The organism is Amycolatopsis methanolica 239, from assembly GCF_000739085.1.
Lineage (GTDB): Bacteria > Actinomycetota > Actinomycetes > Mycobacteriales > Pseudonocardiaceae > Amycolatopsis_E > Amycolatopsis_E methanolica.
The window spans coordinates 782876-838588 of the sequence record NZ_CP009110.1 but is presented as its reverse complement, the minus strand read 5'-3'; the positions used below and the strand labels follow the sequence as shown (position 1 = coordinate 838588).

Sequence of the window (55713 nt, the reverse complement as noted above, 5' to 3'; positions counted from 1 at the left end):
TTGTTCGACGGCGAGGGGAAGCCGCTGTCGACCGGGCTGGCGCACCACGTGCTGGCGATCGACACGGCGGAGCTGCTGAAGGTGCCCGAGGTGATCGCCCTCGGCTACACGGCGCCGAAGGCGGAGGCCATCGACGCCGTGCTGCGGTCGGGACTGGTGTCGACGCTGATCACGGACACGCCTGCCGCGGAAGGCGCGCTACGCCTCCGTCAGGGCTGAGACGCGCGGGTCCCGCGCAACGCCGTGCGATCTCCGCGTCGCGGAACCGGCTCGATCGGCGAGCGTGGAACTCGCGAGCGGGTTACTTGACCCGCACCGGCAGCGTGTCCACGCCGTAGACGATCGACGTCCGGCGGTAGCTCAGCTGCTCCGGCTCGACGTCCAGCCGCAGGTCGGGGAAGCGCCGCACCAGTGCCGGGTACGCGGCACGCAGCTCCATGCGCGCCAGCTCCGCTCCGATGCACCGGTGCGCGCCCCAGCCGAAGGCCAGGTGCTGCGTCGCCGGGCGGGCGGGGTCGAAGGACTCCATGTCGTCGCCGAGGGCGGCGTCCCGGTTGGCCCCGCTCAGCGACACGAACACGATGTCGCCCTTGGCGATCTCCTGCCCGCCGACCGTGACGTCCTCCCGTGCGAACCGCGGGAACGCCACCTGCACCACCGTCAGGTACCGCAGCAGCTCCTCGACGAAATCGCGCGCCGCGTCGTCGGAGTCGCGCACCAGTTCGAACGTCCGCCGGTCGCGCAGCAGCACGATCGCGCCCAGGGCCAGCATGCTGGCCGTGGTCTCCAGGCCACCGGTCAGCACACCGTCGGCTAGTCCGGCCAGCTCCTGGTCGGAGATGTTGTCGCCGTGCTCCCTGACCAGCATGCCGAGCAGGCCGTCACCGGGCTCGGCGCGCTGCTTCTTCACGATTTCGAGCAAATAGGACAGTGACTCCGAGATCGCCCCGAACGAGGCGCCCGCCCCGGCGAACAGGTCGAACCGGACCGTGCTCAGCCGCTGGAAGTCGTCACGGTCCTCATAGGGGACCCCGAGCAGTTCGCAGATCGTCAGCGACGGGATCGGCAGCGCGAACGACTGCATCAGGTCGACGGTGCCGCCGTCCTTCTCCATCGCGTCGAGCTGCTCGGCGATGATCTCGTCGATGCGCGGCGTGAGACGGTTCAGCCGCCGCATCGTGAACTCCGGCGTCAGCATCTTGCGCAGGCGCGTGTGGTCCGGCGGGTCCGCGAACCCGAGCCCGCCCGGGTTCTGCTCGGCCGACAGGCCCGCCTTGCCGACCAGGTTGGTGTAGTCGTTGCTGAACTTGTCCGTGGCCGCGAGCACTTCCTTCGCCTCGCCGTAGCCGGTGACCAGCCACGCGGTGATGCCGAAGGGCAGCGGCAACCGGCTGACCGGCGCCTCCGCCCTGGTCGCGCCCAGCTCGGGCACGGGGTCCAGGCCGTCGCGGCGCAACGGCATGAGCGCGGAATCCGGCAGGACCGAGAGGTCGAAGCCCTTTTTCTGCGCTCTGGCGAGGTAACGGCGGCCCACCCAGGAAACCACACGTGCGCGAAGCCCCATGGCCGCAGATTACACGCGGAGTCCGACGATTCCGGCGTCGCAAGAGAAGTCACTCGCGCAGGTGGTGCAGGTCACCCACTAGGTCGGTGTCTGGTCTGGACCGGGGTGGTGCGGGTACATCGTGGCGTCACGACAACCAGGGGAGTGAGCCGTAATGCCTGACAGGGCCCGCCTCGGGACGGTCGCCGCCGCGGTGTGCGTCCTCCTGCCGTTCGGCACGGCGGTGGCGAACGCCGCGCCGGCCGAAACCGTGCTCGCGCAGGAGCAGCTCAGGAACATGCCGGCGGGGCTGTGGGGACTGCTGGGGTTGCTGGGTCTCTTCGGCCTGGTGGGGCTGGCGCGGCGCGGGCCGAAGCGCAACGCCAAGAATCCGCTGGCCGGCTACTCCGGCGAGGACGAGGTGTCCCAGGGCCGTCACCAGGCTCCCGCGCCGCGCGGTGGATCGCCGATGGACATCCGGCCAGGGCAGAACCCGCAGGTCGAGCGCACGCCCGCGGTCGCGATGGACGGTGCCCACCGGCAGGAGGCAGCCGCGCCGACGCCCGACCCGCGACGGCCGGTCAGCAAGACGCCGGCTGACGTACCGATGCCGTCGTACACGTCCGCGACCGGTTCGCCCTACTCCGCGGAGGGCCAGACCGCGCCGGCGCAGGCGGGGCACGGCTCGACAGGAGCGGGCTACGGGGCCGGCGAGATGTCGTCCGGGGCTCCGTCCGGCTATGCCTACGGCGATGGCAGGGAGGCGGCGTTCGCCGCCGGAGACGTGCCCGCCGCGGCGCAGGCCGGCCAGGCGTCCCGCGAGATGTCCTCCGGCTACCCCTCCGGCGACAGCAGGTCAGCCACGTTCGCCTCCGGAGCGCAACCTGGCTACGGCTCCAGCGACAGCGGGTCGGCGGCCGTCGGCTCCGGCGAGATGCCCGCCGCCACGCAGGCCGGCGACAGCAGGTCGAGGATGTTCGCCTCCCGGGACATGCCCGCCGCGGCACAGGCCGGCCAGGCGTCCGGCGAGATGCCCGCCGAAGACAGCGGGTCGGCGGCCGTCGCGTCCGGAGAGATGCCCGCCGCGGCACAAGCCAGCTACAGCTCCGGCGAGATGCCGTCCGGGTATGCGGCCCCCGATGCGCCGTCCAGCCACTCGGCCGCGGAGGTGCCGTCAGGGGCGCGGTCGGGCTACGGCTCCGCGGACATCCCGCCCGCCGGCCAATCACCCGCCTCCGGCGAGGTGCCGTCGGCGGCACAGGCGTGGGCCAGCACGGACGCGCCGTCCGGGGCGCACCCCGCCCCCGAGATCCCGTCCCCGGCGCAGCCCTACGCGCCCGGGCGGCAGCCCGCGTACGCCGCAGCGGAGACGCAGGTCACCTCGCCGATGGACGTCGCGCCCACGGCACCGACGCCGGCGCTGTACCGCCGCAACCCGGAGCCGTTCCCGCAGACCGACCAGGACCCGCCGCCGCAACAGCCCGCGGTTCCGCAGCAGCAGGGCACCTTCGCCGGCCTGCCGCGCTACCCGGAAACCGCGGCACCCGAGCCCCGCCCGCTCGACACCGGCCCCCGGCACCGGCGTTGACGAGTGGCTCCTGGCCGCGGCTTGTCGCGGCCAGGAGCCACCGGGCGTACGGCGGGAGCATGCCGAGGCGAGCCGCCCCTGACGGAAAGTCCGGGTAGCTCCGGACCAGGCCGGGCAACACCGTCCGCCGCGCGCCGGACACCCCAGCCCCGCGGCGGCTACATCCCAGCCGCGCGGCGAACAGCACCGTCAGCCGCGCCGGGCACCGCCGAGCCGCGCCGGGAAGCACCAGTCGTCCGGCGCGGCATCAGTCGCGCCGGGCACCGCCAGCCGTCGGGCCGCATCAGTCGCACCAGGCACCGTAAGCCGCGCCGCGCGGACCAGCCTCAGAGCTGGTCGACCGCCGTCACGCGGAGCACCGCCGCGCCGGCCTCGTCGGAGGCCGGGAGGTCCACCTCGGCGCTGATGCCCCAGTCGTGGTCGCCCTCGGGGTCGTCGAAGATCTGCCTCACCCGCCAGACCTCGGGCTCCTTCTCGATGATCAGCATCGCCGGGCCGCGGGCGTCCGCGCCGGTTTCGATCCGGTCGTGCTGCTCGTAGTAGGCCTCGAGCGCGGCTTCCCACTCGATGTCGTTCCAGCCGGACGCCGCGTCCAGCTCCCCCAGCTCCGCGTACGCCCGCCGGGCCGCCAACTCGACCCGCCGGAACATCTGGTTGCGCACCAGCACCCGGAACGCCCGCTCGTTGCCCGTGACCGGCGGCGGCTTCTCCGGCAGGCGCTCCGCAGGTAGCGGCTCCTCCCCCGGGTGCCGCAGCGCCTCCCACTCATCCAGCAGGCTCGAGTCGACCTGCCGCACCATCTCGCCGAGCCACGCGATCAGGTCCTCCAGCGGCTCGGTCTTCGCCTCGTCCGGCACCGTCCGCCGCAGCGCGTCGTACGTGTCCGCCAGGTACCGCAGCACCAGGCCCTCCGACCGCGCCAACGAATAGAAGTTGATGTACTCGACGAAGTTCATCGCCCGCTCGTACATGTCCCGCACGACCGACTTCGGCTTCAGCTCGTAGTCGGCGACCCACGGGTGCCCGCGCCGGTACGTCTCGTACGCCGCCTCCAGCAGCTCCTCCAGCGGCTTCGGGTACGTCACCTCGTCGAGCAGCGCCATCCGCTCCTCGTACTCGACGCCCTCCGCCTTCAACGCCGCGACCGCCTCGCCGCGCGCCTTGAACTGCTGCTGCGACAACACCGGCCGCGGGTTCTCCACAGTGGACTCGATCACCGAGACCACGTCCAGCGCGTACGTCGGCGACTCGGTGTCGAGCAGCTCGATCGCGGCCAGCGCGAACGGCGACAACGGCTGGTTCAGGGCGAAATCGAGCTGCAGGTCCATCGTCAGCCGCACGATCCGGCCCGTCGAGTCCGGTTCGGACAGCCGCTCGACGACGCCCGCGGCCACCAGCGCGCGGTAGATCGCGATGGCCCGGCGGATGTGCTTGCGCTGCGACGGCCGGTCCTCGTGGTTGTCCTCCAGCAGGTGCCGCATGTGCTCGAACGCGTTGCCCGGCCGCGAGATCACGTTCAGCAGCATCGCGTGGCTCACCTGGAAACTCGACGTCAGCGGCTCGGGCGGCGACGAGATCAGCCGCTCGAACGTGCTCTCCGTCCAGTTGACGAACCCCTCCGGCGCGTTCTTGCGGACGATCTTGCGCTTCTTCTTGGGGTCGTCGCCCGCCTTCTGCAGCGCCTTCGCGTTCTCGATCACGTGGTCCGGCGCCTGCACCACGACGTACCCGTCGGTGTCGTACCCGGCCCGGCCCGCGCGCCCGGCGATCTGGTGGAACTCGCGTGCCTTGAGGTGCCGCTGGCGCACCCCGTCGTACTTGGTCAGCGCCGAGAACACCACAGTGCGGATCGGCACGTTGATGCCGACGCCGAGCGTGTCGGTCCCGCAGATCACCTTCAGCAAACCGGCCTGCGCGAGCTGCTCGACCAGCCGCCGGTACTTGGGCAGCATGCCGGCGTGGTGCACGCCGATGCCGTGCCGCACCAGCCGCGACAGCGTCTTGCCGAACCCGGCGGAGAACCGGAAGTCCCCGATGGCCTCGGCGAGCGCGTCCTTCTCCGCGCGCGTGGTGACGTTGATGCTCATCAGGGCCTGCGCCCGCTCGATCGCGGCGGCCTGCGAGAAGTGCACGACGTACACCGGGGCCTGTCCGCCGGTGAGCAGCTCGGTCATCGTCTCGTGCAGCGGGGTGAGCGCGTACCGGTAGGTCAGCGGCACCGGCCGCTGCGCCGACGTGACCACCGCGGTGGTGCGCCCGGTGCGGCGGGTCAGGTCCTTCTCGAAGAAGGTGACGTCACCGAGGGTGGCCGACATCAGCACGAACTGCGCGTTTGGCAGCTCCAGCAGCGGCACCTGCCACGCCCAGCCGCGGTCGGGCTCGCTGTAGAAGTGGAACTCGTCGGCGACGACCTGGCCGACCGGGGCGTCGGCACCGAACCGCAACGCGATGTTCGCCAGGATTTCCGCCGTGCAGCAGATGATCGGGGCATCCGGGTTGACGGCGGAGTCGCCGGTCATCATCCCGACGTTGTCGGCGCCGAAGATCTCGATGAGCTGGAAGAACTTCTCCGAGACCAGCGCCTTGATGGGCGCGGTGTAGTAGCTGCGCTTGCCGTTGGCCATCGCGGTGAAGTGCGCACCCACCGCGACCAGGCTCTTTCCCGAGCCGGTCGGGGTGGACAGGATCAGGTTGGCGCCGGAGACGACCTCGATCAGCGCCTCTTCCTGCGCCGGGTACAGCTCGAGCCCGCGTTCGGCCGTCCAGGCCGAAAACGTCTCGAACAGCGTGTCGGGATCCGGATCCGCTGGTAGGAGGTCTGTGAGCGTCATCGTGGGTACCATCGTGCCACCCGCGGCCGGAGAGCAGATGGGGCCCATCGCGGCCGGTCCCGTCAAGCCGTAGGCTTCCCACACACAGGTGTAATCCGGAGGGCTGGCATGGCACAGGACATCGTCCCGATCGAACTCGGGCTGCCGCAGGGGGACCTGGTGACCCTGTGGGCCCCGCGCTGGCGGGAGGACGGTGAGGAGTGGGAGGCCTTCCTCGGCGACGAAGAGGATCTGTACGCCTTCCCCGACGCCGCGCACCTGGCCGCGTTCGTCCGGACCGCCGAGCAGCACGACCTGATCGACCACCCGGCGTGGAACGCGGTCCCGGCGCTGAACGTGCCGGAGCTGATCCCCGACGACGACCACTCCTACGACCTGGTCGGCGTGCCCGAGCTCGTCGCCGAGGACCCGGACTCGTGGACGATCAGCGAGCTGGCCGAGATCGTCGGCATCGTGCGTTCGCTGGCCGATGTGTGCGAGCTCGACGAGGTCCACGAGGTGCTGGACGCCACCGAGGGCTTCTCGCTGCTGGAGCAGGGCCGCCTGCCGTTCACCGGCCGCGAGGGCGAGCGCCTGTGGAACGACCTGTCCGAGGCCGTGTCCGAGAAGTGGGACACCGTGCTGGACGCCATCGACGGCCTGGTCAAGGTGCCGGACGTGGACGCCGGTGTGCTCGAGCAGACCGCCGAGGAGCTGGCCACCTTCCTGGAGGAGTCGGCCGAGGCCGAGGTCGAGTCCGAGCAGGCCGACGAGGACCTGGACACGGTCGAGAGCGGCGACTCCGACGACGAGGAAGAAGAGGACGTCCCGGTCGGGTTCTGGGGCGAGGTCGGCATCGACCCGATCAAGATCATCACCGCCGGCGACGAGTACTACTCGCTGCGGTGCTACCTGGACGACGAGCCGGTCTTCCTGGGCAGCGACGGCCGGATCGACGTGTTCAAGTCGGAGAAGGCGCTCGCGCGGGCGCTGGCCGACTCCGCGGCGTTCGCCGACTCCGACCTGGCCGAGGTGTCCACTTGGGACGAGGTGCTCGCCAAGGCCACCGCGGGTGAGCTGGAGGTCGAGGTCGACACCGAGAACACCTACGTGCTCGCCGGCCTGGACGAGGACCTTGCCGATGGCCCGGACGCGATCGACCCGACGCAGCTGGACCTGGCGGTCGAGCTGCTCACCGACGCCGCGGACTGGGCGGGCGACGACACGGTGGCCGCCGCACTGTCCACTTCGGAGAGCCTGGGCTGGCTGGTGTCGTTCGTGCTGAAGCCGGACCCGGGCCGCCTCGCGCCGAGCGCCCCGTTCGACACCGAGCAGAGCGAGTGGCGCAAGCTGGTGGAGGCCTTCGAGAGCCGGCTTCGGGTCCACTGACGCTTCACAGGTCGAGCAGGCGCGCCGCGTTCCCACCGAGGACCGCGGCGCGCGCTGTTTCCGACGGCGTCACGCGCTCGACCAGCGCGCGGGCCGGCATCGGGTCGCCGTAGGGCGCGTCCGAGCCGAACAACGTCCGGTCCGGCACCTCCGCGATCGCCGGCCGCACGGAGAACACCAGGCTCGCCGTCGACAGCTCGAGCCAGAGGTTCGGCATCTCGCGGACCAGCTCGATCGCGGCGATCCAGTGCTCGTCGCCGAGCTGGCTGATCACCAGCGGCGTCCGCGGGTACTTCCGGGCGAGCGCGCCGACGGCCGCCAGGTCGGCGGCGGTGGTCGGAGCCGCGCCGTGGACCACCACCGGCAGGTCGCCGGCCGCGCGCAGCACCGGTTCGAGCAGATCGGCGCGGCCGGGCGGCGGGGTCAGCTCGCCGATGCCGCGCCACTTCCGGCCTGCCTCCTCGACCGCGGCCGCCACCTCAGCCCCGGGCCGCAACAGGTCCACCGAGCCGAAGCCGACGAACCGGTCCGGGTGCGCGGCGACCGCGTCGTCCAGTTCGCGCAGGGCCGCGACCGGCCTTCGCCGCTGCCGGCCAGGCTCTGCGACAGCACGGCCATCTCCCCTTCAGCTCGTCCAGCGTCGCCGCGCGTGCGGGGTGCGGACGGGTCGCGAACAAGATCGCTTTGTCGGCACTGGCTTCGTCGAGGAGGGCCAGGTGCTTCTCGACGGGGTCGTGGACGTGGCTGTGGGCGTCGATGATCAAGGTCGTTCTCCGGGAATCGTGGTTGTCCCGGCAGTGTTGATCCCTGACATGGCGGGAAGGTCAAGTGATGCTGATCGGTGAACTCGCCAGGCGCGCCGGGGCGACAGAGCGGCTGCTGCGGTACTACGAGCGCGTCGGGCTGCTGACCGCTCAGCGCCGCGACAACGGGTACCGCGAGTACGACGCCGGCGCGGTCGAGCGCGTGCGGCAGATCCGCGAACTGCTCAGCGTCGGCCTGCCGACCAGGGAGATCTGCCGCATCATCGACTGCGCCCACCCCGACGGCACCCTGGACGCCTGCCCTGGCGATCACGACGACCGAGACTCGGCTCGGACCGGCGTGAGGCCGACCGCCAGCACCGGGAACACCGCGGCGACGCAGAACGCCAGCGCGTAGCGGGAGTCGCCGATCACCAGGCCCAGCAACGGCGGCGTGAGGGATGCCGCGATGTTCTGCGCCGTGTTCTGGGTCCCCATCGCGCGCCCGGCCCAGTCGATCCCGGCCAGCTCCGCGGACGCGGTGAACCCGAGCCCGTTGTCCGCCACCGTGATCACCGCGGCCAGGACCAGCGCGAACAGCACCACCCACATCCAGCTCACGTCGCCGACGGCGACCAGCAGCATGACCGCCGCGCTCGCCACGGCCAGCTGCCGCATCGGGCGCAGGCGGCTGCCCACCCGGTCCGACCAGTAGCCCGAGGCCAGCCTGCCGACCGCGCCCAGCACCTGCACAGCCGCCAGGAACCAGCCCGCCGCCAGCGCACTCCAGCCGTGCGCCGACACCAGGTACACCGGCGCGAACGCGGACACCGCGAACTGCGGCACCACCAGCAGCGCGCTCGCCCCGTGCAGCCGCCACAGCGTCGGCGTCCGGTACGGCGACGCCGGCTTCGGCGCACCCGGCTTCTTCTCCGGCCGCGGCGGGTCGATCACCAGCCAAGCCACCAGCGCGGCGACCACCAGCCCGGACACCGCCGGGAACAGCACCGCGGACTGGAAACCCCAGTGCTGCGCCAGCGGCGGCAGAGCCAGCGCGGCGACGCCGACGCCGAGCGGCTGCGCGGTCTGCCGGACGCCCATCGCGGTGCCCCGCTCGTCCGGGCCGAACCAGCCCATCACTGCGCGCCCGCTGGCCGCGTTGACCGAGGCGGTCAGCGCCCCGGCGAGCAGGAACAACGCGAACAGCACCCCCGTCGACGGCGCGGCCAGCGAGGTGACCAGCAGCAGCGCCGACGACGCGCCGAGACCGATCGCCATGACCAGGCGCTCGCCGTAGCGGTCGGCCGCCGCGCCCCAGGCGATCAGCGTGAACAGCAGGCCGATGCTGGGCGCGGAGACGATCGTGCCCGCCTCCGCGAGCGTCAGCCCGGCCGCGCGCATCTCCGGCACCAGGAACGGGATGCCGTAGAGGAACGAGCAGCTCGCGGTCTGGGCCGCGAGGCCGAGCGCGAGGATGCCCCACCGGCGCCTACTCCTCGTGTCCAGCCCAGCTGCCCGGCTCATCGCTACCATCCCACGATGTGAGAACTTGTTCTTACATCGTGAACCTTACTTGCCGACGCTAACGATCACAAGGGGCTTTCAGACCAACTCGGCGTAGCCCGGTTTGATCACGTTGTTGATCAGGTCGAGCCGTTGATCGAAATCGAGGAACGCCGACTTCATCGCGTTGATCGTGAACCACTGGAAGTCGGACCACCCGTAGCCGAACGCATCGGCGAGTGTGGCGAACTCGCTCGACATCGAGCAGCCGCTCATGAGCCGGTTGTCGGTGTTGACGGTCACCCGGAAGCGCAAGTCCGCGAGTAACCCGATCGGATGGTCGGCGATCGACGCCGCGGCGCCGGTCTGCACGTTGGAGGACGGGCAGATCTCCAGCGGGATGCGGCGGTCGCGGACGTAGCTCGCGAGCCGGCCGAGGTGGACCGTGCCGTCCGGATCGCGCTTGATGTCGTCCACGATCCGCACACCGTGCCCGAGTCGTTCGGCACCACAATGCTGAATCGCCTCCCAGATGGAAGCGAGTCCGAACGCCTCACCGGCATGAATGGTGAAATGCGCGTTATTGGTGCGCAGATATTCGAATGCGTCGAGGTTGCGGGTGGGCGGGAATCCGGCTTCCGGTCCCGCGATGTCGAACCCGGCCACTCCGGAGTCCCGGTAACGCACCGCGATCTCGGCGATCTCCGCCGCTCGGGCGTGCTGACGCATCGCACACAGCAAAGTACCCATTCGGATGACTTTTCCCTGCTGAGCGGCTCGACGCTCACCCTCCGCAAACCCTGCCTGGACGGCCTCGACGACCGCGTCCAGCGACAGGCCGCGCTCGACGAACAACTCCGGCGCGTAGCGCACCTCGGCGTAGACCACGCCGTCGGCGGCGAGGTCCTCCACGCACTCCGCGGCCACCCTGACCAGCGCTTCTTCGGTCTGCATCACGCCACAGGTGTGGGCGAAGGTCTCCAGGTAGGACTCCAGTGAGCCGGAGTCGGCGGCGTCGCGGAACCAGCGGCTCAGCTCGGCCACGTCCGTCGTGGGCAGATCGCGGTACCCGAGGGCGTCGGCCAGTTCGATCACGGTCCTCGGACGGAGTCCTCCGTCAAGGTGATCATGGAGCAGGACCTTGGGCACCCGCCGGATGTTTTCCATGGTCAGGGGCGCTCTCGTGGCGTTGTCGGACATGCTCCGAAGGTACCCCCGCGGCGGTCACCTACATGGACGCGCGCGGTGGCGACTCTCAGCCTCCAGTCAAGCTTCAGACCGCCGCCCGGCGGCTACGCATTCGGCCGGTCGGGGTGAGCACGACGTTCCCGCCTTTACGGGGGCGATACCCAGAGCAATTCCGCAATGGTTAAGCTTCGCCCACGTCCCTCTTTCCCCGCCGACGAAGGACACCGAAGTGACCACTGATAACCACATTGGAGCTCCGTCCTTCGACCGGATGCGCAACATGCTGGTGCGCGCGGCCGAAGTCCGCGAGAGCGAGCAGCAGCAGATCTTCGACGCGCTCGACGACATCTACGCGCGGCTCGCTCCGGTCGACTCGTTGGGCGCCGTGCGCAAGCGGCTGTCGGAGCTGCCCGACCGCACCGAGGTCGGCGTGCTCGCCGAGCGCCTGGACGAGGCCATGTCGCGCCTGGAGGCGCAGGACAACGCGCTGGCGGACCTGGCGCGCGCGGTGGAGAGCATCGTCGACAAGCTGGCGAAGCCGTTCGCCCAGCTCGACGGCCGTCTGGACGGTGTGGCCGCCCGCTTCGAGGGTGTCGCGGGCCGGATGGACGGGCTTGAGGACAAGCTGGAGAACATCCACCGCCGCCTCGACGACCTGAACGGGCACCTGGACAAGCAGGACGCGAAGCTCGACGCGCTGCCGCAGGCCGTGCACGGCCCGGTGAAGGAGCGCATCGAGATGGCCGAGTCCATCCTGCGCGACCGGGTCGACTCGGGCCTGGGCGAGTTGCGCGAGCGGGTGGACAACGGCGTCGGCGAGCTGCGTGAGCGGGTCGAGAACGGCCTGTCCGACCTGCGCGGCCGCGTGGACGAGGCGGACAACCAGCACCGCGAGCGCGTCGAGGCGGCCACGCACGCCCTGCGCGGCGCGATCGACGAGACCGGCGAGATGCTGGACCCGACCGAGCGGCTGGAAGCGCTGTCCGCCCGGCTGGAGCAGATCACCGGCCGCCTGGACGACCTCGGCAACCGGATCGACAAGGTCGACGAGGGTGTGGCCGCGCAGTTCGGCGACCTCGGCGGCGCGGTCAAGAGCGGTTTCTCGCGGGTCGAGGGCACGCTGTCCAGCCGCCCCGACACCGACTCGGTGGGCTCCCTGGTGCGCCGCAGCAACGAGGAGTCGGAGCGGCGCATCGGCGGCCAGCTCGACGAGGCGATGGCGACGTTCGCGGAGCTGATGCTGGGTGGCGGCCCGTCGGTGCCGCAGATCGCCCCGCCGCCGCCCGCGCAGCGCCAGCCGCGCCGGGCCCGCAACGGCCGGGCGCCGAAGAACGCCGACGTGAAGCCCAAGTCCGAGGGCGACGACACCGAAGCCTGAGTTTCTGGTGAATCGGCCCCGGGCGTGCGCCATGCCCGGGGCCGTTCTCGTGTCTAGGCTCGGTGCATGTTGCGGTTGGGAATCCCGGTGCTCGGTGTCGACGACGTCGCGAGGGCCGAGGCGTTCTGGACGGAGGCGCTCGGCCTCCACGTGACGAGCGAGTGGGGAAACGCGAACTGGCGCACCCTCAGCGGCGCCGCCCTTCCCCACCAGCAACACGAAGCCGGCAACGCAACAACACCGACTACGCACCAGACCTCCCCCGCCGGGGAGGTCACCCAACGCGCCCCAGCACCAACTCCCCCGGCACCGGCGCCGCATCACTGATCACCACGGCACCCGCAAGCGCCTCCAGAGCCGCCGGCACCGCATCGGGAGTGTCGGTGTGCAACTCCAGCAACGGCTCCCCCGCCACCACCCGATCACCGGGCTTGGCCAGGCACCGGACACCAGCCGCATGCTGCACCGGATCCTCTTTACGCGCCCGCCCGGCACCCAGCCGCCAGGCAGCCACGCCAACCGCATAGGCGTCCAAAACAGACAGATAACCCGAGGACGGCGCGGGGAACACCATGACGTGCCCAGGTCGCGGCAACGGCGCGGCAGGATCGCCGCCCTGAGCAGTGATCATCCGGCACCACGTCTCGTACGCCTCACCGGAAGCCAGCACCCGAGCCGGGTCGACCGAGATGCCCGCGAGCTCCAGCATTTCCCGCGCCAGAGCCACCGTCAGCTCGACCACGTCCGCCGGCCCGCCGCCCTGCAGCACCTCCACGGCCTCGGCGACCTCCACCGCGTTCCCGACGGCGGACCCGAGCGGCGTGCTCATGTCCGTCAGCACGGCCGTCGTCGCCACGCCCTGCGCCGAACCGATCTCGACCAGCGTCCTGGCGAGCTCCATCGCCTGCTCGCGTGACTTCATGAACGCCCCGGACCCCGTCTTCACGTCCAGGACCAAGCCGGCCGAGCCCTCCGCGATCTTCTTGCTCATGATCGAGCTGGCGATCAACGGCACCGACTCGACCGTGCCCGTCACGTCCCGCAGGGCATACAGCTTCCGGTCCGCCGGGGCCAACCCGGACGTCGCCGCGCAGACGACCGCGCCGACCGAGTTCAGCTGGGCGGTGATCTCGTCGACCGACAGTGCGGCCCGCCAACCGGGGATCGACTCCAGCTTGTCCAGCGTCCCGCCGGTGTGGCCGAGGCCGCGGCCGGACAGCTGGGGCACCGCCGCGCCGCACGTGGCGACCAGCGGGGCCAGCGGCAAGGTGATCTTGTCGCCAACCCCGCCGGTCGAGTGCTTGTCCACGGTCGGCCGGTCCACGCGCAGCGACAGCCGTGTTCCGGAGTCGATCATCGCGCCGGTCCAGGTCGCCGTCTCCCGCGCGTCCATCCCGCGCAGGAACACGGCCATCGCCAGCGCGGCCATCTGCTCCTCGGCCACCTCGCCACGCGTGTAGGCGTCCACGACCCAGCGGATCTGCTCGTCGCTCAGCGCGCCGCCGTCCCGCTTGGCCCGGATGACGTCGACCGCCGCAAACGCTTTCACGGCAGGTCCGCGGGCCCGAACGCGTCCGGCAGCACCGAGGTCATCGGCAGGACCCCGGACGGGGTGTCCACCAGGCACGAACCGCCGCCCAGCTCGAAGATGATCTGGCGGCACCGGCCGCACGGCATCAGCAGATCACCGCTGCCGGACCGGCACGCCACCGCCACCAGACGACCGCCGCCGCTCAACCGCAACTGCCCGGCCATCGTGCACTCCGCGCACAGCCCGAGCCCGTAGGAAGCGTTTTCCACGTTGCAGCCGACGACCACCCGGCCGTCGTCCACCAGCCCGGCGACGCCGACGTGCAGCCCCGAGTAGGGCGCGTACGCGCTCTTCGCCGCCTCGACGGCCTGAGCGCGCAGCGCCTCCCAGTCGATCTCGCCCACTAGTCCCCCTCGCCACGGCGATACCGGGCGCCGTCGGCCTTCGGCGGCCGCAGCCGTTGCGACGCCACCGCCAGCACGATCAACGTCACCACGTGCGCGGTGTACGGGGTCAGCTCGCTCGGCAGCGTGTCGTTGGACCAGTAGATCCAGTACAGGACACCGGCGCCGGCCACGCCGAGCGCCGCCGCGATCCACTGCCGCCGGATCAGCTGCACCACGACGATCACGAACAGCAGCAGCACCACGCCGTACAGCAGGGCCAGCACCGCCCGGCCACCGCCGGAGAGCTGCAGACCGTCCGCGTACCCGAACAGCGCTGCGCCACCGAGCAGGCCACCCGGGCGCCAGTTGCCGAAGATCATCGCGGCCAGGCCGATGTACCCGCGGCCGTTCGTCTGGTTCTCCAGGTAACCGCCGCCGCCCTGCAGCAGCACCAGCGAGGCGCCGCCCATACCGGCCAGACCGCCGGAGACCAGCACACCCAGGTACCGGTGCGCGTACACGTTGATGCCCAGCGACTCGGCAGCCACCGGGTTCTCCCCGCACGACCGCAGCCGCAGGCCCAGCCGCGTCCGCCACAGCACCAGGTAGCTCACCGGCACCAGCAGGATCGCGATCATCGTCAGCGGCGCCACCCCGGTGACCAGCCCGTTGAGCAGGCCGGCCGCGTCCGAGATGAACACCCGCTGCTGGTCCTCCAGGTCGGTGAGCCAGTTCGACAGGAACGTCGCCGAGTAGGTGTCGAACGTCGGCACCGTCGGCGACTGCCGCGGGTTGCCGGACAGCGGCTCGAAGATCAGCGTCGCCAGGTACTTCGCGACCCCGAGCCCGAGCAGGTTGATCGCCACACCGGACACGATGTGGTTGACGTTGAACGTCACCGTCGCGATCGCGTGCAGCAGACCGCCGAGCGCGCCGAACAAGATCGCCGCGCCGAGGCCGGCCCACGGGCCGCCGTAGTAGGCGCCCCACGCCGCACCCCAGGTGCCGAGGATCATCATGCCCTCGAGACCGATGTTGACCACACCGCCGCGCTCGGACCACAGACCGCCGAGCGCGCACAACAGGATCGGCAGCGCGAGCCGCAGCGCGGTCTGCGCGGTGTTCGTCGAAGTCAGCGTGTTGACCCCGGTGAGGTACGACGCGGTGGACAGCACCGCGACGATCCCGATCGCCCACATGGCGGCGCGGGCCCACGCGGGCAGGCGGCGCCTGCGCGGGCTCGGCGGCACCACCAGGGGCGCGGACGTCAAATCCGTCGCGGTCGTCACACCGCACCCCCTTCACTCACCGAGGCGGGACGGCCACCGGACAGCGCGCGGCCGACGCGGCGCTGCGCGGCGGCCAGGTCGGCCCGCTTCACGATCTCGTACGCCACGACGACCGACAGCACGATCGCGCCCTGCATGATCGTCGCGATCTCCTTCGGCACGTCGACCTGCTCCAGCGACACCGCCGACTTGTCCAGGAACGCCCACAGCAGCGCGCCGAGCGCGATGCCGCCGGGGTGGTTGCGGCCCAGCAGCGCGACCGCGATGCCGGTGAAGCCGTAGCCCTGGGTCGAGGTGATGGCGTAGGTGAAGTCGCGGCCGACCAGCTCGGGGATGGCGACCAGGCCGGCCACCGCGCCGGACAGCAGCATCGCGATCAACGTCATCTTCTTGGCGTTGACGCCGCCCGCGGCCGCCGCCGTGGTCGACTCGCCGCTGGCCCGCAGCTCGAAGCCGAACCGGGTGCGGTTGAGCATGAACCAGTAGGCGAACCCGATGGCCGCGGCGATGATCACGAACCCGAACAGCTCGCCGTCGCCGAGCGGGATGTTCGGCACCCGGCCGGACGGGGCGATCTCCTCGGTCTTGAGGTTGTTCCCGGTCAGCACGCCGAACTGGTCGGGGTTGATCAGGAACGCCACGATGCCGCCGACGATCGCGTTGAGCATGATCGTCGAGATGACCTCGCTGACGCCGCGGGTCACCTTGAGGATCGCGGGCACGGCCGCGTAGAGGGCCCCGGCCAGCAGCGCGACCAGGATGATGAACACGACGTGGATGACCGGCGGCAGGACCACCGCCCCACCGGCGATCGCGGCGATGACGGCGGCGAAGCGGTACTGGCCTTCGACACCGATGTTGAACAGGTTCATCTGGAAGCCGATGGCCACCGCGAGCCCGGACAGGTAGTAGACCGTCGCGAGGTTCACCGTGTCCACGGCGGTGGTGCCCTTGAAGAGCTGACCGATCATGGTGCCGTAGGCCTGCAGCGGATCGGCTCCGGAGATCAGCAGTGCGATCGAGCAGATCAGCACCGAGAAGACGATCGCCAGCAGGGGCGGCAGCACCTTGGTGCGCCAGGAGGTCACGCGGCTTCCTCCGCTCCGGTCATGGCAGAGCCCAGTTCCTGAGGTGTGACGGTGGCCGGGTCGGCCTCGCTCACCAGACGTCCGCGCAGCATGACGCGGATGGTGTCGGACAGGCCGATCAGCTCGTCGAGGTCGGCCGAGATCAGCAGCACCGCGAGGCCGTCGTGCCGGGCCTGGCGGATCTGCTCCCAGATCAGCGCCTGCGCGCCGACGTCGACGCCGCGGGTCGGGTGCGACGCGATCAGCAGCACCGGGTTGCCGGACAGTTCGCGGCCGACCACCAGCTTCTGCTGGTTGCCGCCGGACAGGGCCGCCGCGGGCACCTCGATGCCGGGCGTGCGGACGTCGTACTCGGCGACGATCCGCTCGGTGTCCTTGCGGGCGCCGGGGATGTCGAGCAGCTGTCCCTTGGAGACCGGCCGCCGGGTCTGGTAGCCCAGGATCCGGTTGGCCCACAACGGTTGCGTCAGCAGCAGCCCGTGCCGGGTGCGGTCCTCCGGCACGTAGCCGATGCCGGCCTCCCGGCGGGCGAGCGTGCCGAGACCGGTCAGGTCGCGCGCGGTTCCGTCGGCGTCGACCAGCTCGATCGACCCGCCGCTGGCCTTGCGCATGCCCATGATCGTCTCGACCAGCTCGGTCTGGCCGTTGCCCTCGACACCGGCGATGCCGAGCACCTCGCCCGCGTGCACGGTGAAGGTGATGTCGTCGAGCACCGCACGCTCGGAGCCCTCGACGGTCAGCCGCAGGCCGGACACGCGCAGCACGTCCCGGTCGGTGACGGTCGACTCGCGGGTCTCCGGGCTGGGCAGCTCCGACCCGACCATCATCTCCGCCAGCTCACGCGAGGAGATCTTCTTCGGGTCGGCGGTCCCGACGGTGGTACCGCGCCTGATCACGGTGACCGTGTCGGCGATCGCGCGGACCTCGTCGAGCTTGTGCGAGATGAAGATGAAGGTGAAGCCCTGCGCCTGCATGCCGCGCACCGTCTCGAACAGCGCGTCGACCTCCTGCGGCACGAGCACCGCGGTCGGCTCGTCGAGGATGACGATCCGCGCGCCGCGGTAGAGCACCTTCATGATCTCCACGCGCTGCCGGTCGGCGACGCCGAGCGTCTCGACCAGCGCGTCCAGCGGCGCGGACAGGCCGACCTGCTTCTCCAGCTCGGCCAGCTTCGCGCGCGCCGCGCGGCCGATGCCGTGCAGGTTCTCCGCGCCGAGCAGGACGTTCTCCCGCACGGTCAGGTTGTCGGCGAGCATGAAGTGCTGGTGCACCATGCCGATGCCGGCGCGAATCGCGTCCTGCGGGTTGCGCAGCCTGATCTGCTCGCCGTTGATGGCGATGGTGCCCTCGTCCGGCGGCTGCATGCCGTAGAGGATCTTCATCAGGGTGGACTTGCCGGCCCCGTTCTCGCCGCAGATGGCGTGGACCTCGCCCGACGCCACCGTCAGGTTGACGTCGGAGTTGGCGACCACGCCGGGAAAGCGCTTCGTGATGCCGCGCAGCTCGACGGCCGGTGGAGAGTTGGTCATGAGACCCCCGGAAACGGCGCACGGGGCCCGGGAAGGGATCACCCTCCCGAGCCCCGGACGCGGCTGGAAAAGATCTACTTCTGCGGCGTGGTCGGGACGGTGATGCTGCCCGAGATGATCGCCTGCTTGTAACCCTCGAGCTGCGGCTTGATGTCGTCGATCTTGCCACCGGAGGTGGAGTAGCCGACGCCGTCGACCGACAGGTCGAACCGCTTGGGCAGGGAGCTCAGCGTGTTGCTCGCCAGCGCCTGGATGTAGTCGTACACGGCCACGTCGACCCGCTTGAGCATGGAGGTCATGATGACGTCCTTGTACTCGGCGACGGTCGCCTGGTTGTACTGGTCGGAGTCGACGCCGATGGCGAGGCTCTTGGCCGCGCTCGCGGCCTGGAAGACGCCCTTCCCGGAGGCGCCTGCGGCCTGGTAGACCACGTCGGCGCCGGCGGAGAACTCGGCGGCGGCCTTGATGTTGCCCTTCGCCGGGTCCTGGAAACCGGTGTTGTCGCCGGCCGGGGTCAGGTAGTCGCTGGTGATCTGGACCTTGTTCGACGCGGCCTTCGCGCCCGCGATGAAGCCGGCCTCGAACTTCTGGATCAGCGGGGTGTTCACGCCGCCGACGAAGCCGACGTGGCAGTTCTTGCTCTTGTAGACCGCCGCGACGCCCACCAGGAAGGAGCCCTGCTCCTCGGAGAACACCAGCGGGGTGACGTTCGGCGCGGTCACCGAGTCGTCGTCGACGATGGCGAACTGGGTGTTCGGGAACTTCGGCGCGACGGCCTGCACGGCGCTCGCGTAGGCGAAACCGATCGCCAGGATCGGGCTGTAGCCGTCCGTGGCCAGCTGCGTCAGGCGCTGCTCCTTGGCGGCCTCGTCCTCGGTCGGCGACGCGGTGCTCTCCCGGACGTCGGTGACCCCCATGTCGGCCTTGGCCTTGTCCACACCCGCGGCGGCGGCGTCGTTGAACGAGGCGTCACCCCGGCCCCCGATGTCGAACGCGAGCGCGACCCGCAGCTTGCTGGCGTCGACCCGCTCGCCCGCGGCGCTCGAACTGGTCGACGCCGCGGTGGCCGCGGGCGCCGTTGCCGTGACGCAGGAACCGGCCGCTGCGTTGTCGTTGTTGCTGCTCCCGCTGGTGCCGGAGTCCTTCGCACACCCCGCCAGCGCGAGCGCCGCCGCCATGGCGGTGGCGGCCAGTGTGGTGGCACGCGTCTTACGCACCCTGTCTCTCCCTCCCCGCTGGTGTTCCAGCGGACCCGAGAACGACCCGGCTCATTGCCGGGCTCGACGGGCGAACGGTACCCGCCTGTGAGCGAATGGCCATGCCAGAGCCACAGCACGTAACCTAAACGTTTGCTTGTTCTCCGGCACGGCGACAGTTCAATCACATTGAGTCACGCCCACCCGACCGAGTGAGCGAGATTCACCTCACTTCGCGAAGTTTGAGCGACGTGCTAACGGGGGTGAGACCTGCGACACGCAGAGGGTGTCTGGTCGATCACACACACCAACCACAGGTTGAGTGCGGTATGGCGACCAGGTCTAGCATCCCCTTTATCCAAGCTCGATGGCCTTGAACACCCCGCCGGGGCGCCTGCGAAGTCCCAGGTGGACGCTCCCGCGGCCCGGTGGATTCGCAGGTCAGCCGGGCACAGTCCAACCACGACGTTGGAGGCCGTACACCGATGTCCACCACGGCGAGCACCGCCGCCGACCAGACGGCGGCGGAGGCGAGCGATCGGGCGGGTGCCTCACGCCGGAGCGGGACCTTCTACCGGGGCGACCCGGGCATGTGGTCCTGGGTCCTGCACCGGATCACGGGCGTGCTCACCTTCTTCTTCCTGTTCGTCCACGTCCTCGACACCGCGCTGGTCCGGGTTTCGCCCGACACCTACAACGAGGTCATCGAGACCTACAAGACCCCGCTGGTCAACCTCATGGAGGTCGGCCTGGTCGGCGCAGTGCTGTTCCACGCGCTGAACGGCATCCGGGTCATGCTGGTCGACTTCTGGTCGAAGGGCACCAAGTACCAGAAGCACATGCTGTGGACGGTCGCCGTCATCTGGGTGCTCGTCATGATCCCCGGTGCGATCGCGATGATGTGGCGCACGGTGTCGGAAATGTTCGGAGGCTGAGCGAGAGATGGCAACCGAGACCCTCGCACTCGACAAGCCGCGCTCGCCGCGGCGACCCGCCGCCCGCCGCAGCAACTTCGAGCTCTACAGCTGGCTGTTCATGCGGATCTCCGGCCTCGCGCTGGTGGTACTGGTGCTCGGCCACCTGTTCATCATGAACATCCTCGACGGCGGCGTGCACCGGATCAACTGGGGCTTCGTCGCAGGCCGCTGGTCCTCGCCGTTCTGGCAGTTCTGGGACCTGGCGATGCTGTGGCTGGCCCAGCTGCACGGCGGCAACGGCCTCCGGACGGTCATCGACGACTACGCACGCAAGGACAGCACGCGCTTCTGGCTGAAGATCGTGCTCTACGTGTCGATGGTCGTCATCCTGTTCGTGGGCACCCTGGTGATCTTCACCTTCGACCCCGACATGGCCGGCAGCTGACCCACCACCACCCGAGGAAGAAGCGGACATGCAGTTCCACAAGTACGACGTGGTGATCGTGGGCGCCGGTGGCGCCGGGATGCGCGCCGCCATCGAGGCGGGCCAGCGCGCCCGCACCGCGGTCCTCACCAAGCTCTACCCGACCCGCTCCCACACCGGCGCGGCTCAGGGCGGCATGTGCGCCGCGCTGGCCAACGTCGAGGAGGACAACTGGGAGTGGCACACCTTCGACACGGTCAAGGGCGGCGACTACCTGACCGACCAGGACGCGGCGGAGATCATGGCCAAGGAGGCCATCGACGCCGTGCTCGACCTGGAGAAGATGGGCCTGCCGTTCAACCGGACGCCGGAAGGCAAGATCGACCAGCGCCGGTTCGGCGGGCACACCCGTGACCACGGCAAGGCCGCGGTGCGCCGGGCCTGCTACGCGGCCGACCGCACCGGTCACATGATCCTGCAGACGCTGTACCAGAACTGCGTCAAGCACGGGATCGAGTTCTTCAACGAGTTCTACGTGCTCGACATGATCACGACCGAGACCGAGAACGGGCCCGTCGCCACCGGCGCGGTCGCCTACGAGCTCGCGACCGGCGAGATCCACGTCTTCCAGGCGAAGGCGGTCGTGTTCGCCACCGGTGGCTTCGGCAAGGTCTTCAAGACCACGTCGAACGCGCACACCCTCACCGGCGACGGCATGGGCATCTACTACCGCAAGGGCCTGCCGCTGGAGGACATCGAGTTCTACCAGTTCCACCCGACCGGCCTGGCCGGCCTCGGCATCCTGCTCACGGAGGGCGCCCGCGGTGAGGGCGCGATCCTGCGCAACGCCTCGGGTGAGCGGTTCATGGAGCGCTACGCCCCCACGATCAAGGACCTCGCGCCGCGCGACATCGTCGCCAGGTCGATGGTCCTGGAGGTCCTCGAAGGCCGCGGCGCCGGCCCGCACAAGGACTACGTGCTCCTGGACTGCACGCACCTCGGCGCCGAGGTCCTGGAGACGAAGCTGCCGGACATCACCGAGTTCGCCCGCACCTACCTCGGTGTGGACCCGGTGAAGGAGCCGGTGCCGGTGTACCCGACCGCGCACTACGCGATGGGCGGCATCCCGACGAACGTGCACGGCGAGGCCCTGCTCGACAACGACACCGTCCTGCCCGGCGCCTACGCCGCCGGTGAGGTCGCGTGCGTGTCGGTGCACGGCGCGAACCGGCTGGGCACCAACTCGCTGCTGGACATCAACGTGTTCGGCCGCCGCGCCGGCATCGCCGCCGCCGAGTACGCCAACACCCACGACTTCGTCGAGCTGCCGGAGAACCCGGCCAAGATGGTCGAGGGCATGGTCGACCACCTGCGCACCGCGCACGGTGGCGAGCGGGTCGCGGACATCCGCACCGAGCTGCAGCAGACCATGGACACCAACGCGGCCGTGTACCGCACCGAGGACACGCTGAAGACCGCGCTGACCGACGTCCAGCGGCTCAAGGAGCGCTACGGCCGGATCTCGATCCAGGACAAGGGCAAGCGGTACAACACCGACCTGCTCGAGGCGATCGAGCTGGGCTTCCTGCTCGACCTGGCCGAGGCGCTGGTCAACGCGGCGCTGGCGCGCAAGGAGTCCCGCGGCGGGCACGCCCGCGAGGACTACCCGAACCGCGACGACGTCAACTTCATGCGGCACTCGATGTCGTACAAGATGCTGCCGGAAACGCCGGACCCGGACGCCCCGTTGGGCATCAACGGGTTCATGGCCGACATCCGGCTGGACTACAAGCCGGTGACCTTCACCCGGTACGAGCCGATGGAGCGGAAGTACTGACATGACCGCGGTAGCCGAACAGAACACCGTGAACGGGATTCCCGCGCCGGAGGGCTCGGTCACGATCACGGTGAAGATCCAGCGGTTCAACCCGGAGATCGACGACGCGCCGCACTGGGAGTCCTACGAGGTCCCGGCGCTGCCCACCGACCGCGTGCTGAACCTGCTGTTCAACATCAAGAACTACGTGGACGGCACGCTGTCGTTCCGCCGGTCGTGCGCGCACGGCATCTGCGGTTCGGACGCGATGCAGATCAACGGCATCAACCGGCTGGCCTGCAAGGTGCTCGTCAAGGACCTGCTGGCGAAGGACGGCAAGGAGACCACGGTCACCGTGGCCCCCATCAAGGGCCTGCCGACGCTGAAGGACCTCTACGTCGACATGGAGCCGTTCTTCGAGGCGTACCGGGCGGTGAAGCCGTACCTCATCACCTACGGCAACGAGCCCACGCGCGAGCGGATCCAGTCGGCGGCGGACCGCGAGCGGTTCGACGACACCACCAAGTGCATCCTGTGCGCGGCGTGCACCTCGTCGTGCCCGGTGTACTGGAACGACGGGTCGTACTTCGGCCCGGCGGCGATCGTCAACGCCCACCGGTTCATCTTCGACAGCCGTGACGAGGGTTCCGAGGAGCGGCTGGACATCCTGAACGACGCCGAGGGCGTGTGGCGCTGCCGCACGACTTTCAACTGCACCGACGCGTGCCCGCGTGGCATCCAGGTGACGAAGGCGATCCAGGAGGTCAAGCGCGCGCTGCTGTTCAAGCGCGTCTGAGGTTCCCGCGGAAGAGGCCCCCTCGCCCTGGCGGCGGGGGGGCCTCTTCTCGTGTCAGGAGCGGCGGTCGCGGACGGCCAGCACGATGATCGCGGCCACGACCACGACGCCCGCGCCGCCGACCCAGAACGGCCAGACGGGCGCGCCTTCGCCGGTGGCCGCGGCGACGGGCGTGGGCTCGGCGGTTTCGGTGGGCTGGTCGTCGCCGAAGACGCCGCCGCTCGGTGCGGTGTAGGCCGGTCCGGGTTCGGGTGTGCCTGCCACCGTGAGGTCCAGCGTGACCGGGACCGGGACGTTGTCGCCCTCGTCGAAGGTCGCGCCCAGTTTGACCGCGATGTAGTACCAGCCCGCGACGGCCTGCGTGCGCACCTTCGAGTTGTCGGCCTCGCGGTTGTGGTAGCGCACCGGCGCGGTGGCGATCGCGTCCCGGGTCGGCAGCACACCGCCGGAGCCGGTGTAGACCGTGGAGTCGGAGTCGATCTCCGCGCGGTACGGGTTGTAGGCGGTGGTGGCGATGTTCGAGACGTTGTCGACGCCGCTGCCGCCGGCCTGTCCGAAGTGGACGCGGTAGGCCAGGCCCTGGCCCCAGGCCAGCTTGACGCGGTAGAAGACGTACTCGCCGCGCTGGAGGTGTCGGTGTAGCGGCCGCTGCCCGTCAGTGGGGCGGCGACGTTGAACGAGCCGCCGCCGGTAACGGGCGTGCCGGTGCCGGCGGGTTCGGTGAACGCGGTGGTGGGCAGGACGGCCTTGGAGCCGCCGTCGGCGACCGCGGGCTCGGCGCCGACGAGCAGTTCGACCGGCAGCCGCTCGGGCACCTCGGCCGACACGCGGTCCCAGGTCAGGGCGAAGTAGTACCGCCCGGTGCCGCGGCAGTTGTCGGAGCTGCCGTTGCCCTTCTTCTGCTCGGTCGCGCCGTCCCAGGCCTTGGCGATCGTGAGGGCGACGCCGTCGCTGGACATGGCCGCCTGCTCGGACAGCAAGGCGTGGCAGTCCTCGCCGCCCGCGCCGTAGACGCGCAGCTGGAGCGAGTTGATGTCGTCGAGCCGGTCGACGTCGGGCAGGCGGGGGAAGGAGATCGTGCCGCTGAAGTAGGCGGTGGCGCCCTGCGGGACGTCGACCGCGTAGTAGCGGGTTTCCTTCTGGCCGAGGGTGTCCAGGTGCTGGCCGGAGCCGGCGACCGGCGCGGTGTCCCAGCTCGCGGCGCCGGTGATCGGGGTGCCCGCGGGCTCGTAGGTGCGCAGCGCGGTGGCGGACACGCGCGGCAGGATGCGCTCCAGGGTCGTGCCGTCGGGGGCGTCGCTGTAGGTGCCGCCGGTGACCTGGGCGATGCAGGTGAGCTGCTCGCGGGACCTGGCGTCGACGTCGAAGCCGACCGCGTGCACGACGACCTTGGCGCCCTGGGCGGTCAGTTCCCTGGCGACCTCGCACGGGTCCCTCGCCGTCGGAGACGAGCACGACGGCGCGCGGACCGGTCTGCGGGAGCGCGGCGGCGGCAGTGCGCAGGGCGGTGCCGATCGGGGTGTAGCCGCTGGGCTGGATGCCGTCGACGGCCGCGGTGAGGGCGGGCTTGTCGATGGTGTTCGGTGGGCTGAGGACCTGGACGTCCTGGCAGCCCTGGGCCTTCTCGGCGTCGGACGAGCCGGTGCGGGTGCCGTAGACGGTGAGGCCCACCTGCGCTTCCGCGGGAGCCGACCCGATGAACCGGCGCAGCGCGCTCTTCGCGGCGTCCATCTTGGTGCCGGTGGCGTCCGCCTGCTTCATCGAGCCGGACCCGTCGAGGACGAGCATGATCGGCGCGTAGGCGGGTTGCTGTGCTCCGGTCTGGGCTGGGACCTGCGCGTGGGCTGGGGCGAGCCCGACGGCCAGCAGACCCGCGACGGCCCCCGGGAGGAGCTTGGAAAGCCGGAACATGATCCCCCATCCGTGTGATCGATGCCGCTTGGATGCGATCGCAAAGGCGATGGGTTCCGGCGAGTTTCAGCCGTTGCGGATGGGGGCAGAGCGCCGCGCGCCACCTCCGGGTCAGTGACTCACCGGGCGTGGGACGGGCTCAGGATGTTCGACCACCGTCCCCGACGGGACCGAGGCGCTCCTCCGGCGTCCCGCGTCAGACGTCGACCTTGTCGGGGCGTTTCGTGCGCAGTCCGCGCCATCCGATGATCCCGATGATCGTCCCCAGGGTGAAGCTCACGATCGCCAGGATGAGGTGCACCACGAAGAACCCGGTGGCCGATCCGTCCGGCCCCCACGAGTTCTCGCTGGCCCACAGGTTCTTCACGAACGTGATCCAGATGACCCAGGACCAGATCCCGAAAGCCAGCAGGAACCACGCCACACGTCGAGACATGCTCCGAGTATCCCCCGATCGGATCAGGGCGCCGCGCCGGGGAACCGGTCCGCGCGTCCTCTAGCCTGCTTTGGTGCGACGCGGTTTCCTGCTCTCCCTCGTTCTGGTTGTGTTGTCCGGTCTCGTGCCGTTCGCCGGCACCGCGACGGCCGCTCCCGCCGTGTGCCCCGACGCGGTCGTGCCACCCCCACCGGTGGACACCTCCGAACAGCCCCCGCCCGGCGTCGCCTCGCCCGCTCCCCTGCCGGTGCCGAAGACGGCCGTCGGCGGGGCTCGCATGGGCGAATGCGGTGTCGTCTACCCGTCCGGCGCCGCGGTTCCGCCCGACACCACCGCCGCGTCCTGGGTGCTGCAGGACCTCGAGACCGGCGAGGTGCTCGCCGCGAAGAACCCGCACGCGCGGGAGCGCCCGGCATCGCTGATCAAGACCCTGCTGGCGCTCGTGGTGATCCGGGACCTGAAGCCGGGCCAGGTGATCGTCCCGACGGCCGAGGACGTGAGCCAGGAGTGCACCTGCGTCGGCCTCGTCGCGGGCGGGCGGTACACCGTCGACCTGCTGCTCCACGGCCTGCTGATGCACTCCGGCAACGACGTCGCCCACGCCTTTGCGACCGCGCTGGGCGGCGTGCCCGCGACCGTGCGGAAGATGAACGAGCTGGCCGCCGAACTCGGCGCGACGGACACCCGCGCCGCGACGCCGTCGGGTCTGGACGGCCCTGGCATGTCGGCGTCGGCCTACGACATGAGCCTGATCTTCAACTACGCCATGAAGCAGCCCGAGTTCGCCGACTCGATCGCCACCCGCACGGTGCAGATCCCGGACCAGCCCGGCAAACCGGCGTTCTCGATCGTCAACGACAACAAGCTGCTCGGCACCTACAACGGTTTCCTCGGCGGCAAGACCGGCTTCACCGACGACGCCCGCCACACCTACGTCGGCGGCGCCGAGCAGAACGGCCGTCGCGTCGCGGTGGTCCTGATGCGGGCCGAGAACCGCCCGGCGCCGGTCGTGAACCAGGCCAAGGCGCTGCTGGACTACGGCTTCGCGCTGGCCCGCTCCAACGCGTCACCGGTGGGCCACCTGGTGTCGCCGGTGGTGTCGGAGCAGGCCGCGGACGGCGGCACCACGGACGTCGCCGGCGTCTCCGAGGCCGGGGCCGCCGGCAAGAAGGATCCGTTCGGGGTGACCGGGTGGATCCTGACGCTGGTGGTGGCGGTGATCATCGTGGCCGGGTTCGTGATCGGGCACCACCGCAAGAAGGGGCAGTCGTACTGAGGTCGCCTTGGGTGCCGACCTCCCCCGCCCCCGATTCCTGATTGTGTTTCAGTCGCCGACCAAAGGTCGGCTGTGGATCGGGGGCGGGGGGGGTCTGGTGCGTGGTCGGTGTCGTTGTGTTGCCGGCTTGCGGTTGGTCCTGGTGCTATCGGCGTCGGCGGCCTAGCCAGGCCAGTGCGGCACCGGCGCTGAACGCGCCTGCCACGGCGCCCACGCCGGGGCCGCGCCGCACCTCCACCGTCGGGCGGATGACCGCCGGCGGCGGGGGTTCGACCGTCGTCACGAGGTTCTCCCGCGCGGTCGCCGTCCAGGCCGTCACGAACAGCAGGAACCGGGACACCAGGTTGGCGAACACCAGCAGACCGATGATGGGCCCGAAAAGCACCCCGCTCGGCGAACTGGTGACGCTCGCCAGGTAGATCGAGCCGACCTGCTTGAGCACCTCGAAGCCGACCGCGGCGATCGCGGCGCCCTTGATCGCGCTGCGCGCCGACACCTTCTCCCGCGGCAGCCGCGACAGCACCCACAGGAACACCAGCATGTTCGCCAGCAGGGACAACACGATCGTCGCCAGGCGGAGCAGGAACCGCGCCCACGACTGGTCCTCCAGGCCGACGAGCCCGAGCAGGAAGTTGCCCACCCCGCCGCCGACCGCGGTCAGGCCGAACGACACGACCATCGCCAGCCCCAGCCCGCCGAGCGCCAGCAGGTCCTTGATCGTCGTCGAGACGATCGGGCGGCTCTTCTTCTCCTGGCCCCACTGGGCGGTCAGCGCGTCCCGCAGGTTGCTCATCCAGCCGATGCCGGAGTAGAGCGCCAGCAGCAGACCGAACACCCCGGTGCCGCCGCGGGAGGCGAGCGCCGCATCGACGATCTTGGTGACGAAGTCGCCGATCCCCGGCGGCGTCGACGAGATGATCCCGTCCCGCAGCTCGTTCAGGGCCGCCTCGTTGTTCGCCAGCACGAACCCGGCGATCGAGAACCCGACCATGAGCAGCGGGAACAACGACAGCACACTGAAATAGGTGATCGCCGCCGCGTAGTGGTTGCCGTAGCGCTCGCCGAACGCGTCATTGGCCCGCACCAGGTGGTCGAGCCACGGGTACTTCCGGCGCAGCCGCGGGACCAGCTTTTCCTTCTCTTCCGCCACGGGAAAACGCTAACGACCCCGCCCCGACCTCGCAATTCGGGGCCGGGGCAGGTCCACTGTAGACGTCAGGAGGCGGGCGGCAGGAATCCGACGCGGTCGAACACCCGCGCCAGCGTCCGCGACGACACCTCGCGCGCCTTTGCCGCGCCCCGGGCCAGGACCTTGTCCAGTTCGGCCACATCGTCCAGATAGGACTGGACGCGCTCCTGGATCGGGGCGACCCACTCGACGAGGACCTCGCCCAGGTCCTTCTTCAGGTCGCCGTACCCCTTGCCCTCGTAGGCGGCCTCCAGATCCGCGATCGTGCGGTCGGTCAGCGCCGAGTAGATCGACAGCAGGTTCGACACGCCCGCCTTGTTCTCGCGGTCGAACCTGACTTCGCGGCCGGTGTCGGTGACCGCGGAGCGGATCTTCTTCGCCGAGCGCTTCGGGTCCTCCAGCAGCTCGATGATGCCGTTCGGCGAGGACGCCGACTTGCTCATCTTCACCGCCGGGTCCTGCAGGTCGTAGATCTTCGCCGTGCCCTGGACGATGTGCGGCTCCGGCACGGTGAACGTCTTGCCGAAGCGCTGGTTGAACCGCTGCGCGAGGTTGCGGGTCAGCTCCAGGTGCTGGCGCTGGTCCTCACCGACCGGCACCGCGTCCGCCTGGTAGATCAGGATGTCGGCGGCCATCAGCACCGGGTAGGTGAACAGGCCGACGCTGGCGTGGTCGGTGCCCTGCTTGGCGGCCTTGTCCTTGAACTGCGTCATCCGGCTGGCCTCGCCGAACCCGGTCAGGCACTCCAGCACCCAGGACAGCTGCGCGTGCTCGGGCACCTGGCTCTGCACGAACAACGCGCTGCGCTCCGGGTCCACGCCCAGCGCGAGCAGCTGCGCGGCCGAGACGCGGGTGCGCTGCCGCAGCACCTTGGGGTCCTGCTCGACCGTGATCGCGTGCAGGTCGACGACCATGTAGAAGGTCTCGTGCGTGTCCTGCATGCGCACCCACTGCCGGAGCGCGCCGAGGTAGTTGCCGAGGTGGAACGAGTCGGCGGTCGGCTGGATCCCGGAGAGCACGCGCGGGCGGGCGGTGGTTTCTGGCGCTTCGGACACGACCCGGATTGTCTCAGGCCCCGCGGACGGCGATCGCAGCGAGGTCCGCCGCCGGGCCGCGCAGCCGCGACCCGGCGCGCCAGACCAGCCGGAGCTCGCGGTGCAGGTCGACTCCGCCGACGTCGACGGCGACGAGCGTGCCCGCCGTGAGCTCCGCGGCGACGGTGTGCGCGCCCAGCACCGCCGGGCCGATGCCCTCCATGACCGCCGACTTGATCGCCGTCGTCGAGGACAGTTCCAGCAGCGGCTCGGCCAGCTCCGCGGGCGCCAGCGCGACTTCCAGCGCGCGGCGGGTGCCGGAGCCGCGTTCCCGGCTGATCAGCGGCGTGGCGGCCAGCTCCTCCGGCCGCGTCGGCCGCCGTCGCCGGGCCCACGGGTGGCCGGGCGCGACGACGAGCCGGAGTTCGTCGACGGCGACCGTCTCGGCATCGAGTCCCGCGGGCAGGTCGGGGCCTTCGACGAACCCGAGGTCGACCTCGCGGGCCAGGACCTGCGCCGCGACCTCCCCCGAGTTGCCCGAGGTGAGCGCCACCGCGGTGCCCGGGTCGATGCGGCGCAGCGCGGCGAGCCACTTGGGCAGCAGGTACTCGGCGACGGTCAGGCTGGCCGCCACGCGCAGGTGCTCGTCGCGGCGGGCGCGCAGCGCGGCGATCCCGGCTTCCAGGTCGGTGGCGGCCTCGACGACCGGCCGGGCCCAGTCGGCGACCAGCGCGCCGGAGTCGGTGAGCCGGGAGCCGCGCGGCGACCGGTCGACGAGCGCGACGCCGGTCTGCGCCTCCAGCTGCCGGATCCGGGCGCTGGCCGCGGGCTGGGAGATCCCGTGGGCGCGCGCTGCCGCGCCGATGCTGCCGAGCTGCGCGACGGACAGCAGCAGCTCGAAACCGGCGAGGTCGGTGACACGCAGGGGCATAGGCACAGGTTATGAGCTCATCGGCCGGTGATCCCTACCGGATGCGGCGCCGCGGACCGAACGTGGAGGCATGCTCGAACGCGCGCCGCGCCTGTCCCGCCCCGGCACCACCCCGAACTGGTTCGCCTCCGTCATGGGCAGCGGCATCGTCGCGACCGCCCTCCCGGCGCCGCTGTCGCTGCTGCGGCCAGTGGTCACGGTCGTCTGGGCGCTGGCCGCGGCGTGGCTGGTGGTGCTGGTCTGGCAGCTGGTCGCGGACCGGCGGCGGCAGCACCGGCACCTGCGCGACCCGGTGCTCGTGCACTTCTGGGGCGCGCCGCCGATGGCGCTGCTGACGATCGGCGCGGGCGCGGTGGCGCTCGGCCGGGACTGGATCGGCACCGGCCCGGCACTGGTGGCCGGCGCGGTGCTGTGGACCGCGGGCACGGCGCTGGGGCTGGTGACCGCGGTGGGCGTGCCGTACCGGATGATCACCGGCCGCATCCCGGCCGCCGAACCGTTCGCCGGGTGGCTGATGCCCGTCGTGCCGCCGATGGTCTCGGCGGCCACCGGCGCCGCGCTCGTGCCGCACCTGCCTGCCGGGCAGCCGCGGCTGGCGCTGCTGCTGGCGTGCTACGCGATGTTCGGGATCAGCCTGTTCGCGACGGTGGTGCTGCTGCCGCAGATCTGGCACCGGCTGGTGACCGCGGGGACGGAAGCCGCCCGGGTGCCCGCGCTGTGGATCGTGCTGGGACCGCTGGGCCAGTCGATCACCGCAGCGAACCTGCTCGGCGCGGCCGCGCCCGGGGTGCTGCCGTTCGGGGCCGCGGCGGAGGCGTTCGGGTTGTTCTACGGCCTCGCCGCGTGGGGGTTCGCGATGTTGTGGCTGGCGATCGCGGCGGCGGTGACGTTGCGGACCGTGCGCGCCGGGATGCCGTTCTCACTCACCTGGTGGAGCTTCACGTTCCCCGTCGGCACCTGTGTCACCGGTACCAGCGCGCTGGCCGCGGTGACCGGTTCGGCGTTGTTCGGCGGGGCCGCGGTGGCGCTCTACGTTTTGCTCGTGGGCGCCTGGGTAACCGTCGTAGTGCGGACGGGTCAGACCTGGGGACGCCGGTAGGGGGTCAGGGCCGGGCGCGTGGGCTCTTCGGGGGTCTCGACGACGACGGGGACGACGGCCTCCGCCTGGGACTTGCGGCGCTGGCGCACGATGCCCAGTGCCATGCCGATGATGCCGAGCAGGACCGCGGCGAGGCCGACGGGGCCGAGCAGGCCGAACGAGACGCCGGTCGGTTCGGCCTGAGTGGCCGGCGACGCGGCGGCGACGCCGGTGGTGGTCGCGGTCGCGGAGACCGCCAGGACCAGGCCGGCCCGCAGTACGTGCACTGTTCGGTTGCGCACCGGTGTGCCTCCTGAGACGAGACTGCCGTTCCAAGGTGGCCGTCACCCTAATGGGCGACGGTTACCAGCGTGAAAACTACCGACCGTGTCAAGGCCGATCGTTTTTGATCACGTGCGGGGCAGAGAGTAGCGCCCATCGGAGTGCCGGGGACACGGGGGCCACACCCCGACCACCACCTGGAACGACATGCCAGCTCAGACGGCTGGAGCTAGCTAGTCGGCCTGCTTCGGGTGCCCGACCCCCGCGTGCTGGACCCAGACCGTCCGCCGCGGCTCGTCGAAGAGGTACCAGACCCGGCCCGCGCCGGTGACCTCCAACTGCCACCGCGGAAGGCTGCGCCCCTGGTGCGTCCCGTGCGCGAGTCCGCCCTTGAGCTGGTGGTGGCGACTGGTCGGCTTACCGGGCCCGGGACCGGGGTCCGTCCGCATGGTCTCCCAGGCCTTCCGCAGGTTCCCCCGAGCCGCCGCTTCGAGTTCGTGCCAGCCCTTGACGGCTTCCGCGGTGCTGAACCGGATCTCCCACTCGCCGCCGACGGCAGGCGGCGCGACCGGGTCACCACGCTTGGGGCTCACGCGTCCGCTGCCCCCGGAGCGGGCACCGCACCGAAGTCGTCTCCGTCACGCTGCAGCACGGCAAGCAGCTCGGGGTCGGCGTGGACCTCCGCCGTGTGCCGCCACGAGGTGATGACCTGAGCCACCGGTGCCGGGTTGCACAAGGCCTCCGCGCCTTCGAGCGCGTCGACGAGTTCGACGACGAAGGCCTGCACGTCCTCGCGCGGCAGGAAGCGCACCCACGGGAACGCCTCCGGCACGACCTCGGTGACCAGGGACCGGGTCTGGTCCTCGTGCTTCATCAGCGCCAGCAAGTCAGGACTTGCGCGCGTCGGGCTCCGGGAGGTGCCTGGCGGTGATCGCGAGGGCCTCCTCGCGCGTCGGCGGGGCGTCGTTGGCTACGACGGGTCCCTCGCGTACTTGTACGGCCAGTTCTCGGTCTGCACGATCAGGCTCAGCCGGCCCGCCCTGCGCACCAGCATCTCCTTGCCCGTCCCGCGTTCCATCCACAGCAGGACGTCGCCGCCGGGCCGCTAGTCGTACCAGACCACGAACGACACGAGCTGCCCCCGATCAGTCGGTGTGCCAGGGACAACACCCGTGCTCATCCGGACATTCCGGCTATTCCGGGGAAAAGTCGAACGTCGCCGTCACCGGGGCGTGGTCGGACCAGCGCAGCTCGTAGCTCGCCGCCCGCTCCACCACCACCGACGTGCACTTCTCGGCCAGGCCGGGCGTCGTGACCAGGTAGTCGATGCGCCAGCCCGCGTCGTTGTCGAAGGCCTTGCCGCGGTAGGACCACCACGTGTACGGGCCGGGCCCCTCCGGGTCGAGCTTGCGCTGCACGTCCACGTACCCGGCCTCGCCGAACACACGGCTCATCCAGGCCCGCTCCTCCGGCAGGAAGCCGGAGTTCTTCTGGTTGCCCTTCCAGTTCTTCAAGTCGATCTCGGCGTGCGCGATGTTCCAGTCACCGCCGACGACGACCTCGCAGCCTGCCGCCTCGGCCTTGCCGCGCAGCTCGATCAGGTACGGCAGGAACGCGGCCATGAAGCGTTCCTTCTCGTCCTGCCTCGGGGTCCCCACGTCACCGCTCGGCAGGTAGAGGCTGGCCACGATCACGCCGGGCAGGTGCACCTCGAGGTAGCGCCCGCTGTCCTCGAACTCGGCCTCACCGAAGCCGACGCGCACCTCCGACGGCTCGGCCCGGCTGTAGACGGAGACGCCGTTGCGACCCTTCACCGCGGACGGCGCGTGGTGCGCGTGCCACCCCGCCGGCGCGACGACGTCCTTGGGGAGCTGCCCGGCCTCGGCGCGCACCTCCTGACAGAGGATCACGTCGGACCCGCTGGCGGCGAGCCACTCGACGAACCCCTTCTTGGCGGCGGCGCGCATGCCGTTGACGTTGACTGTGGAGACGGTGAACACGCCCAGCACGTTACCGGCAGGCACCGACGTTCCCGGACACTGCTGCCATGAGCGAGCTGATCGTCCTCGGCAGCTGCGGCGCGTGGCCGGAGCCGGGCCGCGCGTGCGCCGGCTTCCTCCTCACGCACGAGGACTTCCGCGTTGTCCTGGACCTGGGCTACGGCACCGTCGGTGCTCTGCTGGACCACTGCCCACGCGGCGAGGTCGACGCCGTGATCGTCACCCACCGCCACCCGGACCACTGCGTGGACCTCAGCGCACTGGCCCGCGTGCGGCACTACGAGGCCCCCGACTCGCCGAGGATCCCCCTCTACTGCGAGCCGGGTGTGCTCGACGTCCTGCGCGCCCTGGAGCCCCGGCCGGATCCGGCGACCGTGTTCGAGGTGCACGACCTCGGCCGCCCGGCGCGGGTCGGGCCGTTCTCATTGACCTCGTTCCCGCTTCCGCACCACGTTCCGGACTACGGCGTGCGTCTGGCGGCGCCGGGCCTCACCGTCGCCTACACCGGGGACTGCGGACCGACGGAGGCGCTGCGTGAGCTGGCGCGCGACAGCGACCTCTTCATCGCCGACGCGACGCTGCGGGAAGAACCCGCGCCGGGCAACCCGCGCGGCGTCATGACCGCCACGGAGGCGGCGACCTGGGCGGCTGCCGCGGGTGCGCGCCGGTTGCTGCTGACCCACTTCTGGCCGGGCAGCGATCGGGCGATTTCCGCCGCGCAGGCGAGCACCGCGTTCGGCGGTGAGGTGATCGTCGCCGCAGAGGGGATCGTCGTGGCGCTCTGAGGTCAGCAGTTACCGCTGACCGGCTGCAGGTACTCCGTCTTCGCCCACTTGTTCTCGGCGATCTTGCGGAATCCGTTCTGGACCTCGGCCTGCGCGTCGGTCTCGGCGTTCTGGCTGAACTTGCCCACGATGTCCGCACCGGCGTCCGGCGCCGCCCGCACGTTGAGCACGTCCGCGGTGACGGTCACGCGACAGCCGCCCGAGCCGCCAGTGGCGCCCTCCGAGACCTGCTTGTCGCTGCCCATCACGTAGATCAGCCCGACGCCGGCCAGGATCGCGACGATGATCAGTGCGCGCTTGGGGATGCCCAGGAACACGGGTGCTCCTCACCAGCTGAAAGTGCGTTCCGGGTAAGGGTAGCCACACTTCAGCACCCCCGACAGGCCCGCGCGGGCGAACCACCCGAGAGGCGTCACGAGGCGGGCACGCTCGGTGACGAAACCGTCGGCCAGACGCTGTCGTGGCGCACCACGTGAGTGCCGGCGCGGGCCAAGAGGGCGACGACGACCGGATCCCGGTACGGATCGAAGGGGCGCTGCGCCTGCCACAGGTGACCGGACAGGGCCGTCGCCAGCTGTCCGGCCGCCCCTGGCCCCGCGGACCGTCAGGACGGTGAGCGAGACGATCCGGTCCCCCGGGACGCGGCAGACCACGTCCAGCCGGCTGCGCGCGGCGCCGGTCAGTCGCAACGCGTCGAGCACCAGCCCGCAGAGCAGCTCCGCGAGCATCTCCAGCAGCGCGAACGGCACGAGCACGAGCCAGACGAGGAGCTGCAGGCCGGCCACGACCGCCTCCAGCACCTGTCCCGGCGAGCCCGGCGACCAGCAGCAGCGGCGCGAGGTAGAGCCACTCCCAGCCGCGGATCTCCCGGTCGTTGGTCTTGCGCTGCTCCCGGCGCTCCTGGCGCCACTCCGACGGGGTGCGCCTCGGATCGGTCCGCACGGCGCGGTAGCGGTCGTACTCGCCGGACGCGATGTTCATCGGCTGGACTCCGCGCTTCCACAGCGCGAAGCGGCGCGTCAGCGTCCAGACGTGGTCGTCGGGGTGGATCACCTGCACTCGCGCAGTGATACCCGAGACAACGGGCGGACGAAGAAGAGGCCCGGTCACCGTGCGGTGACCGGGCCTCTCGCCGTGGCCGGAAAAACGCGGACTCAGCCCTGGGCGATCTTCGCCGCCAGGTTCTCGTCCAGGGTCGCCAGGAACTCCTCCGTCGTCTGGAACGGCTGGTCCTTGCCGACGAGCAGCGCCAGGTCCTTGGTCATCTTGCCGCTCTCGACGGTCTCGATGACGACCTGCTCGAGCTTGTTGGCGAAGCCGACCAGCTCGGAGTTGCCGTCCAGCTTGCCGCGGTGCTCGAGACCCCGGGTCCACGCGAAGATCGACGCGATCGGGTTCGTCGAGGTCGGCTTGCCCTGCTGGTGCTGCCGGTAGTGCCGGGTGACCGTGCCGTGCGCGGCCTCGGCTTCCACGGTCTTGCCGTCCGGCGTGCGCAGCACCGAGGTCATCAGGCCCAGCGAACCGAAGCCCTGCGCCACGGTGTCGGACTGCACGTCACCGTCGTAGTTCTTGCACGCCCAGACGTAGCCGCCCTCCCACTTCAGCGAAGCGGCGACCATGTCGTCGATCAGGCGGTGCTCGTAGGTCAGACCCTTGGCGTCGAAGTCGGCCTTGAACTCGGTCTCGAAGATCTCCTGGAAGGTGTCCTTGAACATGCCGTCGTAGGCCTTCAGGATGGTGTTCTTCGTCGACATGTAGACCGGCATGCCGCGGTCCAGGCCGTACTGCAGCGAGGCGCGCGCGAAGTCCTCGATCGACTTGCGGTAGTTGTACATGCCCATCGCGACGCCGCCACCCTCCGGGTAGCGGGCGACCTCGAACTCGATCGGCTCGGAGCCGTCCTCGGGCACGTACGTCATGGTCACCGTGCCGGGGCCGGGAACCTTGAAGTCGGTCGCCTTGTACTGGTCACCGTGCGCGTGACGGCCGATGATGATCGGCTTCGTCCAGCCCGGGACCAGCCGCGGGATGTTCTGGATGATGATCGGCTCACGGAAGACGACACCACCGAGGATGTTGCGGATGGTCCCGTTCGGGCTCCGCCACATCTTCTTCAGGCCGAACTCCTCGACCCGGGCCTCGTCCGGCGTGATGGTGGCGCACTTGACGCCGACGCCGTGCTTCTTGATGGCGTTCGCGGAGTCGACGGTGATCTGGTCGTCGGTCCGGTCGCGCTCTTCGATACCCAGGTCGTAGTACTCGAGGTTGATGTCGAGGTACGGGTGGATCAGCTTGTCCTTGATGAACTTCCAGATGATGCGAGTCATCTCGTCGCCGTCGAGTTCTACGACGGTGCCCTCGACCTTGATCTTGGCCATGAGCCGCGGTGCTCCTCTCGCGGATCTGCGCGTGTCTGTGCAGCACGTCTATGCGGTACAAGCGTACTGCTATTAGGAGACGAACGCCTTAGGTGGTGACGTACCTCAGTCTCGCAAAGGCCCGAAGTGGCAGAAGTCACGCCCCTCGCGGAGCGTAGGTTCCCTGCCATGCGGTTCCCGATCAAGACCCGGCCCACCCACACGACCTGGCAGGAGATCCGGGCCGTGTGGGTGGCGGCCGACGACGTCGAGCTGTTCGACCGAACCGACCTTCGACGATGCGACCTGCGAACAGAGCCTTGGCGACGATCACGGCGCCGAGCGGGAGTCCAACGGAATGGAGGGTTCTGCGGGGCCGTGAGCTGCGAAAACCGAAAGGCTCGTTGCCTGAGGCCACTAGCCTCAAGTTCGTTTCTCACCTCGCTCTCTGGAACCGTACGGCGGTGCTGAACCTCGGCATGCTGCTCCGCGTCAGGACGGGGTCTTGGGAAGCAGCGGCTCCACCCGTTCGGCCAGGGCCTGGGACTCGGAGCACGCCCTGTCGTCGTCACCGGGCATGGCCATCACGACATCCGCCAGCACCCGCGCATGCGGTCCGATTTCGATGGCGGTACTGCATCCCCCCGCTGACACTCTGGCCTGGAGCGCTTTTCGTCCGTTCACGGTTGTCTCGGTCGCGCCGGGGTTTGCTGCCACGAACTCCTGCAATCCCTGCACGGGATCCAGCGCCAACCCCCTGGCGCCGTACTCCATTTTGGTGGCAGTGCACTCATTGCGCTTGCTGATGTTTCGCCCGGGCCGAAAACCTTGCCCCTCGTTCAACTGGTCGAGGATCTGGCAGGCGTTCAGGCCCGCGAACACGTCTTCGCCCCCGTCGGCGGTTGCCGAGGCGGACCCGGGCGCAGGGCTCGGACTTCCCGAAACAGTAGTTGTGCAGCCGCCTACGGCAACTGCGACCCAAGCCAGGGCGAGCACTGCCCGCCCGGCGCGAGTGCTGGTGCTCACAGTACTTTCCCTAGTCCTTGAACTTGCCGAGATACTGAGTTGCCGCCCCATCGGAATCATCGTAGCGAGCCATTGCCTCGTCCAATGCGTCGACGAGTTTGCCCAGGTTGGCCCTGATCGCGTCGTAGACCTGGACGAGCGAATGCTCGTCTGAATCCATGGCCGTCTGAAAGTGAGCGGCCGCAGTTCTCGCGTAGTCGTCGTTGCCAAATTTAGGGGCACTCTTCAGTCGGTAGACGTTCTCCTGAATGCCCGCCAGTCGCTCCAGCATCTGAGTGACCGCACGGCGGAGGTGGGTGCCGGTCTCCTCGTCGACAGCCCAACCGCCCGAGCGGGCGGAGTCGAGCAGCCGTTGCGTGTCGGCTGCCATGGCTTCGGCCTGCCTGATGTCGTGGAATCCAGCGCCTACGTTCGTCCAGCCCCCCACGTCGTTCCCTCCCCCTAGGATCGCTCCTTGAGCTGGCGTTTCAGGTCCTCGACGTCCCACCTGTGGTGACCGCCGACCGTGGTCAGCGTGGGATTCACGCGTCCCTCGGCGACCCACCGTTGCAGGGTGCGCCGGTCTACGCCGATCGCCTTCGCGGCGTCGGCAGTCGGAACAAGATCGCCGGGCACTTGCCTACGTTCGCCGCTGGATGCCGCACTAGTCCACTCGGATGACGCGTTTCGTGTCGAACACGGCTGTTCAACGCGAACGAGTACGTTTGTCGCGATTGTCGCACTTGACCGGAGGCGAGCGTGTGCCCACGTTCCTGAGCGTCAGAGACCCGGCCGAATGGGCCGTAGTCGGCGAGCAGCGTCACGCTGTCGAACGGTGGTGGTCCCGCGACGGCGAGACCGTCGCGGCGACCGTGTGCGGATGGCTGATCCACCAGAGCAGGACCGACCGTCGGCGCCGAGAAGCGCCGACCTGCCAATCCTGCGCTGGCCTGGTCGGTTACACCGGGGAGTAGAGCGCCCGGCGGTACCACTGCGCCGGGTCGGTCCCCAGCTCGATAGCGACGGCGACGGCCATCTTCTGTGTCGCCTCTTCGCGGACGCCGTTGGCAAGCAGCCAGCCTCGGAGGTCGGCCAGGTAGCCGTGGCCCTGTCACTACAGGGACCGCCTGCGGGGCGGTCCCCTCACTATTCCGGGGCCTTCGAGGGCCCCGGGCGATAACCCGGTCTTCTGTGGACGGCCGCCGATACGCGGGCGGCCTGCTGTCTCCGACGGCTACACCGGCCTCCGGCGGCTACATAAGGGAATGGCCCGGGAAAAGCAGGCCACTTTGCTGCCAGGGTGGCCGGGAAAAGCAGGCCACCCGGTGTTCAGAATGGCCGGGATTTCCCGCGGAGGGTGGACACAAATGCAGGCCACTTTGACGCCTACAGCTTCACCGCCTCCGGTACCGACAGCACGTACTGAGTACCCCGTTCGCGGGCGCGCTTCGGGCGCCGCGCCAGGAACCCGGCATCCACGAGCCGTTGAGCGTGACCGGTCAGCCGGTCACGGTGTGCCCCGATCGCCTCGGACAGCTTGCGGTCCGAGATCTCCACCCGGAACGTCCGCAGGTTCGCCCAGTAGCCCAACAGGGCGGCGTAGTGGCACGTCGCCATCCCTTGGCCGCCGAAGTGGCGTTCGACGCGGACCAGCCAATCTCGGATCGCTGCCACGCCGTTGCCGGTGAGCGGCAACGGCGCGATGACTTCAGGGGGCTCGTACAACGCATCGAACGGGTCGCTGCTTGCCGTCGGCGTTCTCGCCGACGCGGAGTATGCCTGTTCCATCTCGGCGCTGAAATCGGCGGGAATGGTCATCGGATCCTCTCGTGGTTCGATACGAAAGGCCCCGGGGAGATACCCGCTCCCCGGGGCCCGTTCGCCTGGCGGTTACTCGGCCGGTGCGTACCGGCGCTCCACTGCTCTGCCGAACATCACCTCGTCGTCCGCGTACTCGGCCTCGGACACGAGCACGAGGCCGCGTCGGCCGATCTCCTCAGCTACTGGCCGGAACAGGCGTCCGTCCGGCCGCACGATCCGGCTGGCGTACGTCCAGACGGACCCGTCCCGCTCGACGGCTGCGAAGAGCATTGTGGGCTGATCGACGATCACGCTGGCGAACTCATCGGTAGTGGTCATGGCAAGTCCTCTCGGTCGGCTGTCCACGAGCCGGCGCGGGCCCCGTCGCCCGTCCTGCTCAGCGACCCGGTGTTCCGGGTTGCTCTGCCAGCAGATCGCGATGGAGACCGCGTTCATCGGGCCGAAGAAGATCGCCGACCGCATGGACGGCTTCGACGTGCGCAAGATCGCCGAGTCCGACCTCGACGAGTTCGTCGAGCTGTGCGTGACCCCGCCGGCGATCCACCGCTACGGCGGCTCGATGGCGCGCCGCGTGCACGCGCTCGCCAACCACGTCGTCGAGCACTACGACGGCAAGACCGACCGGATCTGGAAGCAGGGGAAGCCGGACGGCAAGGAAGTCCTGCGCCGCCTCAAGGAACTGCCCGGCTACGGCGACCAGAAGGCGTGGATCTTCCTCGCCCTGCTCGGCAAGCAGCGCGGGGTCCAGCCCGAGGGCTGGCGGGAGGCCGCGGGCGCGTACGGCGAGGAGGGCTCGCGCCGCTCCATCGCCGACGTCGTCAGCCCGGAGACGCTCACCGAGGTCCGCGCCTTCAAGAAAGCCGCTAAGGCCACCGCGAAGAACTGATCAGCCGGGGTGGGCGCCGACCGTGTCGCGGATTTCGGCGCCCAGTCCCGAACCGCTCTCCCGTGCGCAGTGCGCGCAGCAGAAGAACCGGCCCTCGACTTCGGCGCCGTGCCCGAGGATCCGGCATCCGCAGTGCTCGCACGACGGCGCGATCTTCTGCGCCGCGCATTCGATGCTGTCGAACGTGTAGGTGTCCCCGCTGACCGTCCGGACCTCGAAGGACATCCAGTAGTCGTTGCCACAGACCACGCAGCTAGCCATCGCCAGAACTCCTTTTCCGCATCGGGATGAATCGAAGCCTGCTCGCCTCGCGGAAACCCGGCAACTTGATCAATTCCCGGTCCAGTGACAACTGCCGGGAGCCCGATTTACCCTTGTTCCCGCGGGAGGTGGTCGATGATGCACGCAACCGTAGGAGACCGGATCCTCGTCCACGGTCGCACCGTGGGAGCGGCTGAGCAGCGCGGTGAGATCGTCGAAGTCCGCGGGGAGAACGGCGGGCCGCCCTACCTCGTGCGCTTCGCCGACGGCCACGAAGGCCTGATCTTCCCCGGCTCGGACTGCGAGGTCAGTCACGAAAAGCAGGAGCACAACGCCTGAGCACGCCCCGCACGTGGGCATGGTCACCCAGCCGGCGGGATGACACCGGGCTCCCGCCTGGTTGACACTGGTCGAGGGACAGCTCGTGCCGCCATGGACGGCGATGGGCTGTCCATATTCATGTCCGTTGACTGTATCGATGCAGACAACCTGGAGAGGAGAACCGTGCCCATCGCGCTGCTCGCGCTCGCCGTCGGTGCCTTCGGTATCGGCACCACGGAATTCGTCATGATGGGTGTCCTTCCGCAGACGGCCGCGACGTTCGGGGTGGACATCCCGACCGCCGGTCACCTCATCTCCGCCTACGCGCTCGGCGTCGTCGTCGGCGCGCCGCTGCTGACGGCGGTCGCCGTCCGGCTGCCGCGCAAGACGATGCTGCTGGCGATGATGGCGCTGTTCACGGCGGGCAACCTGCTGTTCGCCGTCGCGCCGACCCAGGAGTTCGGCGTGGTCTTCCGGTTCCTCGCCGGGCTGCCGCACGGCGCGTTCTTCGGCGCGGGCGCGGTCGTGGCGTCGAGCCTCGTCAAGCCCGGCGACCGCGCGAAGGCCGTGTCGCTGATGTTCCTCGGCCTGACCCTGGCCAACGTCGTCGGCGTGCCGCTAGGCACGCTGCTCGGCCAGCAGGTCGGCTGGCGCGCCACGTTCGCCGTGGTCGCGGTGATCGGGCTGGTCGCCGTGCTGGCGATCGCGAAGCTCGTGCCGCACCAGGGCCGCCCCGAATCGCCGTCCCTGCGCGGTGAGCTGGGCGCGTTCCGCCGCCCGCAGGTGTGGCTGGCCCTGGCCATCGTCACGTTCGGGCTGGGCGGCGTGTTCGCCTGCCTGTCCTACGTGACGCCGATGATGACCGACGTCGCCGGCTACGACCCGCAGGCGGTGACGCTGCTGCTCGCGCTGGCCGGTGTCGGGATGACGATCGGCAACCTGCTCGGCGGGCGGCTGGCCGACAAGGCGCTGATGCCGAGCCTGTACGTGGCGCTGCTCGCGCTGGCCGCAGTGCTCGCGGTCTTCACGGTCACCGCGCACAACAAGGTCGGCGCGGCGATCACGATCTTCCTGGTCGGCGTCGCCGGCTTCATGATCGGCCCGATGATGCAGACCCGCGTCATGGTCAAGGCCGGTGGCGCGCCGTCGATGGTGTCGGCCGCGGTGCAGTCCGCCTTCAACGTCGCCAACTCGATCGGCGCCTACCTCGGCGGCCTGGTGATCGCGGGCGGTCTCGGCCTGGTCTCGCCGAACTGGGTCGGCGCGGGGCTGGCCATCGTGGGCCTGACGATCGCCGTGGTGTCCGGCTCGCTGGACCGCCGCGAGGAGGCCACGCGCGCCCCGGCGATGGCCGAGGCGTGACTCAGGTGCCGAACGGCCCGTCGGTGATCGTGAAGGCCAGGAAGAGGATGAGCACGCCGAGCCCGGCGTAGCTGAGGACGTCCACCGGGCGGCCGCGGATGGCCAGCAGGCCTGCCCGCACGCCCGGCAGGACGGCCCGCAGGATCGCCGCCACGAGCAGGGCGCCGCCGATGATCGCGGCGCCCTGCCGCCAGTGGTACTGCCAGATCCGCACGCCCGCGACCGCCACCAGCAGCATCACCAGTGCGAACGGGACCTGCTCCAGGAGGGCCGCGCGGTTACGCCGTGGCGAGTGCACGCTCGGCCGCCTCGACGACGTTGGTGACGAGCATCGCCCGGGTCATCGGGCCCACGCCGCCGGGGTTGGGCGACAGCCACCCGGCGACCTCGGCGACCGCCGGGTCCACGTCGCCGGTGAGCTTGCCGTCGACGTGCGAGACGCCGACGTCCAGCACCGCGGCGCCCGGCTTGACCATGTCCGGCTTGATCAGGTGCGGCACCCCGGCCGCGGCGATGACGATGTCCGCGCGCTTGACCTCGGCCGCCAGGTCCCTGGTGCCGGTGTGGCACAGGGTCACGGTGGCGTTCTCGCTGCGGCGCGTCAGCAGCAGCCCCATCGTGCGGCCCACGGTGACACCGCGGCCGACGACGGTGACATTCGCACCCGCGATGGGCACGTCGTGGCGCTTGAGCAGTTCGAGGATCCCGTACGGGGTGCAGGGCAGCGGGCCGGCCTCGTTGAGCACCAGACGCCCCAGGCTGACCGGGGCCAGGCCGTCGGCGTCCTTCTCCGGCGCGATGCGCTCCAGGATTCGGCCGGCGTCGAGGTGCTTGGGCAGCGGCAGCTGGACGATGTAGCCGTGGCAGGCCGGGTCGGCGTTGAGCTCGTCAATGACGGCCTCGAGCTTGTCCTGGCTGATGTCGCCGGGCAGGTCGCGGCGGATCGAGTTGACCCCGATCTTCGCGCTGTCCGCGTGCTTCATCCGCACGTACGAGTGCGAGCCGGGATCGTCGCCGACCAGGACGGTTCCCAGCCCGGGCGTCACGCCCCGCTCGGCCAGGGCGGCCACCCGCGGCTTGAGCTCTTCGAAGATGGCGTTCTTGGTCGCTTTGCCGTCGAGAACCGTCGCAGTCACGACCACCATTCTGGCAAAGGAATGAACGGGGCCTCACGCGAGGACGGCTGAGGACACTATGGGTAGTTCCGCTGAAACGCTTAGTACCTCGATTGACGTATCTGCACTGGTCATTGCCCCTATTGGTGCGGGTGGTGTGCAATCGGATCAGTGACCAGTCAAAATGGCCTGGTGGCGCAACCGACGACCCAGCTGAACGCGACCGAGCAGGACACCCTGGTCAAGCAGATCGGACTGGCCCTGCTGCGGGCCGCCCCGCGGGACTGGCGGCGGGTGACCGCGTCCTACCGGGCGGTCGGCCGCTACCACGAGCTGTCCGGTGAGGTGCTCCTCGAAGACGGGTCGGCCCAGGAGTGGATGGCCACCCACGACATCGCCACGCTGTTCGGCCGGTTGCGGGCCGGGATGTACCGCGAGGGCCGCGGCACCTGGTTCAACGCGCGTTACCAGCTCGACCACCCATCGAGCTACAACCTGGAGTACGACCGCGACGAGCCGCGGTGGGACCTGATGCCCCCGCCACAGGCCTACGCCGACGAGCTGCGGATGTTCCCCCGCTCCGAGGACAACGTGCCGGAGTGGCTGATGCGCCGCATGGCCGGCCTCGCGCCCGAGCAGCCCGGCCCGCGCTTCCGGATCGCCCGGATCTTCGACGGCCACGAGCCGAACGGCCGCCCGGTGCTCAACCGCCCGGAGCTGGACGCCGACGAGCAGCAGCGGGTGCTCGAGTACCTGAACAACGCGCCGGTCGTGCGCGCCGAGCGCGGGTTCGACCTGGACCGGCTGGCGCAGCAGCCCGCGGCGACCGTGCCGGTGGCCTTCCACACCGACGGCGTGTGGATCTGGCCTGCGGCGGTCAACTACTACCTGCAGGAGTACGGCGTCGCGCCGGAGGCCGAGCTGGTCGCGCACATCGCCGCGGCCGGGCACGCGCTGCCGGAGGTGCCGGAGCAGACCGTGCAGGCCGCGGGCGCGTACCTGAACCGCGGTCCCGCGCAGCCGCCGCGCCGGGTGCCGGAGCAGGCCGCGCCGCCGCCCGCCGAGCCCGGGCCGCCTGCCGTTGGGGCGGAGCCGGTCGAGCAGCCGACCACGCTGACGCCGGTGATCGACCCCGACGCCGGGCCGCCGACCATGCTGGTGCAGCCGGCGGTGAAGGACGCCGAGCCGGAGCCCGCGGACGAGGCCGGCGACGAGACCCGCAGCTGGGACGCGCGCGAGGCGTTCGCGGACTCGCCGCGCGGTGCGGAAGGGGCGCCGGAAGGCCGGACGTGGGAGCCGTCCTGGGAGCCTCGGGAGGGTGCCGCCGACGACGAGGAGCCCACGGAGGGCCGGGGCTGGGACGGCCGCGAGGCGTACGCCGCGCAGGAAAGCGCTGAGGCACGTGGTTTGGCTGGTTCCGAGGGGCGCGGTGCCGACTCGGAGGGCGCGGAGGGGCGCGGCTTCGCCGGTCCGGAGGGGCCGGAGGGGCGCGGGCTCACCCCCGAGGCCCGCGGGCCGGAGCGCTTCAGCCAGGAAGCCCCCGAGGGACGCGGACTGCCGCAGGAACGGCCCGGCTCCGAATCCCGGGGGCAGGCACGCTTCGGCCAGGCTGGCCCCGAGGGAATCCCCGGCCAGGAGGGACTCGCCGGACCCGAATCCCGCGGCTTCGGCCAGGAAGCGCCGGAAGGCCGTGGCGCCGGGCCCGAATCGCGTGGTTTCGGTCAAGAAGCCCCGGAAGGCCGTGGAGCCGGGTCTGAGTCCCGCGCCTTCGGTCAGGAGGCGCCCGAGGGGCGCGGCCAGCACGGTTTCGCCGCTCCCGAGGGGCGCGGCTTCGCCGGGCAGGAAGGCCCGGAAGAGCGCGGCACTGGACCCGAATCCCGCGGCTTCGGCCAGGAGGCGCCCGAGGGGCGCGGCCACCACGGCATGCCCCAAGACGGCCCCGGGACCGAACCCCGCGGCTTCGGTCAAGAAGGGCCCGAGGGGCGCGGCCATCACGGCATGTCCCAGGGCGGCTCCGGGCCCGAACCGCATGCCTTCGGCCAGGAGGCGCCGGAGGGGCGTGGCCAGCGCGGCTTCGCCGGTTCGGAGCGCTTCGGGCAGGAAGCTCCCGAGGGGCGCGGCCTCGACGCGCGTGGCCCGGAGCGCTTCGGCCCGGAGGGGCAAGCCCCGGGCCAGGTTCCCGCGGCGGGGCTGGACGCCCGCCGTTCCGCGGGCTTCGGGCAGGAGGCGCCGGAAGGCCGCGGCCAGCGCGGCTTCACCAGCCCGGACAGCCCGGAAGGCCGTGACCAACGCGCCTTCGCCGGACAGGACGGCCTCGAGGGCCGCGACCAGCGCAGCTTCGCCAGCACCGAAAGCCCCGACCAACGCGCCTTCACCAGCCACGAAGGCCCGGAGGAAGCTCCCCCCGGCGCGGATGGCCGCTCGGTGGAGGGGCGTCCGGGCTTCGAGCGGGGCGGCGACCCGCGCGGTGGGTCCAGGGCGTTCACGGGGCAGGCGCCGCGCGGTGGGCGGCCCTCGAACGACGGTCCGCCGACCATGCTGGCCCGCCCGGTGCCCCCGCCGTCCGCCCCGGCCGAGCCGAAGCCGTTCGGCCCCACCGAACCGGCGCTGGACAACCTGCGCTCGAAGCTCGCCGACCTCGGTGTTCCGGACGGGGCGTACCGCATCGGCGAACCGGCCGAGCACGGCTGGAGCCTGGAGAAGGTCGATGACGGCTGGCGCGTCGGCTGGTACGACGAGGCCCTGACGAGCCCCGCGGTCTTCGGCGACGCCGACGACGCCGCCGCGTTCATGCTCGGCAAGCTGCTGCTCAACCCGGGCGGCCGTACGGCACCACCGGCGCGGCCGGAGATGGACGCCACCGAGGTGCCGCTCACCCCGGCCCAGGAACCGTCCGAGCCGCGGCGGCACGACCTCCCGCAGCGCACCATCACCGACCGCCTCGACGAACCGGACCCGGCCGGGCCGCCCACGGTGCTGGCCGCGCCCCCGGTCGCGCCGCCCCCACCCGCCCCGTCGCGACGTGAACCGCCGCCGCGACGGGTCGAACCGGCCGCGCCCGCCCCTGCGGCGGCCACGGCCTCGGCTGCCTCCGGTGGCGGCAACCAGCAGTGGCCGATCCAGCCGCTGCCCGGCGAGCCGCCGCTGACCCTGTTCCGCGGCAAGGAAATGCGCGAACTGCCCGCGGGCAGCGAGCTCGACCGCTTCGGCGGCCCGGACGGCAACCTGACCTACGCGGCCGGGACCCCGTTCGAGGAGCGTTCGCTGGTGCCGGAGTGGGTGAGCCGCCCGTACCACGTGTACCGGGTGCAGCGGCCGATCGAGGCGCTCGCCGGCGTCGCGATCCCGTGGTTCAACCAGCCCGGCGGCGGCGCGGCGTACCTGCTGCCCGCGTCGATCGAGGACCTGCTCGCCTCAGGCGACCTGATCGAGCTGGACCCCGGCGAACCGCCGATCGACTAGCCCCAGCCCGGCGCGCGGCCCGGGGTCAGCCGACCACCAGGCCATGCGCCGCGGCGAAGGCGATCGCCGTCTCCAGGTCGACCCGCGCGCCGCGTAGTTTCGCCTGCACCAGGGCGTTCGCGTCGAGCTTCGCGCCGCGCAGGTCGGCGCCGGTGAGGTCCGCGCCGCCCAACCGTGCGCCGCGGAAGTCGCTGTCCCGCAGGTCGGCCTCGGTCAGGTGCGCGTCCACGAAACTGGCCTCGCGGAACCGCAACCCGGACAGCGACCGGCGCCGCAGGTTCGCCCGGCTGAAGTTGGCCAGCGAGAAATCGCTGTCCCGCACGGACATCCCGCGCAACCCACCGTCCACGAAGGACGATCCGAGCAACGAGCACGCGCTCCACGTGCTGTCCGCCAGCACCGTCCGGTCGAACACGCACGACCGGAACGCCGAAGCCTGGTGCCGCGACTCCCCCAAATCCGCGCCGGAGAAGTCGCACTCGTCGAACGTGCAGCCCTGCGTGACCAGCCGGCGCAGGTCCGCGCCGCTGAAATCGCACCGGCTGAACTGCCGCTTCTCCCACGTCGTCCCCGGCAGCACGGCGTCCCGGTAGTCCTCGGCGATCTCCATCCGGCGAGCTAATCACACCCGCCAGACCTGGCTGTCGACGTAGTGGTTGTCGTAGCGCTCCTGCGACTCCCGCATCTCCCGCGGATCCGCCTCGCCGCGGTTGACCCGGTCCAGCAGCCGGTAGTAGTCGAACCGGTCCATCCCGGGGGTGAAAGTCAAGGCGTGCGGCACCCGCGGCGGCACGGTGAGGAAGTCGCCTTCCCCGAGAGTGACCACCTCCTCGTCGAGCAGGACGTCCAGGCGGCCGCTCAGTACGAAGAAGACCTCGGTGGCCTTGGTGTGGAAGTGCGGCGGCGCGCCGGTGGCGCCGGGCTCGAACGTCGCCCGGTTGCTGGTCAGCGTGTCCGTGTCGGTGAGCAGCGTGATGGGCTGCCCCGGGCGTCGGCGAGGGCTTCGGCTTCGGTGGCGCGGATCAGGTTCATGCCTCCACTCTGGCCGTCCCGAACGCGGCGACCAACGACAAAACCGCGCGCGATCGAAAACCTGGGTGTTATGGATGTGGAGCGGCGGGACATCGAGTTCTTCCTTGTGCTCGCCGAGGAACTGCACTTCGGCCGCACGGTCGAGCTGCTGCGCGTCTCGCAGGCGCGGGTCAGCCAGACGATCCGAACGCTGGAACGGCGCATCGGCGCGCGGCTGTTCGACCGGACGAGCCGGCGGGTCGCCCTGACCGCCATCGGGCAGCGGCTGCGAGACGAGGTCGCGCCCGCCCACCGGCAGATCCAGGAGGCGTTCGAGCGGGCCCGGGCCGCCGGGCGCGAGCGGAACACCGTGCTGCGCCTGGGTTTCGCGGCGCCCGCGGTGGCCGACCTCATCGCGCACCGGCTGGAAACCGTCAGGGCGCAGGGCTTCCGCGTCCAGGTCAAGGAAGCCGCGTTCAACGATCCCTTGCGGTCGCGGCGGGACGGCGACGTCGGCGCCCTGGTCACGCTGCTGCCGGAACCGGGGGTGGTGGTGCACACCGAGCCGCTGGTGCTGGCGGTGGCGGCGAGACACCCCTTCGCCCGCAAGGAATCCGTGTCGCTGGAGGACCTGGCGCGCGACACCGTGCTCCGCGCCCTCTGGCCGCCACGACTGCCGTGGACCACGCCCGCGGGCCGTCCCATCGAACTCGGACGCGCACCCGAGACGATCCAGGAACTGTTCCTCGCCGTCGAAGCCGGTGAGGGCATCAGCCCGCTCGCCGAGCACGCGACGCGGTACTTCCCGCGCCCGAACTTGGCGTTCGTGCCGTTCTCGGACGCGCCGCCGGTGGAGTGGAGCCTGGCGTGGCGCGAGGAGACCGGGGCGGTCCGGGCCCTCAGCTCAAACCGGTGACCCGCCGGGCGATCTCGGCGTCCAGCACGCCCTGGTCCCGCAGCAGGGGCGTGCGCGGGTTCCACCAGGCGATCGCGGAGACCTCGTCCTCCCGCGGCGTCACCACGGGCTCGGTCGCGAACCCCGTCCGGTAGACCGCGGCGTACTCGCGGCGCACCGGATCGCACAGCACGAACCGCGCCACGGCGGCGAACCGCAGGCCGCTCACCACGATCCCGGTCTCCTCGGCCAGTTCGCGGACCGCGGCCTGGTGCGACGTCTCCCCCGGTTCGATCATCCCGCCGGGCAGCTCCCACTGCCCGCGCCGCCGGTCGAACACGAGCAGCACACGCTCGTCCACCTCGACGACCACCAGCGCGAGCGGCATCGGCACCGCGGGATCCGTCGAGACCCCGAACCGCACGCTGACCAGGGTGTTCCCGCGCGCGTCGGTGATCGGCAGGCCGTTCACCGGAAGTCCCGCGACTTCGACGGCACCCGCATCGACAGGTGCTGCAACCGGTCCGCGCGCACGCTCACCACCCCGTCCGCCCGCTCAATCACCCCGCGGATCAGCATCGCCGCGCTGCCCCGCGCCACCCGGTGGTACCGGCGCCACAACCCGGCGCTGCACACGACGTTGACCATCCCCGTCTCGTCCTCGATGTTCAGGAACGTGACCCCGCCCGCGGTCGCCGGGCGCTGGCGGTGCGTCACCGCTCCGCCGATCAGCACCCGGGCGCCGTCTTCGACGTCCATCAGTTTTGCGGCGGGCACCACGCCCAGCGCGTCCAGCCGCTCGCGGATGAACTCCGTCGGGAAGCTGTCCGGCGACAGCCCGGTCGCCCACACGTCGGCGACCGCCTCGTCGATGTGGTCCATGCCGGGCAGCGTCGGCGCGTGCGCCCCGGCCAGCGTGACCGGCAGCTTCTCCGGCCGTTCCTGCGCCACCGCCCCGGCCGCCCACAGCGCGCGCCGCCGGTCGCCGTCGATCTCGCCGAACCGGCCGAACGCCCCCGCCGTGGCCAGCGCCTCGATCTGCGGCGTGGTCAGCCGCACGCGCCGCGCCAGGTCGGCCATGTCGGCGAACGGCCCACCCCGCGCGCGTTCCGCGACGATCTCCTCCGCGAGCTTCTGCCCGATCATCCGCACCGTGGCCAGCCCGATCCGCACCGCCAACCCGTCGGCACCGGGTTCGAGCGTCGCGTGCGGCAGGCTCGCGTTGATGTCCGGGCCGTGCACGGTGATGCCGTGCCGCCGGGCGTCGGCGACCAGCGACTGCGGCGAGTAGAACCCCATCGGCTGGGCCCGCAGCAGCGCCGCGCAGAACGCCGCCGGGTGGTAGCGCTTGAAGTAGGCGCTGGCGAACACCAGGTAGGCGAAGCTCAGCGCGTGGCTCTCCGGGAAACCGAAGTTGGCGAACGCCATCAGCTTGTGGAAGATCCGCGCGATCAGCTCGTCGTCGAGGCCGTTGCGCCGCGCGCCGTCGTAGAACCGTTCCCGCAGCCGCTCCATCTTCCGCGTGGACCGCTTCGAGCCCATCGCGTGCCGCAGCTCGTCGGCCTCGGCGGCGGTGAAGTTCGCGACGTCCAGGGCGATCTGCATCATCTGCTCCTGGAACAGCGGCACCCCCAAGGTCTTGTCCAGCGCGTTGGCCAGCAGCGGGTGGTCGTGCCGCCACTTCTCCTTCTTCGTGGCGCGGCGGATGTAGGGGTGCACCGAGCCGCCCTGGATCGGGCCGGGCCGGATGAGCGCGACCTCGATCGCCAGGTCGTAGAACGTCTTCGGCTTCAGCCGCGGCAGCGTCGCCATCTGCGCCCGGCTCTCCACCTGGAACACGCCGATCGCGTCCGCGCGCTGCAGCATCCGGTAGACCTCCTGGTCCTCCAGGTCCAGGTTCGCGAGGTCGACCTCGACGCCCTCGAACTCGCGCACCAGGTCGAGCATGTAGTGCACCGCGGAGAGCATGCCGAGGCCGAGTAGGTCGAACTTGACCAGGCCGACGGAGGCGCAGTCGTCCTTCTCCCACTGCAGCACGCTGCGGTCGGCCATGCGCGCCCACTCGATCGGGCACACCTCGCTCACCGGCCGGTTGCAGATCACCATGCCGCCGGAATGGATGCCCAGGTGCCGCGGGAAGTCCTCCAGCGCGGCGGCCACCTGCAGCACCGGCAGCGGGATGTCGTGATCGGTGTCGTCCTTGGTGTCGTGCAGCGGGCCCCAGCGGTCGATCTGCTTGCTCCACGCGTCCTGCTGGCCGGGCGAGTACCCGAAAGCCCTTGCCGCGTCCCGGATCGCGGACTTGGCGCGGTAGGTGATCACGTTCGCCACCTGCGCGGTGCGCAGGCGCCCGTACTTGCGGTAGACGTATTGGATCACCTCCTCGCGGCGGTCGGACTCGATGTCCAGGTCGATGTCCGGGTAGCCGTCCCGGTCCGGCGCGAGGAAGCGTTCGAACAGCAGTTTCCAGCGCACCGAATCGACCTTGGTGATGCCGAGCGCGTAGCAGACCGCGGAGTTCGCCGCCGAGCCGCGGCCCTGGCACAAGATGTTGTTCTGGCGGCAGAACTCGACGATGTCCCAGACGATGAGGAAGTAGCCGGGGAAGCCCAGCTGCTCGATGATCCGCAGCTCGTGCTCGATCTGGTCCAGCGCCTCCGGCCGGTCGCGGTAGCGGTGCGCGGCGCCGCGGTAGACCTCCTCGCGCAGGAAGGACGCCTCGGTGTAGCCGGCGGGGACGTCGTAGGGCGGCAGCTCGGGCGCGACCAGCTTCAGGTCGAAGGCGCACTCCAGCCCGAGCAGCGCGGCCCGCTGCACCGCGCCGGGGTAGCGGGCGAACCGCTGCGCCATCTCCTCGCCGGACCGCAGGAACGACATGCCGGACGCGGGCAGCCAGCCCGCCATGTCGTCGAGCCCGCGGCGGGCGCGGATCGCGGCCATCGCGCCGGCGAGCCGTCCCCGGTCCGGGGTGGCGTAGTGGGCGGCGGTGGTGGCGACGGTCGGCAGGCCCTGCTCGGCGGCCAGCGCGGCGAGGACGTCGTTGTGCACCCCGTCCTCGGGGTAGCCGTGGTCGGTCAGCTCGACGTACACCGAGCCGAACCGGTCGCGCAGCCGCCGCAGTTCGCGTCCGGCCGCCTCCGGGCCGCCGCGGGCCAGCGCTTTCCGGACCGCGCCCTTGCGGCAGCCGGTGAGCACCACGACCTTGCCCGCGACCTCGCTCGCGACGGCGTCCAGGTCGTACACCGGGCGGCCCTTCTCGGCCCGGTCCGCCGACGCGGCGTGGTCGTGCCCGGCGAGCTGACCCGCGGTGATCGCCCGGCACAGGGCGGCGTAACCGTCCTGCTGCTTGGCGAGCAGAAGCAGGTGCTCGCCCTCGGGGTCGGCGACGCCGTTCTGCGGGCCGGACAGGCCGAAGCTCAGCTCGGTGCCGAACACCGTGCGCACGCCCAGGTCGCGCGCCGCGTCGGCGAACCGCACCACGCCGTACATGCCGTCGTGGTCGGTGAGCGCGATCGCGTCGAGCCCCAGCCGCGCCGCCTCCTCGACCAGCTCCTCGGGGTGGCTCGCGCCGTCCAGGAAGCTGAAGTTGGAGTGGCAGTGCAGCTCGGCGTAGGGCACCCGGCGCCGCCCGCCCGCGTGGTCGTCCCCGCGCGGGGCCTCGACGGTGCTCGGCCGGACGTAGCCCTCCCGTTTCCGGCTCCAGGCGGGGCTGTCCCCGCCGTCGGCTGTCTCCGGTCTGCCCGCCAGCCTGCGTTCCAGCTCCTCCCAGGGGACGGGCGGGTTGTTGAAGCCCATCAGTCCACCGGGCGGCGCGGCACCGGGATCGGCAGCAGCATCTGCTCGTCCTCGACCGGGTCGAGCGACTCGACCACCTTGCGCGGCAGGGCCAGCCAGTGCCGCAGGTCCCGGAAGTACTCGTCGTCCATCAGTCGTACACTCCCTCCACTGTCCAATGCGGACTCGATCCGCCCACTCTCGTCAGCAGCACCGCCGTTTCCGGTTCCCCGGCCAGCACAGCCTGCACCCGGGTGCGCACGCCGTCGCCACCCGGCGTCCACCAGTGCGCGTCGACCAGCCACGGTCCGGCCCAGTCCAGGACCTCCCGCGGCGGGCCGTCGCCCACCGAAACCCGGTGCGGTGGCGCGGAAAGCTCCCGCCGCCGCGTGATGTGCACCTCCGCGCCCGAGGCGTCGAGGATGCGCGCGGGCAGCGGCTGCGCGTAGACCGTGGCCGGGGACGGCGCGGGCAGCCGTCCCGGCCACGGCACGTCCGGCGGGCTCTGCGGGGTCCGCGGGTCGCCCCACGGCACCAGCCGGACGCGCTCGGCCGGGCCGCGGCCGCCGTCAAGCACCGCGGTGAAGACGCTGTCCGGGCCGAGCAGGCCCTGCACCCGCACCAGCGCGCGGCCGGCCCGCTCGGTGGTCTCGTCGGACAGGCCACGCAGGCCCGCCTGCCACAGCCCCAGCTGCAGCGAGTGCCCCTCGACGGTCTCCTCGGGAGCCAGCCGCAGCCGCTCCACCCCGGCGCTGGGCCGTTCACCGGGCGCGGCGCGCAGCCAGCCTTCGAACTGCCAGCGCACGCGGTCCGCGATGCCTTGCGGCGTCAGCGGTTCCGCGCACCGCCACACGCGGCTCAGTTCCTCGCCGTTCTCGGTGGTGGCGTAGATGCCGAGGCGCGTGCAGGCCAGGCCGTGCCGGGCCAGGCCGCCGTGGAACCGCTCGGCGAGGGTGCGGGCCATGAACGCCGCGGCGTCGACCCGGTCCAGCGGCGGGTCGAAGGCCTTGGTGACGGTGAGTTCGGGCGGCGGCCGTCGCCGGTGCGGTGGCCGTTCGTCGAGACCGCGCGCCAGCCGGTGCGCGATCATGCCCGCGCGGCCGAACCGCGCGGCGACGTCCCGTTCGGCGAGTTTCGCGAACGCGCCGAGCGTGCGCAAACCCAGGCGGCGCAACAGGTCCACCAGCTCGGCGCGGTCGGCGGCCGGCTGGTCCAGCTCGTCGACCGGCAGGGGCGCGAGGAAATCGGCGGCCCGGTCACGGTCGACGATGCGGGACCGGTGGGCGGCCAGTGTCGCGGCGAACAAGCCGTCGGCGATCCCGATCTGGCACTCCACCTGGTGGGAGACGTGCTCGGCGAGCAGCTCCGCGAGGCGCAGCTCGCCACCGAAGTAGCCGGACGCGCCGTCGGCGGGCACCGCGACCAGGCCGGGGCGGACCACCTCGACCCCGACGACCAGCTCCTCCACGGCGGCCGCGACCGGCTCGAAGAGGCGCGCGTCGCGGTCCTCGTCCGGGCCGAAGGCCTGGAGTTCGGGACAGCGGGACTGCGCGTCCCGGCGGCGCATGCCGCGCCGGACGCCGGCCGCCCTGGCGACAGCGGTGCACGCGACGACGCGGTTGGCGTGGAACACCGCGGCAGGCAGGTGCAGGGGCGCGCCGTCGCCCAGGCAAGCGGCGACCGCGGGCCAGTCGGGGCACCAGAGAACCAGCATGCGCGGCGGTTTGTCTACTGTGGACATGCCGCGCTCCTCGCGCCGCCGGTGCCGTGAGCCGGCTTGGGGTGTCGAGGCTGCGCACCCGGGCGCAGCACTCGCGCACCACACTGCGGAACTCTCCCACCCGCGGGTGAGACTCGCACGCCCGAACGCGGAATTCGCGCCACTGAAGGCAGAACTCCCGAGCGGGAGCGCAGAACTCGCACCACCGAACGCAGAACTCGCGCTCCGGCCGGCCTGCGGAGCCGCCCGGCACACCTCCCGCGCCGGGCGACCCCGCGGCACACCACCCCGCCGGTGGCGCCGCGCCGCGCCACCGCCGTTCCCGGCAGCCGCGCGGGCATCAGCCCACCTCCCTGGCCAGTTCGAGCACCGGCTCGGGTGCTGCTGCCGGGGCCCCCGCAGACCCCGGCAGCAGCAGATCCGCCCACCGGAGCCGCGTCGCCGCGCCCCGGCCGGCACCCTGGACACGGACCCGCCGCTCACGCAGGTACCCGTGCCCGCCTTCGAGACCGGCCCAGCGGCCGGCCACGCAGTTCAGCTCCACCTCGGCGCCTGGCCACGGCCCGAGGGAGAGCAGCACGGCGCCCCGGTGCCGTGCCCGCGCCGAAAGGCGCCGTGCCTCCTGCGGCGCCGCGCCCCGAGCGGCGACCGCCACCACATCCACCCCGTCCAGCAGCGCGCCGGTGACCGCGGCGAACTCGGCCCCTGGCCGCGGCACCAGCGCGAGCCGGCTCACCTCGACCCCGAGTTCCGCGGCGGCCACCAGACCGAGGTCCGGCATCCCCACCGCCGCGGCCCACGATCCGGTCGCCGTCGCCTCGGCCAGCAGCGCCAGGAGCAACGACGTCGATCCGCGCACCGCGATCGTGCTCCCGCGCCGCAGGCCCGCCGACGGCAGCAGGCGGCGCAACTCCGGCAGCACCGGCAGGACGCGCCCGGTCAGCTGGGCGTGCTCCGCCGCGGCGGCCACCCCGCTCGCCGTGCTCACCCCGGGCAGAGCTGCCAGTGTCGCGACCGACATGCCACCTCCCACGACGCGCCTGCGAGAACCTGCGGACGTCACCGTGGGGAAGCCGGCGACTGTTCGAACTTCTGTTCGATGCGCCTAGTTTGCCTCGAACACCTGTGCGATGTCAAGTCGAGGCGCGGCCCTCCTCGTCACGCCGGGTGAGCACCAGCGGGCCGTCCTCGGTGATGGCCACCGTGTGCTCGGAGTGCGCCGTGCGGGAGCCGTCGGCCGACCGGATGGTCCAGCCGTCGGGGTCGTGGACGATGCGGTCGGTCGTGCGCGCGAACCACGGTTCGAGGGCGAGGGTCAGGCCGGGCCGGAGCTTCAGACCGCGACCCGCCCGGCCCTTGTTGGGGACGTGGAGGTCCTCGTGCATGGTGCGGCCGATGGCGTGACCACCGAACTCGGTGTTCACCGGGTAGCCGTACGCCTCGGCCACGGACCAGATCGCCGCCGAGATGTCGCCGAGGCGGTTGCCAGGGCGGGCCGCCTCGATCGCAGCCTCCAGCGCCTCCTCGGTGGCGCGGATGATCCGCAGGTCCTCCTCGGCCGCGGTCCCGACGACGACCGTGCGCGCCGAGTCGGCCGCCCAGCCGTCGATGGTCACCGCGAGGTCCGCGGTGAGCACATCGCCGTCACGCAGCGTGTAGTCGTGCGGCAGACCGTGCAGGACGGCGT

At 71.0% G+C, this 55713-nt stretch carries 57 protein-coding genes and 2 pseudogenes (2 of these 59 only partly in view); 19 read left to right on the top strand and 40 right to left on the bottom strand.

Annotated elements, in window-relative coordinates:
- On the top strand, positions 1-219 hold the end of the coding sequence (locus AMETH_RS04135) for a sugar-binding transcriptional regulator (RefSeq protein WP_017986785.1). Its footprint begins 723 nt before the window's first position; 219 of the gene's 942 nt are visible here — the last part of the coding sequence; the start codon falls outside the window, past its left edge; the stop codon is at positions 217-219.
- A gap of 82 nt (positions 220-301) precedes the next feature.
- Here the strand turns inward: AMETH_RS04135 and AMETH_RS04130 are convergent, their stop codons facing one another.
- Positions 302-1564, bottom strand: a complete 1263-nt coding sequence (locus tag AMETH_RS04130) for a cytochrome P450 (RefSeq protein ID WP_038531862.1) — start codon at positions 1562-1564, stop codon at positions 302-304.
- Between the two features lie 154 nt (positions 1565-1718).
- Here AMETH_RS04130 and AMETH_RS04125 point away from each other — a divergent pair, with 154 nt between their 5' ends.
- A complete protein-coding gene (locus AMETH_RS04125; protein WP_026153788.1) occupies positions 1719-3131 on the top strand; it encodes a hypothetical protein in 1413 nt (470 codons plus the stop codon).
- Between the two features lie 326 nt (positions 3132-3457).
- Here AMETH_RS04125 and AMETH_RS04120 read toward each other — a convergent pair whose 3' ends face one another.
- Positions 3458-5962 (bottom strand): DEAD/DEAH box helicase, encoded by a 2505-nt coding sequence (locus AMETH_RS04120; protein WP_017986783.1) that lies wholly within the window; start codon positions 5960-5962, stop codon positions 3458-3460.
- Positions 5963-6070: 108 nt separating this feature from the next.
- Here AMETH_RS04120 and AMETH_RS04115 point away from each other — a divergent pair, with 108 nt between their 5' ends.
- Complete coding sequence (locus AMETH_RS04115) at positions 6071-7330, top strand: hypothetical protein (RefSeq protein ID WP_017986782.1); 1260 nt, start codon at positions 6071-6073, stop codon at positions 7328-7330.
- Positions 7331-7334: 4 nt separating this feature from the next.
- Here the strand turns inward: AMETH_RS04115 and AMETH_RS04110 are convergent, their stop codons facing one another.
- Complete coding sequence (locus AMETH_RS04110) at positions 7335-7886, bottom strand: amidohydrolase family protein (RefSeq protein ID WP_267283509.1); 552 nt, start codon at positions 7884-7886, stop codon at positions 7335-7337.
- 275 nt (positions 7887-8161) lie between these two features.
- On the opposite strand from AMETH_RS04110, the gene AMETH_RS04105 reads away from it, so the two are divergent.
- The gene (locus AMETH_RS04105; protein ID WP_223843055.1) at positions 8162-8491 is read left to right on the top strand and encodes a MerR family transcriptional regulator; all 330 of its coding nucleotides are present in this window, start codon (positions 8162-8164) and stop codon (positions 8489-8491) included.
- Here AMETH_RS04105 and AMETH_RS04100 read toward each other — a convergent pair.
- Both AMETH_RS04100 and AMETH_RS04095 read right to left on the bottom strand, forming a co-directional pair.
- Positions 8404-9597 (bottom strand): MFS transporter, encoded by a 1194-nt coding sequence (locus AMETH_RS04100; protein ID WP_017986779.1) that lies wholly within the window; start codon positions 9595-9597, stop codon positions 8404-8406. The two genes, AMETH_RS04105 and AMETH_RS04100, sit on opposite strands and share 88 nt — an antisense overlap.
- 78 nt (positions 9598-9675) lie before the next feature.
- Complete coding sequence (locus AMETH_RS04095; RefSeq protein ID WP_026153786.1) at positions 9676-10776, bottom strand: adenosine deaminase; 1101 nt, start codon at positions 10774-10776, stop codon at positions 9676-9678.
- Positions 10777-10993: 217 nt separating this feature from the next.
- On the opposite strand from AMETH_RS04095, the gene AMETH_RS04090 reads away from it, so the two are divergent.
- Positions 10994-12142, top strand: coding sequence for a coiled-coil domain-containing protein (locus tag AMETH_RS04090; RefSeq protein WP_026153785.1), 1149 nt, complete (start codon positions 10994-10996; stop codon positions 12140-12142).
- 66 nt (positions 12143-12208) lie between these two features.
- Complete coding sequence (locus AMETH_RS36370) at positions 12209-12469, top strand: VOC family protein (protein ID WP_085929389.1); 261 nt, start codon at positions 12209-12211, stop codon at positions 12467-12469.
- Here AMETH_RS36370 and AMETH_RS04085 read toward each other — a convergent pair.
- The 6 genes from AMETH_RS04085 to AMETH_RS04060 all read right to left on the bottom strand — a co-directional run bounded on the left by AMETH_RS04085 (position 12417) and on the right by AMETH_RS04060 (position 19143).
- On the bottom strand, positions 12417-13691 hold the full coding sequence (locus AMETH_RS04085; RefSeq protein WP_017986776.1) for a thymidine phosphorylase: 1275 nt from the start codon (positions 13689-13691) through the stop codon (positions 12417-12419). The genes AMETH_RS36370 and AMETH_RS04085 overlap by 53 nt on opposite strands.
- Positions 13688-14077, bottom strand: a complete 390-nt coding sequence (locus AMETH_RS04080) for a cytidine deaminase (RefSeq protein ID WP_017986775.1) — start codon at positions 14075-14077, stop codon at positions 13688-13690. Before AMETH_RS04080 ends, AMETH_RS04085 begins: the two co-directional genes overlap by 4 nt.
- On the bottom strand, positions 14077-15348 hold the full coding sequence (locus tag AMETH_RS04075; protein WP_017986774.1) for an ABC transporter permease: 1272 nt from the start codon (positions 15346-15348) through the stop codon (positions 14077-14079). Before AMETH_RS04075 ends, AMETH_RS04080 begins: the two co-directional genes overlap by 1 nt.
- On the bottom strand, positions 15345-16436 hold the full coding sequence (locus tag AMETH_RS04070; RefSeq protein ID WP_017986773.1) for an ABC transporter permease: 1092 nt from the start codon (positions 16434-16436) through the stop codon (positions 15345-15347). The genes AMETH_RS04075 and AMETH_RS04070 overlap by 4 nt, the downstream gene beginning before the upstream one ends.
- Positions 16433-17965 carry an ABC transporter ATP-binding protein gene (locus AMETH_RS04065; protein ID WP_017986772.1) on the bottom strand — a complete coding sequence of 511 codons (1533 nt, stop codon included), beginning with the start codon at positions 17963-17965 and terminating at the stop codon, positions 16433-16435. Before AMETH_RS04065 ends, AMETH_RS04070 begins: the two co-directional genes overlap by 4 nt.
- Positions 17966-18039: 74 nt before the next feature.
- A complete protein-coding gene (locus tag AMETH_RS04060; RefSeq protein WP_038532710.1) occupies positions 18040-19143 on the bottom strand; it encodes a BMP family lipoprotein in 1104 nt (367 codons plus the stop codon).
- 503 nt (positions 19144-19646) lie between these two features.
- On the opposite strand from AMETH_RS04060, the gene sdhC reads away from it, so the two are divergent.
- From sdhC to AMETH_RS04040, 4 genes are read left to right on the top strand one after another with little or no spacing between them, the layout of a single operon-like run.
- Positions 19647-20096: a succinate dehydrogenase, cytochrome b556 subunit gene (sdhC, locus tag AMETH_RS04055; RefSeq protein WP_017986770.1), complete on the top strand. Its 450-nt coding sequence runs from the start codon at positions 19647-19649 to the stop codon at positions 20094-20096.
- Positions 20097-20103: 7 nt separating this feature from the next.
- A complete protein-coding gene (locus AMETH_RS04050; RefSeq protein ID WP_017986769.1) occupies positions 20104-20523 on the top strand; it encodes a succinate dehydrogenase hydrophobic membrane anchor subunit in 420 nt (139 codons plus the stop codon).
- A gap of 28 nt (positions 20524-20551) precedes the next feature.
- Positions 20552-22339 carry a succinate dehydrogenase flavoprotein subunit gene (gene sdhA / locus AMETH_RS04045; RefSeq protein ID WP_017986768.1) on the top strand — a complete coding sequence of 596 codons (1788 nt, stop codon included), beginning with the start codon at positions 20552-20554 and terminating at the stop codon, positions 22337-22339.
- A 1-nt stretch (position 22340) separates the two neighbouring features.
- On the top strand, positions 22341-23114 hold the full coding sequence (locus AMETH_RS04040) for a succinate dehydrogenase iron-sulfur subunit (protein ID WP_017986767.1): 774 nt from the start codon (positions 22341-22343) through the stop codon (positions 23112-23114).
- Positions 23115-23168: 54 nt separating this feature from the next.
- On the opposite strand, the gene AMETH_RS39625 is transcribed toward AMETH_RS04040, so the two are convergent.
- Positions 23169-23555 (bottom strand): hypothetical protein, encoded by a 387-nt coding sequence (locus tag AMETH_RS39625; RefSeq protein ID WP_017986766.1) that lies wholly within the window; start codon positions 23553-23555, stop codon positions 23169-23171.
- A 420-nt stretch (positions 23556-23975) separates the two neighbouring features.
- On the opposite strand from AMETH_RS39625, the gene AMETH_RS39620 reads away from it, so the two are divergent.
- Positions 23976-24125, top strand: coding sequence for a hypothetical protein (locus AMETH_RS39620; protein WP_017986764.1), 150 nt, complete (start codon positions 23976-23978; stop codon positions 24123-24125).
- Positions 24126-24608: 483 nt separating this feature from the next.
- Here the strand turns inward: AMETH_RS39620 and AMETH_RS42375 are convergent.
- Both AMETH_RS42375 and AMETH_RS04030 read right to left on the bottom strand, forming a co-directional pair.
- Positions 24609-24845: pseudogene (locus AMETH_RS42375) on the bottom strand (hypothetical protein); the annotation flags it as partial.
- A 376-nt stretch (positions 24846-25221) separates the two neighbouring features.
- The gene (locus AMETH_RS04030; RefSeq protein ID WP_026153784.1) at positions 25222-25461 is read right to left on the bottom strand and encodes an SCO4848 family membrane protein; all 240 of its coding nucleotides are present in this window, start codon (positions 25459-25461) and stop codon (positions 25222-25224) included.
- A gap of 73 nt (positions 25462-25534) precedes the next feature.
- Between AMETH_RS04030 and AMETH_RS04025 the strand changes: the two genes are divergently transcribed.
- Positions 25535-26737 (top strand): D-alanyl-D-alanine carboxypeptidase family protein, encoded by a 1203-nt coding sequence (locus tag AMETH_RS04025; protein WP_017986760.1) that lies wholly within the window; start codon positions 25535-25537, stop codon positions 26735-26737.
- A 145-nt stretch (positions 26738-26882) separates the two neighbouring features.
- On the opposite strand, the gene yhjD is transcribed toward AMETH_RS04025, so the two are convergent.
- The 3 genes from yhjD to AMETH_RS04010 all read right to left on the bottom strand — a co-directional run bounded on the left by yhjD (position 26883) and on the right by AMETH_RS04010 (position 29891).
- Positions 26883-27887 (bottom strand): inner membrane protein YhjD, encoded by a 1005-nt coding sequence (gene yhjD / locus AMETH_RS04020; RefSeq protein ID WP_017986759.1) that lies wholly within the window; start codon positions 27885-27887, stop codon positions 26883-26885.
- A 65-nt stretch (positions 27888-27952) separates the two neighbouring features.
- Positions 27953-28981, bottom strand: a complete 1029-nt coding sequence (gene trpS, locus AMETH_RS04015; protein WP_026153783.1) for a tryptophan--tRNA ligase — start codon at positions 28979-28981, stop codon at positions 27953-27955.
- Positions 28982-28994: 13 nt separating this feature from the next.
- Positions 28995-29891 (bottom strand): LysR family transcriptional regulator, encoded by an 897-nt coding sequence (locus AMETH_RS04010; protein WP_017986757.1) that lies wholly within the window; start codon positions 29889-29891, stop codon positions 28995-28997.
- Positions 29892-29961: 70 nt separating this feature from the next.
- Between AMETH_RS04010 and AMETH_RS04005 the strand changes: the two genes are divergently transcribed.
- Complete coding sequence (locus tag AMETH_RS04005; RefSeq protein WP_017986756.1) at positions 29962-30990, top strand: TDT family transporter; 1029 nt, start codon at positions 29962-29964, stop codon at positions 30988-30990.
- Here the strand turns inward: AMETH_RS04005 and AMETH_RS04000 are convergent.
- The 4 genes from AMETH_RS04000 to AMETH_RS03985 form a co-directional block, all read right to left on the bottom strand.
- Complete coding sequence (locus AMETH_RS04000) at positions 30969-31271, bottom strand: hypothetical protein (RefSeq protein ID WP_026153782.1); 303 nt, start codon at positions 31269-31271, stop codon at positions 30969-30971. The two genes, AMETH_RS04005 and AMETH_RS04000, sit on opposite strands and share 22 nt — an antisense overlap.
- Positions 31272-31484: 213 nt before the next feature.
- Complete coding sequence (locus AMETH_RS03995) at positions 31485-31844, bottom strand: type II toxin-antitoxin system RelE family toxin (RefSeq protein WP_017986754.1); 360 nt, start codon at positions 31842-31844, stop codon at positions 31485-31487.
- Positions 31841-32125: a DUF6247 family protein gene (locus AMETH_RS03990; RefSeq protein ID WP_223843054.1), complete on the bottom strand. Its 285-nt coding sequence runs from the start codon at positions 32123-32125 to the stop codon at positions 31841-31843. The genes AMETH_RS03995 and AMETH_RS03990 overlap by 4 nt, the downstream gene beginning before the upstream one ends.
- A 319-nt stretch (positions 32126-32444) precedes the next feature.
- A complete protein-coding gene (locus tag AMETH_RS03985; RefSeq protein WP_410468227.1) occupies positions 32445-33275 on the bottom strand; it encodes an exodeoxyribonuclease III in 831 nt (276 codons plus the stop codon).
- A gap of 23 nt (positions 33276-33298) precedes the next feature.
- Here AMETH_RS03985 and AMETH_RS03980 point away from each other — a divergent pair, with 23 nt between their 5' ends.
- The gene (locus AMETH_RS03980) at positions 33299-34036 is read left to right on the top strand and encodes an MBL fold metallo-hydrolase (RefSeq protein WP_017986750.1); all 738 of its coding nucleotides are present in this window, start codon (positions 33299-33301) and stop codon (positions 34034-34036) included.
- A gap of 2 nt (positions 34037-34038) precedes the next feature.
- Here the strand turns inward: AMETH_RS03980 and AMETH_RS03975 are convergent, their stop codons facing one another.
- The 8 genes from AMETH_RS03975 to AMETH_RS03940 form a co-directional block, all read right to left on the bottom strand.
- Positions 34039-34353, bottom strand: coding sequence for an SH3 domain-containing protein (locus tag AMETH_RS03975; RefSeq protein WP_017986749.1), 315 nt, complete (start codon positions 34351-34353; stop codon positions 34039-34041).
- A gap of 9 nt (positions 34354-34362) precedes the next feature.
- Positions 34363-34821, bottom strand: a complete 459-nt coding sequence (locus AMETH_RS03970) for a hypothetical protein (protein ID WP_156131601.1) — start codon at positions 34819-34821, stop codon at positions 34363-34365.
- 369 nt (positions 34822-35190) lie between these two features.
- Positions 35191-36414 (bottom strand): NADP-dependent isocitrate dehydrogenase, encoded by a 1224-nt coding sequence (locus tag AMETH_RS03965; protein WP_017986747.1) that lies wholly within the window; start codon positions 36412-36414, stop codon positions 35191-35193.
- A 471-nt stretch (positions 36415-36885) separates the two neighbouring features.
- Positions 36886-37275 carry a DUF3558 domain-containing protein gene (locus AMETH_RS03960; RefSeq protein ID WP_017986746.1) on the bottom strand — a complete coding sequence of 130 codons (390 nt, stop codon included), beginning with the start codon at positions 37273-37275 and terminating at the stop codon, positions 36886-36888.
- A 154-nt stretch (positions 37276-37429) separates the two neighbouring features.
- Positions 37430-37846: a hypothetical protein gene (locus AMETH_RS03955; RefSeq protein WP_017986745.1), complete on the bottom strand. Its 417-nt coding sequence runs from the start codon at positions 37844-37846 to the stop codon at positions 37430-37432.
- Between the two features lie 14 nt (positions 37847-37860).
- Positions 37861-38034: a helix-turn-helix domain-containing protein gene (locus AMETH_RS42370; RefSeq protein WP_017986744.1), complete on the bottom strand. Its 174-nt coding sequence runs from the start codon at positions 38032-38034 to the stop codon at positions 37861-37863.
- A 750-nt stretch (positions 38035-38784) separates the two neighbouring features.
- Positions 38785-39216 carry a hypothetical protein gene (locus tag AMETH_RS03945; RefSeq protein ID WP_017986743.1) on the bottom strand — a complete coding sequence of 144 codons (432 nt, stop codon included), beginning with the start codon at positions 39214-39216 and terminating at the stop codon, positions 38785-38787.
- A gap of 72 nt (positions 39217-39288) precedes the next feature.
- Positions 39289-39537: a hypothetical protein gene (locus AMETH_RS03940; RefSeq protein ID WP_017986742.1), complete on the bottom strand. Its 249-nt coding sequence runs from the start codon at positions 39535-39537 to the stop codon at positions 39289-39291.
- 79 nt (positions 39538-39616) lie between these two features.
- Between AMETH_RS03940 and AMETH_RS03935 the strand changes: the two are divergent.
- A pseudogene (locus tag AMETH_RS03935) lies at positions 39617-40105 on the top strand (HhH-GPD-type base excision DNA repair protein); the annotation flags it as partial.
- On the opposite strand, the gene AMETH_RS03930 reads toward AMETH_RS03935, so the two are convergent.
- Positions 40106-40366, bottom strand: a complete 261-nt coding sequence (locus AMETH_RS03930) for a hypothetical protein (protein ID WP_026153780.1) — start codon at positions 40364-40366, stop codon at positions 40106-40108.
- A 138-nt stretch (positions 40367-40504) separates the two neighbouring features.
- On the opposite strand from AMETH_RS03930, the gene AMETH_RS03925 reads away from it, so the two are divergent.
- Together AMETH_RS03925 and AMETH_RS03920 are read left to right on the top strand one after the other, a co-directional pair.
- Positions 40505-40705 (top strand): DUF1918 domain-containing protein, encoded by a 201-nt coding sequence (locus AMETH_RS03925; protein WP_026153779.1) that lies wholly within the window; start codon positions 40505-40507, stop codon positions 40703-40705.
- A gap of 165 nt (positions 40706-40870) precedes the next feature.
- A complete protein-coding gene (locus AMETH_RS03920) occupies positions 40871-42049 on the top strand; it encodes an MFS transporter (protein ID WP_017986738.1) in 1179 nt (392 codons plus the stop codon).
- Position 42050: 1 nt separating this feature from the next.
- Here AMETH_RS03920 and AMETH_RS03915 read toward each other — a convergent pair whose 3' ends face one another.
- Entirely contained in the window at positions 42051-42347 is a 297-nt protein-coding gene (locus AMETH_RS03915; protein WP_017986737.1) for a DUF3017 domain-containing protein, read from the bottom strand.
- The gene (locus AMETH_RS03910) at positions 42328-43185 is read right to left on the bottom strand and encodes a bifunctional methylenetetrahydrofolate dehydrogenase/methenyltetrahydrofolate cyclohydrolase (protein WP_026153778.1); all 858 of its coding nucleotides are present in this window, start codon (positions 43183-43185) and stop codon (positions 42328-42330) included. Before AMETH_RS03910 ends, AMETH_RS03915 begins: the two co-directional genes overlap by 20 nt.
- Positions 43186-43356: 171 nt before the next feature.
- Here AMETH_RS03910 and AMETH_RS36355 point away from each other — a divergent pair, with 171 nt between their 5' ends.
- Complete coding sequence (locus tag AMETH_RS36355; protein WP_017986735.1) at positions 43357-46626, top strand: glycohydrolase toxin TNT-related protein; 3270 nt, start codon at positions 43357-43359, stop codon at positions 46624-46626.
- Positions 46627-46651: 25 nt separating this feature from the next.
- Here the strand turns inward: AMETH_RS36355 and AMETH_RS03895 are convergent, their stop codons facing one another.
- Positions 46652-47236 (bottom strand): pentapeptide repeat-containing protein, encoded by a 585-nt coding sequence (locus AMETH_RS03895; RefSeq protein ID WP_017986734.1) that lies wholly within the window; start codon positions 47234-47236, stop codon positions 46652-46654.
- Between the two features lie 12 nt (positions 47237-47248).
- Positions 47249-47785 carry a cupin domain-containing protein gene (locus AMETH_RS03890; protein ID WP_223843053.1) on the bottom strand — a complete coding sequence of 179 codons (537 nt, stop codon included), beginning with the start codon at positions 47783-47785 and terminating at the stop codon, positions 47249-47251.
- Here AMETH_RS03890 and AMETH_RS03885 point away from each other — a divergent pair.
- Positions 47729-48553: a LysR family transcriptional regulator gene (locus AMETH_RS03885; protein WP_051079487.1), complete on the top strand. Its 825-nt coding sequence runs from the start codon at positions 47729-47731 to the stop codon at positions 48551-48553. The genes AMETH_RS03890 and AMETH_RS03885 overlap by 57 nt on opposite strands.
- Here AMETH_RS03885 and AMETH_RS03880 read toward each other — a convergent pair.
- The 6 genes from AMETH_RS03880 to map form a co-directional block, all read right to left on the bottom strand.
- On the bottom strand, positions 48537-49004 hold the full coding sequence (locus AMETH_RS03880) for an NUDIX hydrolase (RefSeq protein ID WP_017986732.1): 468 nt from the start codon (positions 49002-49004) through the stop codon (positions 48537-48539). The genes AMETH_RS03885 and AMETH_RS03880 overlap by 17 nt on opposite strands.
- On the bottom strand, positions 49001-52327 hold the full coding sequence (locus AMETH_RS03875; protein ID WP_017986731.1) for an error-prone DNA polymerase: 3327 nt from the start codon (positions 52325-52327) through the stop codon (positions 49001-49003). Before AMETH_RS03875 ends, AMETH_RS03880 begins: the two co-directional genes overlap by 4 nt.
- The gene (locus AMETH_RS41305) at positions 52327-52458 is read right to left on the bottom strand and encodes a hypothetical protein (protein WP_017986730.1); all 132 of its coding nucleotides are present in this window, start codon (positions 52456-52458) and stop codon (positions 52327-52329) included. The genes AMETH_RS03875 and AMETH_RS41305 overlap by 1 nt, the downstream gene beginning before the upstream one ends.
- Positions 52458-54020: a DNA polymerase Y family protein gene (locus tag AMETH_RS03870; RefSeq protein ID WP_017986729.1), complete on the bottom strand. Its 1563-nt coding sequence runs from the start codon at positions 54018-54020 to the stop codon at positions 52458-52460. Before AMETH_RS03870 ends, AMETH_RS41305 begins: the two co-directional genes overlap by 1 nt.
- Positions 54021-54366: 346 nt before the next feature.
- Positions 54367-55047: a hypothetical protein gene (locus AMETH_RS03865; RefSeq protein WP_017986728.1), complete on the bottom strand. Its 681-nt coding sequence runs from the start codon at positions 55045-55047 to the stop codon at positions 54367-54369.
- Positions 55048-55159: 112 nt separating this feature from the next.
- Positions 55160-55713, bottom strand: partial view of a type I methionyl aminopeptidase gene (gene map, locus AMETH_RS03860; protein WP_017986727.1) — the 3' portion only. It continues 235 nt past the right edge of the window; 554 of the gene's 789 nt are visible here — the last part of the coding sequence; its start codon lies off the right edge, out of view; it ends in the stop codon at positions 55160-55162.

Excerpts from the sequence above, each read along its gene's own strand:
- AMETH_RS04130 (WP_038531862.1), bottom strand. The coding sequence starts at position 1,564 with ATGGGGCTTCGCGCACGTGTGGTTTCCTGGGTGGGCCGCCGTTACCTC.
- AMETH_RS04125 (WP_026153788.1), top strand. The coding sequence starts at position 1,719 with ATGCCTGACAGGGCCCGCCTCGGGACGGTCGCCGCCGCGGTGTGCGTC.
- AMETH_RS04120 (WP_017986783.1), bottom strand. The coding sequence starts at position 5,962 with ATGACGCTCACAGACCTCCTACCAGCGGATCCGGATCCCGACACGCTG.
- AMETH_RS04115 (WP_017986782.1), top strand. The coding sequence starts at position 6,071 with ATGGCACAGGACATCGTCCCGATCGAACTCGGGCTGCCGCAGGGGGAC.
- AMETH_RS04105 (WP_223843055.1), top strand. The coding sequence starts at position 8,162 with ATGCTGATCGGTGAACTCGCCAGGCGCGCCGGGGCGACAGAGCGGCTG.
- AMETH_RS04100 (WP_017986779.1), bottom strand. The coding sequence starts at position 9,597 with ATGAGCCGGGCAGCTGGGCTGGACACGAGGAGTAGGCGCCGGTGGGGC.
- AMETH_RS04095 (WP_026153786.1), bottom strand. The coding sequence starts at position 10,776 with ATGTCCGACAACGCCACGAGAGCGCCCCTGACCATGGAAAACATCCGG.
- AMETH_RS36370 (WP_085929389.1), top strand. The coding sequence starts at position 12,209 with ATGTTGCGGTTGGGAATCCCGGTGCTCGGTGTCGACGACGTCGCGAGG.
- AMETH_RS04065 (WP_017986772.1), bottom strand. The coding sequence starts at position 17,965 with ATGACCAACTCTCCACCGGCCGTCGAGCTGCGCGGCATCACGAAGCGC.
- AMETH_RS04060 (WP_038532710.1), bottom strand. The coding sequence starts at position 19,143 with ATGGCGGCGGCGCTCGCGCTGGCGGGGTGTGCGAAGGACTCCGGCACC.
- sdhC (WP_017986770.1), top strand. The coding sequence starts at position 19,647 with ATGTCCACCACGGCGAGCACCGCCGCCGACCAGACGGCGGCGGAGGCG.
- AMETH_RS04050 (WP_017986769.1), top strand. The coding sequence starts at position 20,104 with ATGGCAACCGAGACCCTCGCACTCGACAAGCCGCGCTCGCCGCGGCGA.
- sdhA (WP_017986768.1), top strand. The coding sequence starts at position 20,552 with ATGCAGTTCCACAAGTACGACGTGGTGATCGTGGGCGCCGGTGGCGCC.
- AMETH_RS04040 (WP_017986767.1), top strand. The coding sequence starts at position 22,341 with ATGACCGCGGTAGCCGAACAGAACACCGTGAACGGGATTCCCGCGCCG.
- AMETH_RS04030 (WP_026153784.1), bottom strand. The coding sequence starts at position 25,461 with ATGTCTCGACGTGTGGCGTGGTTCCTGCTGGCTTTCGGGATCTGGTCC.
- AMETH_RS04010 (WP_017986757.1), bottom strand. The coding sequence starts at position 29,891 with ATGCCCCTGCGTGTCACCGACCTCGCCGGTTTCGAGCTGCTGCTGTCC.
- AMETH_RS04005 (WP_017986756.1), top strand. The coding sequence starts at position 29,962 with ATGCTCGAACGCGCGCCGCGCCTGTCCCGCCCCGGCACCACCCCGAAC.
- AMETH_RS03990 (WP_223843054.1), bottom strand. The coding sequence starts at position 32,125 with ATGAAGCACGAGGACCAGACCCGGTCCCTGGTCACCGAGGTCGTGCCG.
- AMETH_RS03980 (WP_017986750.1), top strand. The coding sequence starts at position 33,299 with ATGAGCGAGCTGATCGTCCTCGGCAGCTGCGGCGCGTGGCCGGAGCCG.
- AMETH_RS03965 (WP_017986747.1), bottom strand. The coding sequence starts at position 36,414 with ATGGCCAAGATCAAGGTCGAGGGCACCGTCGTAGAACTCGACGGCGAC.
- AMETH_RS03945 (WP_017986743.1), bottom strand. The coding sequence starts at position 39,216 with ATGACCATTCCCGCCGATTTCAGCGCCGAGATGGAACAGGCATACTCC.
- AMETH_RS03940 (WP_017986742.1), bottom strand. The coding sequence starts at position 39,537 with ATGACCACTACCGATGAGTTCGCCAGCGTGATCGTCGATCAGCCCACA.
- AMETH_RS03930 (WP_026153780.1), bottom strand. The coding sequence starts at position 40,366 with ATGGCTAGCTGCGTGGTCTGTGGCAACGACTACTGGATGTCCTTCGAG.
- AMETH_RS03925 (WP_026153779.1), top strand. The coding sequence starts at position 40,505 with ATGCACGCAACCGTAGGAGACCGGATCCTCGTCCACGGTCGCACCGTG.
- AMETH_RS03895 (WP_017986734.1), bottom strand. The coding sequence starts at position 47,236 with ATGGAGATCGCCGAGGACTACCGGGACGCCGTGCTGCCGGGGACGACG.
- AMETH_RS03885 (WP_051079487.1), top strand. The coding sequence starts at position 47,729 with ATGGATGTGGAGCGGCGGGACATCGAGTTCTTCCTTGTGCTCGCCGAG.
- AMETH_RS03875 (WP_017986731.1), bottom strand. The coding sequence starts at position 52,327 with ATGGGCTTCAACAACCCGCCCGTCCCCTGGGAGGAGCTGGAACGCAGG.
- AMETH_RS41305 (WP_017986730.1), bottom strand. The coding sequence starts at position 52,458 with ATGGACGACGAGTACTTCCGGGACCTGCGGCACTGGCTGGCCCTGCCG.
- AMETH_RS03870 (WP_017986729.1), bottom strand. The coding sequence starts at position 54,020 with ATGCTGGTTCTCTGGTGCCCCGACTGGCCCGCGGTCGCCGCTTGCCTG.
- AMETH_RS03865 (WP_017986728.1), bottom strand. The coding sequence starts at position 55,047 with ATGTCGGTCGCGACACTGGCAGCTCTGCCCGGGGTGAGCACGGCGAGC.